The organism is Thauera sp., from assembly GCF_035444905.1.
In the GTDB taxonomy this organism is placed as follows: domain Bacteria; phylum Pseudomonadota; class Gammaproteobacteria; order Burkholderiales; family Rhodocyclaceae; genus Thauera.
In genome coordinates this window covers 1-57671 of the sequence record NZ_DAOMPS010000020.1, presented here as the reverse complement: position 1 = coordinate 57671, position 57671 = coordinate 1, and the positions used below count along the sequence as shown (strand labels likewise).

Sequence of the window (57671 nt, the reverse complement as noted above, 5' to 3'; positions counted from 1 at the left end):
CCCCGGTTCGGGATCGGGTTGCGACACTGCTGCGTACCGGATTGCCTGATGGAGTTGATTCCCGATCATGAAGCCTGATTACCGGCCCCCGAAGACGGCCCACCCCCCCGCAGAATGGGGGCCGGTCGCGATCGATCGACAAGGCACTGCCTTGCCCGAGCCCACCGCCGAAGCCCTGCTGCGGCAAGCCCGGGGGGACCAGACCGCGCTGAACGCCCACACCGACGTCGCGCACGACATGCAGCATGAATTGAGGGCGTCGCGCGATCGCTACCTCAGCCTGTTCGACCACGCACCGACCGCCTATCTCCTGCTTGACGACAAGGGCCGCATTTTCGAACTCAATCGACCGGCAGCCACCCTGCTCGGAGCCGTCGGCAGCAAATCCCTCGGCCGTCGTTTTGCGCGGTTCCTGCACTCCGATGCGATCGACACCTGGCGCCAGTTTCTCCGCCACGGACTGCAGCATGACGACATCCACAGCTGTGAGCTGAGACTGCAGCGCAGCAGCTGCGAGGCCTTCTGGGCGCGCCTGAGCGGCCGTCGTCACCTGAAGACGGACGGAACGGTGGTGCTGCAGCTCGCGCTCGAGGACATCAGCGAACGCAAGCAGCTGGAACAGACGCTGCTCGAGAAGGAGCGCCACCAGCGCGCCCTCCTCGACAACATCCCGTTCATGGTGTGGCTCAAGGACATCGACGGCCGCTTTCTCGCCGTCAACCGCGCATTCGCCCGATCATTCGGCGGCGATCGCGCCGAAGAATTCGTCGGCAAGAACGATTTCGACCTCGTTCCGCCCGCGCTGGCCATGGGCTACGTCGCCGCCGACCGCGAAGTGCTCGCGTCGCGCCGGCGGATCATGCGCGAGGAGGAGACTCACAACAACGGCCACTCCACCTGGTCGGAGACCTACAAGGCGCCGGTCCTGGACGATGACGGCAAGCTGCTCGGCACCGTCGGTTTCGCGCGCGAGATCACCGCGCGCAAGGAGGCCGAGTCCGCCCTGCTGCACCTGAACGACGTGCTTGAAGAAGAGGTCGCCGAGCGCACCGCCGAGGTGGATGCGCGCTCACTCGCGCTCTCCGAATCGGAGCGTTTCTTCCGCGCGACGATCGATGCCCTGCCCTCCAACCTGTGCGTACTCGACGAGTCCGCCGGCATCGTCGCGGTCAACAAGGCATGGCGCGAGTTCGCCGCCGCCAACGGCGGCAACCCCGATCAGATGAGTGAAGGAGCCAACTATCTCGAGGTGTGCGACGCCTCGGCAACGGGTTCGCCGGGCAGCGCCCTCGAGGTGGCGAACGGCATCCGCGAGATCCTGGCCGGGAAGCGCAAATCCTTCGTGCTCGAATACGAGTGCAGCACGCCGGTCGAACAACGCTGGTTTGAAGTCCGCATCTCGCGCTTTGCCGGCGAAGGTCCGGTACGCCTGGTCGTGGTCCATGACAACATCACCCGGCGACGGCAACTTACAAGCGCCCAGCGCGAAACCTCGCTGCGCCTGAAGCGCCTCGCAGCCCACCTCGAATCGGTGCGCGAGGAGCAAAGCACACGGATCGCACGCGAGGTCCACGACGAACTGGGCGGCACCCTGACCATGCTCAAGCTCAGCCTCGCCACGACGATGGACAGCCTGGCGGAGGCTGCACCCTTGGCGGCCCCGTTGCAGGGCATGCTCGAACAAGTGGATGCAGCACTGCAAACGGTGAAGCGCATCTCCGCCAACCTGCGCCCCGGCATGCTCGACACGCTCGGGCTGCTGGCGACGATCCGCTGGCATGCGGATCAGTTCTCCCGTATGACCGGGATCGCGGTCGAACTGGACATGCCGGCCTATGTGAGCCTCACGGCCGAGGCCAGTACCGCGGTGTTCCGCATCATCCAGGAAGGGCTGACGAACATTGCCAAGCATTCGGGGGCGAAGAAGGTGAGCATCACCGCGGTCACGCACAAGGGAAACCTGATCCTGCGGATCTGGGACAACGGCAGGGGACTGCCGAAGGACAGCCTCGGCAAGCACGACTCGTTCGGCCTGATCGGCATGCTCGAGCGGGCACAGAACCTTGGCGGCGAACTGTCGCTGAGCGGCACGCCACAGAGCGGAACGCAACTGACGCTGCGACTTCCGCTGGGCGCCGGCGCTGCGCCGGCCATTCGGCGCAAGGCGTGAGCATGGTCAGAATCGTCATCGTCGACGACCACGCCGTCGTACGCAGCGGCCTGCGCCAGTTCCTCGCCGCAACCGAAGACTTCGAGGTCGCGGCCGAAGCCGCAACCGGTGGCGAGGTGCTCGCCCTCGTCAATTCGACCGAAGCGGACGTCGTGCTGCTGGACATCACGCTGCCCGACATCAACGGGCTCGAAGTCCTCAAGCGCATCAAGCTGGTCCAGCCCGCCCTGCCGGTACTGATCTTCAGCATGTTCTCAGAAGAGGAGTTCGCGCTGCCGGCGCTGCACGCAGGCGCATCGGGCTACCTGAACAAGGACAGCCCGCCGGCGCAGATCCTGGCCGCAATTCGCACCGTCGTGGGCGGCGGGCGCTACGTCAGCCCCGCACTGGCCGAGCGACTGCTCGACGGCACGATCAATGCGGCAAGGCGGCTGCCGCACGAGACCCTCTCACCGCGCGAGACGGCCGTGCTGCTGTTGCTGAGCAAGGGGGTTCCGCTCACCAGGATCGCGGAACAGATGCATCTGAGCGTGAAGACGATCAGCACCTACCGCTCCCGCATCCTGGACAAGCTGAACGTGCAATCCAACGCCGAGATCACGCGCTACGTGCTGCAGCACAAACTCAGCCCCGATTAGCAGTCACGGCCAGCCTGTGCTAAAACCCCTGCCTGCATCTGGACACTTCAAGGAACACGCATGACCACCTCGACACTGCAACGCATCGGAGGCCGGGACCGAGCCTGCGCAGACGCCGCCAGCCAGCGGACCGGTTCGCTCGCGGCGAGCACCTGCCACGACCCCCTCGCGTCCTGGCTCGGTATCGCCAGCCAGGCCAGCGAGATGATGCTCGCCTCCGTCGAGGTCATCGGCCACCGTACCGGACGCATGGCCACCGCCGGCCCTGCGCCAAGCGCCGACGATCTGGATGAGTTCAGCCTGATGGCGCAGGAGAAGTTCGAGGCGGCGACCGAATCGTCCTGGTCGGTGACCGCGCATTGGCTGCAGCTCAACCAGCAGCTGTGGACGCAGATGTTCGCCCAGATGCAGGCAGGCATGGCGGCGATGATGTCGGCGGCAAGCAGCCCGAACGTTGCCGAATCGATGTCGCACCACGCGGCGCTGATCGCTGCCCTGTCCCCCAGCGCCGATGCACACACGCAGCTCTCCCACGCCGCGGCCGATCTCGCGCGCCGCGCGCTCGAGCCGATCCACGCCCGCGCGACGGCCAATGCCGAGCGGCTCGGCAGGTACGCTGCCGGCGCTGCCTGAGCGATGGCGGGAACATCGACGGCGCGATAGGCTCCAATCGGGCAGGCAGCGACAGGGAACACGGGCCACAAGCTCCTGCCACCCCGCTTGGTGACGCCGCGCACCCCGCGCTTCAGCACCTTCATGCTGCCGTGTCGTGGCGGCGTCATTCGAGCCGCAGCGAGACTGAAACGGAGATTGCCATGAGCACCGTCGCCCGCTTCCAGATCGATCACGTCCGCTTCCTCGACCCCCAGGGCGAAGTCCTCGCCCCGCTTCCCGATCTCGCGCACGACGCCGCGGCACTGCTGCCCCTTTACCGTGCGATGTACCTGACGCGCACCTTCGATGCGAAGGCGATCGCACTGCAGCGCACCGGCAAGCTCGGCACCTTCGCCTCTGCCCTCGGCCAGGAGGCGATCGGCGTCGGCGTGGCAAGCGCGATGCTGCCCGAGGACGTGCTGTTTCCGTCCTACCGCGAACACGCGGCGCAGTTGCTGCGCGGCGTGACCATGACCGAGAGCCTGCGCTACTGGGGCGGTGACGAGCGCGGCAGCGACTTCGCCGGCCCGCGCAACGACTTCCCGATCTGCGTGCCGATCGCCACCCAGGTTTGCCACGCCGCGGGCGCCGCCTATGCATTCAAGCTCAGGCGCGAGGCGCGTGTGGCGGTGTGCTTTCTCGGCGACGGCGCGAGCTCGAAGGGCGACTTCTACGAAGGCATGAACTTCGCCGCGGTGTGGCAGGCGCCGCTGGTCCTGATCGTCAGCAACAACCAATGGGCGATCTCGGTGCCGCGCAGCGCGCAGACGGCCTCGGCGACGCTGGCGCAAAAGGCGATCGCCGCCGGCATCGAGGCCTGTCAGGTCGATGGCAACGACGTCGTCGCGGTACGCCACGTCGCCCAGCAGGCGATCGACAAGGCACGCGCCGGCGGCGGGCCGAGCGTCATCGAGGCGCTGACCTACCGCCTCGGCGACCACACCACCGCCGATGACGCCTCGCGCTACCGCGATCCGGCACTGGTGCAGGAACAATGGTCGTTCGAGCCGCTCACCCGGTTGCGCAACCACCTGCTACGCCTCGGCGCCTGGGGCAAGGAGCAGGAGGAGGCGCTCGCCCACGACTGCACTGAGGCGGTCAATGCCGCGGTCGAGGACTACCTCGCCACCCCGCCACCGCAGACGGCCGCCATGTTCGAGCACCTGCACGCCGAGCTGCCCAAGGCCTTCGAAGCGCAGCGCGAGATGGCGCTGCACTTCGCCCCACCGAGCGGAGGCGATCATGGCTGAGATCAATCTTGTCGAGGCGGTCAACCTGGCCCTCGGCCGTGAAATGGAGAACGACCCGGCGGTCGTGCTGCTCGGTGAAGACATCGGCGCCAACGGCGGCGTGTTTCGCGCCACCGTCGGCCTGCAGCAGCGCTTCGGGGCCGAACGCGTGATCGACACGCCGCTGGCCGAGACCGCCATCGCCGGCACCGCGATCGGCATGGCGGCGATGGGGCTCAAGCCGGTGGCCGAGATCCAGTTCTCGGGCTTCCTGTACCCGGCGCTCGATCACCTCATCAACCACGCTGCGCGCCTGCGCAATCGCACCCGCGGCCGCCTCGCCTGCCCGATGGTGTTGCGCACGCCCTGCGGCGGCGGCATCCATGCGCCCGAGCACCACTCCGAAAGCCCGGAGGCGCTGCTTGCCCACACGCCGGGCCTGCGCGTGGTCGTGCCCTCCTCCCCGGCACGCGCCTACGGCCTGCTGCTGGCGGCGATCCGCGACCCCGACCCGGTGATGTTCCTCGAGCCGACCCGTCTCTACCGCCTGTTCCGCCAGCCGGTCGAGGACGATGGCGAGGCCTTGCCGCTCGATGTCTGCTTCACCCTGCGCAGCGGCAGCGACCTCACCCTGGTGAGCTGGGGCGCGATGCTGCACGAGACCCAGGCCGCGGCCGACGCGCTGGCGGCAGAGGGCATCAGCGCCGAAGTGATCGACGTCGCCACCCTCAAGCCGCTCGACATGCCGACCATCCTGGAGTCGGTGGCGCGCACCGGGCGCTGCGTGATCGTGCACGAGGCGGCCCGCAGCGCCGGCCTGGGCGCCGAGATCGCTGCCAATCTCGCCGAGGAAGGGCTGTACTCGCTGCTCGCGCCGGTGCAGCGGGTCACCGGCTACGACACGGTGATGCCACTGTCGCGCCTCGAGTACCAGTACCTGCCGAGCGTCGAACGCATCGTCGCCGCGGCCAGAAAGACCCTGGAGGGATCATGAAGATCTTCAAGCTGCCCGACCTGGGCGAAGGCCTGCAGGAAGCCGAAGTCGTCGAATGGCACGTCAAGGCCGGCGACGAGATCGCCGCCGACCAGCCGCTGGTGTCGGTGGAGACGGCCAAGGCGATCGTCGAGATCCCCTCCCCCTATGCCGGCCGCGTGGCGACGCTGTACTGCGAGGCCGGCAAGGTGGTGCACGTGGGCGCCCCTCTGGTCGGCTTCGAGGGCGCGGGCGAAGAGGCCGACAGCGGCACCGTGGTCGGCGAGGTGCAGGTCGGCAGCGAGGTGAAGGCCGAAGCGCCCGCCGCCGTCAGCCACGCCGGCGCCGCCATCCGTGCGACGCCGGCGGTGCGCGCGCTGGCCCGCCAGCTCAATGTCGAGCTCGAGATGGTGACCCCCTCCGGCCCGGATGGCGTCATCACCACCGCCGACATCAAGCGCGTGGCGAAGATCCTGTCCGAGGTGGGCCCGGCCGAGATCCTGCGCGGCGTGCGCCGGGCGATGGCGCAGAACATGACCCTGGCGCAGAACGAAGTCGCCGCCGCCACCGTCATCGACGACGCCGACATCCAGGCCTGGGCGCCCGACGCCGACATCACCATCCGCCTGATCCGCGCGCTGGTGGCCGGCTGCCGCGCCGAGCCCGCGCTCAACGCCTGGTACGAGAGCCACAACATGGGCCGCCGCCTGGTCAGCCGCATCGACGTCGGCATCGCGCTCGACCTGCCCGAAGGCCTGTTCGTGCCGGTGCTGCGCGACGTCGCCCAGCGCGACGCTGCCGACCTGCGCGCCGGCCTCGAGCGCATGCGCGCCGACGTGCTCGCGCGCAAGATTCCGGCCGAGGAGCTGCGCGGCAACACGATCACGCTGTCGAACTTCGGCATGATCGGCGGCAAGTACGCCTCGCCCATCGTGCTGCCGCCCACGGTCGCCATCCTCGGCGCAGGACGGGTGCACGAACAGGTGTTGCCGGTCGATGGCAAGCCCGCCGTACGCCGCGTGCTGCCGCTGAGCCTGTCCTTCGACCACCGCGTGGTCACCGGCGGCGAGGCGGCACGCTTCCTGAAGGCGGTGATCGAGGACCTCCAACAAGCGTCCTGAAGCGGGCCTGCGGCCTACACGGCGATGGCCCGCCGTGCGTCGAGGAAGGCCTCGAGCTCGGCCAGCGCCAAGGGGCGGCTGAACAGGTAGCCCTGGTAGATACGACAGCCTTGCTCGGCGAGGAAGGCGCGCTGCTCGTCGCTTTCCACGCCCTCGGCGACCACGCCCAGGCCCAGGTTGTCGGCGAGCACGATGATCATGCGCGCGATGGCCGCGTCGTTGGGGTCGATCAGGATGTCGCGCACGAAACCCTGGTCGATCTTCAGCTGCTCCAGCGGCAGGCGCTTGAGGTAGGCGAGCGAGGAATAGCCGGTGCCGAAGTCGTCGAGCGAGAAGCCAACCCCGCGCGCCTTGAGCGCATCCATCTTGGCCCCGACCCTGTCGATATCGGTAACGAGCGAGCTCTCGGTCAGTTCCAGCTCAAGGCGGGCCGGATTCGCCCCCGAGTGCTCGAGCGCGTTCAACACTTCGGCAACGAAGTCTTCCTGCCTGAACTGGCGCGCGCTGACATTGACGGCGATCTTGAGCTGCGCACGCCGGGGGTCCCATGCCCAGGCCGCCAGTTGTGCGCAGGCCGTCTCGAGCACCCAGCGCCCCAGCGGCAGGATAAGACCGCTCTCCTCGGCCAGCGGGATGAACTCGCCGGGCGGGATCACGCCGCGCTCGGGATGGCGCCAGCGCACCAGGGCCTCCACGCCGATCACCGTACCGTCAGCGGCGATCTGGGGCTGGTATTGCAGCAGGAACTGCTGCTTTTCCATCGCCTCCCACAGGCCGGCCTCCACCGCGGCCCGCGCGCTCACCTCGGCCTGCATCTTCGGATCGAAGAAGCGCAGCGCATTGCGCCCGGCGAGCTTGGCCTGATACATCGCCATGTCGGCGCGCTTGAGCGGCTCCTCGACGCGCTCGCCCGGGTGGTCGCCGAACAGCGTCACGCCCACGCTGGCAGAGACCCGATGCTCGGAGCTGCCGAGCTCGAAGCGCTTGTGCAGGGCCTGCAGGATCTTGCTGCCGATCGCTTCGGCATGGTGGCTCGCCTCCGTGCCATCGCCGCCCAGATCCTGCAGCATGACGACAAACTCATCGCCGCCCAAGCGGGCCACGGTGTCGTCCCGGCGCACGCAGTGGATGAGGATGGCCGCGACCTGCTCGAGCAGGCGATCGCCCTCGGCGTGGCCCACGGTGTCGTTGACGGCCTTGAAGTTGTCGAGATCGATGAACAGCAAGGCACCCTTGCTCCCGTCACGCGCACAGGCCTCGAGCGCAAACTCGAGCCGCTCCATCAACAGGCGGCGGTTGGGCAGGCCGGTCAGGGGGTCGAAGTAGGCGAGCCGCCTGACCTCGGCCTCGGACGACTTACGCGCCGTGATGTCGCGCGCTGAATTGAACAGCACCGTCTTGCCATCGACCTCGAGCGGAAAGGCGCTGATCTCGACCGGCAGCACGCTGCCATCCTTGCGCCGATAGGCCGACTCGAAGGTGTGGACCTCACTCGACGCGAGCAGGCGCGACAGCCCCTCGCGCAAGGCCTGCTCGGGGTAGTACGCATCCCATTGCGACACGTTCATGCCGATGATGTCGCCGTGCGCGTAACCGAGCATGCGGCAGAAGGCATCGCTGGCCTCGACCACGTTGCCATCCCCATCCATGATGTGGATGCCGTCGCTCGCGTTTTGCAGCAGGATGCGGCTGCGCTGGTTGGCGCGCGCGTTGGCATTGACCAGGCGCCACAGCAGCCCGCCCGCCAGCACCGTGACCGCAAGGAACAACATCCACAGCAGCATTGCCTTGCGCACATCCTCGTGCCATTGCGTCAGGTAGTCCTTCTCGCCCCAGCCGAGGACGACGAAAGCCGGCATGCGCTCGAGCCTGCGGTAGGCATTGATGCGCGTGACGCCGTCCGCGGTGCGCGTGCTGTAGAACGATTGCGCCGGCACCCCGGAGGCGACGATGTCGCTCAGTTCCTGCGAACCGCCACGGCTGCCGATCGCCCCCGCAGGCGAGTCCAGCACCGGCCAGCGCGCGATCATCACCATGTCCTGGTCGCGTATCAGCGCAATGCCGTGCGGCCCCAACCGGAGGCCCGACAACAGTTCCTGAAAATAGGCGGCGGATACCGCCGCCACGACAATGCCTGCAAAGCGGCCATCGGGCGCGTTGTAGCGCCGCGAGAACACGACGACCCAGGTTTCGGCGACCCGGCCATAGATCAGCTTACTCGCCCGTGTGCGGCCATCGTCCTTCTCACGGTGCTCGATGAAGAAGTCACGGTTGGAAGCGTTCACCTTCGTTTCCGGGGTCACGCCGTGACCGAGCACCACCGCCCCGGAGGCATCCGTGACCCGAATCTCGGCCGGCTGCGACAGCCAGCCCCCATGCTCGGCAATCAGATCGCTCATCGCGCCGCCGACAAGCGGCCGCCCTTCGCGCAGCTCATGCTCGAGGTGGACCTGCAACTCGCGCAACAGCAGCTCAATCTCCCGCACCGAAGCGGTCACGCTCTGGTCGAGCAGCAGCGCCATGTTCTCGACGGTGGTGCGCACCTCCTGCTCCTTGCGCTCCTTCGCGGCTGACAGCGCATACGCCAGCAGGCCCCCGATGAAGGCATTGAGCCCCAGCACGGTGGCGATCAAGGCCAGGAAAACCGTCTTCTTGTTCTGATGCATAGGTCCGCCGGACGAAGGTGGGGGGCGATGACGTTCGGTTCGTCTTCGATCCAGCCTGGATGTTAACTGCGCCGGGCCGCTCGCTTCCAGTGATTCCGCGTGTCTCGCGGGCGCCCCGCGCAAGGCCGGCACTTACTACTTACTGCCCGGGCCACAAACCCGACTGCAGCCCACGGCGGCCTGCCGTTATAATGCGCGGTTTCCCAGATCGAGCCGGAGCCCTCACCATGGAAGCCGAACGCCAGAACGCCCTCGCCGAGAAACTCGCCGACCTCGCCGCCCGCGGTCGCGAACTACGGAGGTATCTTTGACTACGACGAGAAAGCATCGAAGCTCGAGGAAGTAAACCGCGCACTGGAAGACCCTGCGGTGTGGAACAACGCCGAGCGCGCCCAGGAACTCGGCAAGGAAAAGCGCCAGCTCGAAGATGTCGTGCTGACGCTGCAGAAGATCGATGCGCAGTCGCGCGAGCTCAAGGACCTGTATGAGCTCGCCGAGGCGGAGGACGACGACGACACCTTCGAGGCTGTCGAGGCCGACCTCGTCGAGCTGCAGGACGCGATCGAGAAGCTCGAGTTCCGCCGCATGTTCAGCAACCCGATGGACCCCAACAACTGCTTCATCGAGATCCAGGCCGGCGCCGGCGGCACCGAGGCCCAGGACTGGGCCGGCATGCTCGAGCGCATGTACCTGCGCTACGGCGAGAAGAAAGGCTTCAACGTCGAGCTGATGGAAGAGACCGAGGGCGAGGTCGCCGGCATCAAGAACTGCACGATCAAGTTCAGCGGCGACTACGCCTACGGCTACCTGCGTACCGAGACCGGCATCCATCGCCTGGTGCGCAAGTCGCCCTTCGACTCCAACGCCCGCCGCCACACCAGCTTCACCTCGGTGTTCGTCTATCCGGAGGTCGACGACTCGATCGAGATCGAGATCAACCCCGCCGACCTGCGCATCGACACCTACCGCGCCTCGGGCGCCGGCGGCCAGCACATCAACAAGACCGACTCGGCGGTGCGCATCACGCATGAGCCCACCGGCATCGTCGTGCAGTGCCAGAACGACCGCTCGCAGCACAAGAACAAGGCCGAAGCCATGTCCATGCTGCGCGCCCGACTGTACGAGGCCGAGCTGCGCAAGCGCCAGTCCGAGCAGCAGAAGCTGGAAGACTCCAAGAGCGACATCGGCTGGGGTCACCAGATCCGCAGCTACGTGCTCGACCAGTCGCGCATCAAGGATCTGCGTACCAACTACGAAGTCGGCAACACCCAGGCCGTGCTCGACGGCGACCTCGACGACTTCATCGCGGCGAGCCTCAAGCAGGGCGTCTGAGGTTTGACCGAGCCCTTCCTCTCCGACTTCCTGGCGCACGGCGTCGACGCCGACGAAGTGCCCGAGCTGGCCGCGCTCAGCTCGGCGCGGCCGCTGCTCGACGCCTTCATCACGCTGTTCCGCGGCACCGAAGCCGAGGTGCTGATGCGCCTGCTGGTGCTGCGCGAGATCGGCCGCGAGGCAGACTCGCCGCGCTGGTCGCCCGAGGCGCTGCGCGCGCGCTTCACCTATCTCGACCCGGTCAAGCTCGAGACGGTGCTGAAGCGCCTGCGTGACAACGGCCTGCTCGCCATCGGCGAGGACGGCCACTACGCGTTCTCCGACGTCGGCCGCAACGCCGTCGCAGCGATCGCGATGCTGCTGCGCTTCGGCGAGGAAGAGGACGCCGAGCTGGGCTTTCTCACCGCCCAGCTCGCCGGCCTGCAGGCGGTGGGCAGCATCACGCCCGAAGCCCTCGGCCATCTGCTGTCCAAGCTCAACGACCTCAGCTGGCACTTCGAGGAAGCGATCGCCTCCGGATCGGAGTTCCGCATCCTCGACGCCCGCCGCCGCTTGTCGGCCAACGGGCGCTGGCTCGAGCGCGGCACCGACATCCTCAACAAGCTGCTCGCCGACCCCGAGGTCGATTTCGACATCGCCCGCATCGCGCAGCGCATCGGCCTGGCGCAGTCGCGCCTGGCACGGGTCGATGCGTCCTTCCAGCGCGCGCTGAACAAGATCGAGGCGCAGCGGGTGACGCTCGGCGGCTCGGGCATTTCCTCGTCCGACGTCGCTGCCTGGCTGCGCAGCCTCGACGCAAGCGTCCTTGCCGGCCTGGCGGGTGACAGCTTCGCCGCGGTGCCTGAGCTGGCGCTGCTGGCCGGCGGCCACGAACTGCTCGATCGCGCCGAGGCGATGCTCGAAGGCGAGGCCACCGCCGCCGAATCGTCGGCCGGCCTGCCGCCACCCGACGAGGCTGCCTCGGATGTCGCCCTGCAGGCCGAGGACCTGCGCCTGCTCGAGCACTTCACCCACCGCCTCGCGGCCCTGCCCGCGCCCCAGCCGCTGCATCAGGTCGTCGCCGGCGGCGGTTTCGCCCCCGCCAGCTATCGCCTGTCGCTGCTCGCGCTGCTGGCCGACGGTGCCGAAGCCGGCCCCGAAGACGGTCCGGTCGGCAACCTCATGCGGCTGCCGGTGGAGGTCGACTTCGGCGACCGCCTGACCGCGGTCGGCGCGGACGAAATCGCCGCGATGACGCTGGGCGAAGTGCGCCCGCGCATGCCCGCCACCGCCACCGCCCCCGTCTCCACCCTACAGCCCCAGGCGGCGGGCTGAGCCCGCCGCCGACACGCCGCGCCCCTCATGGAACACGAACTCAAGACCCTCACCGCGCGCCTGCTCGCGCAGCGCTGGCTGCCGCGCACCGACCGCCTGGTGCGGCGCGCGCTGGTGGACGAGACCTTTCGCCTCGAGCTCGACCGTCGCCTGGCCGAGGTCGGCCTGCGCCTGCTCGACAACCCCTACGCCGCCCACATCGGTGTCGCGCTGCAGCCCGAACTGGCCGAGCCGGTGTTCGGCGCCGGGCGCGAATACGCGGCCAGCAACCTCGGCCTGAACCGCGACGAAGTCGCCCTGCTGGTGATCATCTGGTCGCTGATCGTGCTGCCCAAGCGCGAGCGCCAGGTCACCCGGCGCGAGCTGGTCGATGATGGCCAGACCGACCTCTTCGGCGGCGACAAGCCGGTCGCGCACGGCGAGTCGGTGTCCGGCACGCTCACCGAGGCCTCGCTGATCGCCGACTTCGGCCCGCGCCTGGGCGGACGCACCAAGGTGCGCAACTTCATGCTCGGCAAGCTCGTCCGCCTCGGCTTCATTGAGCGCCGCAACGGCCTGATCAGCGAGGGCCCGCTGCTGGATCTGGCGCTCGACTACCGGGTGATGGCCGACCGCATCATCCACGGCACCCTGGGCGAAGTGCTCGCCGCCGCCGGCCACCCGCTGCCCGACGCCAATGCCTTCGCCCAGGCCGACAGGCTTCCCGACGAAGCCGACGACGAAGAGGAGGCGCGCTGAGCCATGGCCCTGCCCGTCATCGACCCCGCGCGCTACGAGGCACAGCTCGCTGCCAAGCTCGACCGCTACCGCGCCGACTTCGCCGCCTTCGACCTGCCCGAACCCGCAGTCTTCCGCTCCGCGCCGCTGCACTACCGGCTGCGCGCCGAGTTCCGCCTGTGGCACCACGACGGCCGCGTCGACTACGCGATGTTCGACAGCGCCGACCCGAAGCAGCCCATCCTGCTCGAGACCTTCCCCGCCGCCGCCGAGCCGATCGACCGCCTGATGCCTCGCCTGCGCGACGCGCTCCAGGCCAGCGAAGCGCTGCGGCGCAAGATCTTCCAGGTCGAGTTCCTCGCCACGCTGAGCGGCGAATGCCTGGTGAGCCTGGTCTACCACCGCCCGCTCGACGAGGCCTGGCAGGCCGCGGCGCGCGCACTCGCCGCCGCGCTCGACATCCAGCTCATCGGCCGCAGCCGCAAGCAGAAGATCGTGCTCGGGCGCGACTGGGTGCAGGAGGTGCTGGAGGTCGACGGCCTTCGCCTGCGCTACCAGCAGTTCGAGGGCAGCTTCACCCAGCCCAACGGCGGGGTGAACCAGCACATGCTGACCTGGGCGCGGGCGCAGGCAAAGGCGGTGGGCGCAAGCCCGCAAGGCCCGGGCGACCTGCTCGAGCTCTACTGCGGCAACGGCAACTTCACCGTGGCGCTGGCGCCGCTGTTCGGCCGCGTGCTCGCCACCGAGATGAGCAAGACCTCGGTGCGCGCCGCCCACACCAACCTTGCCGACAACGGCGTCTCCAACGTCACCCTGGTGCGCATGGCGAGCGAGGAGATCAGCGACGCGCTCGCCGGCGGGCGCGAATACCGCCGCATGGCGGGCGTGGACCTGGCCGGCTATCGCTTTTCCACGCTCTTCGTCGACCCGCCGCGCGCCGGCCTCGACGACGGCACGGTCGCGCTGGCGAAGGGCTTCGACCACATCCTCTACATCTCCTGCAACCCGGAGACCCTGCGCGACAACGTCGCCGCCCTGGCCGCCACCCACCGCATCGCCGCGGCGGCGGCCTTCGACCAGTTCCCCTACACCCATCACCTCGAGTGCGGGCTGCTTCTGCAGCGGCGCTGAGCCTCACCGCGACCCAGGCCCATGTTCCACATCAAGACCCTCGAGCTCGTCCACTGGGACTTCTGGCGCCGCTTCGCGCTGCCGCTGGACGCCCAGATCATCACCATCGTCGGCCCCAACGGCTCGGGCAAGACCACCCTGCTCGACGCCCTGCGCACCCTGTTCGCGCTGCGCTGCTCGGGCAAGCGCGACTTTCGCCGCTACGTGCGTCGTGCCGAGCGCAGCTTCGCCTGGATCCGCGCGGTGGTCGCCAACCTGCCGGGCAGCACCGGCAAGCGACCCTTCTTCCCCTGCCTGGCCGACGAGGTCACGCTCGCCTGCCGCATCCGCAAGGCCGGCGGCGACTGGATCCGCGACTACGCCATCGTCGATGGCAACCTGCCGATCGAGGCGCTCGAGCAGACCAACGACTGGATCGGCCTGCGCGACTACCAGAACCGGCTGGCCTGGGGCGGGCTGACGCCGGCGATCACCAAGGTGCTGGCGCTGGAACAGGGCGACACCGACAAGCTTTGCGAGTACTCGCCCAAGGCCTTGCTCGAACTGGTGTTCGACGTCTTCGGTGACAAGGAGGTGCTGGACAACTACCAGGCCGCGCGCGAGGAGCAGAAATCCGCCGAGCGCGAACTCGGCGAGCTGGGCATCGACCTCGACCGCCTCAAGACCCAGGCCGAGGAGAAGAAGGCCGAGGCCAACCGCTTCCTGGAATGGAAGCAGCTCGCCGACGAGATCCAGGCGCTGGAAGCCGACATCGTGCCGCGCCTGGAGGTGGCCGAGCTCGAACGCGAGATCGCCACCGAGCGCGAGGCCTTGCAGCGCGTCGGCCACGAGCGCAGCGACAAGCTGGTCGAGCAGCGCGAGTCGCGCCAGTGTCTGGAGATCGTGCGTGCCGAGCAGAGCGCCGCCCAGGCCGAGCGCAAGCGCCTCAAGGACGCCGATAGCGCCACCGAGCAACGCTACCTGGCCGCGCACGACCGCGTGCGCGACCTGGAGAAGCTGCTCGCCGAACGCGACGTGCTGCGCGCCCAGCTCGCCAGCGAGCATGGCGCCGACGCCGTGGCACTGGAAAAGGAGCACGAGGACGCCGACACCGCGCTTGCCGGCCTGCGCCGCAAGGAACGCGAACTGCTCGCGGCCTTCGAGGACAGGACCGACACCTTGCGCGGCGAGCGCAACCGCGCCGGGCCGCCGGGCGACGCCGAAGTCGCACGCTTCCGCGTCAAGCTGAGCGCCGAAGGCATCGCCCACCGCAGCCTCGCCGAGGTGGTGGAGGTGACCGACCCCGCCTGGCAGGCCGCCCTCGAAGCCATCCTGCGCCCCTACCGCCACCTGATCCTGCTCGAGCGCGAAAGCGACCGCCACGCCGCCTGGGCGCTCGGCGAGCGCGAACGCTTCCGCCACTTCATCGTACCGGAGCGCGAGACCGCGCCGCCGCCGCGCAGCATGAGCCTGGCCGAGGTGGTCGAGTTCGGCGCCGCGGTACCGCGCTGGCTCACCGACCTGCTGAACCGCATCCGTCGCGTCGACGACGCCGAGGCCGCGCGGGATCTCCCGCGCGAGCAGGAATGGATCACCCGCGACGGCTACCATCGCGAACGCCGTGGCGCCCGCCACCTCGGCCGGCCACAGGAATTCCACTTCGGCGAGCTCGCCCGCCAGTCGCGCATCGCCGCCCTGCAGGACGAGATCGCCGGACTGGACAAGCAGCTCCAGGCCCTGCGCCCCAGGCTCGACGCCGCCGCGGCCCGGCTCACCGCGATCCGCCAGCGCCTGCTCGGCCTGCAGTCTGCGCAACTGCTCGCCGCCAAGGCCGAGACTTACGCCAGCGCCGAGGCCGAGCTGCCCGCCGCGCGCAAGGCGCTCACCGAAGCGATCGCCGAACGCAGCGAGACCCGCGGCGAGATCGACCACCTAGCCGAAAGGCTCAACGGCATCCAGATCGAACTCGATCGACGCAACCGCGAACTCAAGGCGGTCGAGCTGCGCCTGGCCGACATCGCCCGCGAGCACGGCCCGCGCCGCCACGCCCAGGCCGAACGCATCATGAAGCTGCGCCGCTGCCGGCGCGGCATGGCGGCGCACTGGCTGGACGCCAGCGAACTCGCGCTGCTCGCCGACAAGTACGGCGACGCCCGCGGCGCCCGCCTGCAGCTCGAGCGCCTGCGCCGCCACCTCGACGAGGGCGACTGGATCACCGACCCCGCGGTGCTGGTCGTGCGCGACCGCCTCGCCGCCGACGTCGCCGTGCGCGAGCGCGACTACCTCAACCGCCAGGGCTACTGCACCACCGCCCGCCTGCACACCGACAACGCGCGCGCCGCCTACATCGCCAAGCTGCGCGCCACCGTGCGCCAGTACGCGAAGAACCTGAAGGCGCTCGGCGAGCTCGCCAACGTCAGCGTGGACTGCCCCACCCCGCACCTGGAAAACGACGACCTCTCGCTCGCCCAGGCGGGGCTGGAGGTGCGCTTCGACTTCGACCGCAAGGGTGCGGTGGGCCTGAACGACGGCGAGGCCTCCGGCGGCCAGCAGGTCATGAAGTCGCTGATCCTGCTGATCGGCCTGCTGATGGACGAGGCGCGCCCGGGCGGTTTCGTCTTCATCGACGAGCCCTTCGCACACCTGGACGTCGCCAACATCGACCGCGTCGGCACCTTCCTGCGCGCCACCCGCGCCCAGTACCTGATCACCACCCCGGTCACCCACAACGCCAACGTCTTCGCCCCGGCGCAGCTGACGCTGGTCACGCGCAAGAAGCAGCCGGGCAGCGACTGGGCGCCGCCGATCGGGGTGCTGCAGCGGGCGGTGGATTGAGGTTGCGAGGATGAGCGCGGAAGAGATCGCTTGGAGCGCACCCGATGAGCGTGGCATCTCCACCGCCGTGCTCGGCAAGGCCACTGCATCGAGTCTGCGTGGACGCCGCCTGCGCCGCGCGCTTCGCGTCCAGCCCACGGACACCGAGGTCTGGCCAGCGGCGTGGCGCCGCCTCGCCGCCCAGTGGCTCAAGGTCGCCATCAGCGCCGATACCCGGTTGCAGTGGGAAAGCCTGCTGCGCAAGGCCGGCGCCGAAGGCGCAAACAGCGCGCTGGCGCTGCATGAACACCTGCTCATGCACGGTCAGGTGGAGTTCGAGGAAGCACGCGACCACAGCGGCTGGACGCTGAAACGCATCCGCTTCACCGATCCGGTGGGGCTGCGCCAACGGCTGCGTCTGGCCGAGCCGGATGCAGACCTGCGGGCCTGGCAGCTACGGCGCGAAGCGCTCGACTACGCGGCACCCGATCTGCTAGCGGCCGCCCGCGACCTCGACACCTGCGCGCCGAAAACCGCGCTCGCGCGGGCCGATCTGCTCGACGCGCTGGCGCGCTGGCGCGATGAAGCGCGCGCGGCGGGTGCGCCGCGTGCCGGCACGCGGCGGGACTTCTCGCTGTTCGCGCGCGGCGACACGAAGGCCATTACCGATGCCGACTGGGCCTGGCTCGAAGCGCGCTTCGACCTCGCCGCCGACGGCATCGTTGCCCACGCGCCGCTGATGCTGCTGCGCGCTTCATTTGCAGCGCATACGCTGACAGGTTCCCTGGAGCTGGATGCAGTGCCTGCCTTCGTCGGGGTGCCTCCGGCCGTGATTCATGCGCTCACCCGGATCGAGCCGGCTCCCCGCCGCTGGCGACTGGTCGAGAATCGCACGGTGTTCGACCGCCTCGCCGCCACCCTGTCGCCCGAGGAGGCGCTCGTCTGGCTGCCGGGCTATCCGCCGGGCTGGTGGCTACGGGCCATGCAGCACCTGCTGCACCTCGCACCTGCCCCGGCGCAGATCGCCTGCGACCCCGACCCGGACGGTGTCGCCATCGCCTTGCTCGCCGCGGCGCCATGGGAAGGGGGCGGTCTGGCGTGGACGCCCGACAGCATGGATGCAGATGCCCTAGATCGCCTTCCTGCCAAGCGCGAACTCTCTCCACGAGACCTCGCCCTGCTCGATCGTCTGCTGCAGCAAGCGCTACCACCCGCCCTCACTGGCCTGCTCGAGGCCATGCGCGCAACCGGGCAGAAGGGTGAGCAGGAGGGCCTGTTCTGAACGGCCACGCCCCTTCCCCGACAAGTTCGCTCAGCGCTCCAGCAGCGCCTCCGCCGGCACGCCGACGCGGACGTTGCCCCAGTGGCGGCCGCCGACGCTGATCGGCATGGCGATGTCGCACAGCACCTCGCCGGTGTCGCGCAGGTAGGTCTGCAGCAGCATCGGCTCGGTGTTGCGGGCGGCGCGCAGTTCGGGCGGGCGCTCGAACTTGCGGCAGGTGCGGTTGCCGCTCAGATCCTGCGCGGGATCGCCGGTCAGCGGCTTGGAGAACTTGCTGTTGTGCGCCGACAGGTAGCTGTCGGTGTTCACCGCCACGGCAAAGGCTGCGCCGCGCGCGGCGGCGAGCGACTCGTCAAGGATGGACTGGCAGCGGCGGGTGAATTCGTCGCCCCAGCTCACCTTGAACTTCTGCGGATGGGTGCCGGCGACCGGACGGTAGCTGCGGTCGAAGACATCGACGCGCGCATCGGCCATCGCATGCAGTTCGGCCTGGATGCGATCGCGGAAGATGCGGGTCTGGTTCACCACCGTGTCGAAGGCGCCGCTGCCGATCTTGAAGCGCGACACCATCTCCTGCACGGCCTCGGTGGCCTTGGCGAGCTCCTGTGTGCGCCGCTCGCAATCGACCATCTCCTGCACGACAGTTCCCGACAGATCGTGGATGGCAGTGACATTGGCATGAACATGGGCGTTGGTGTCGGTCAGCGACTCCATGCCGGCAGCGATGTGGATGAGCTGCTCGCTGGTGCGCTCGAATTCACCCACCATGTGGTTGAACTGGTCGGCCGAGTTGGCGACGACGACGCGCGTCTGCATCACATCGACGTTGATCACCTCGTTTTCGGCGCGCGTGTCGCCCACCAGCTCGAGCATGCCGTTGATGTTGCCGACGATCTCCTGGGTGGCCTTGTTGACGCGCTCGGCGAGTTTGCGCACCTCGTCGGCGACCACGGCGAAGCCGCGCCCGGCCTCGCCCGCACGCGCCGCCTCGATGGCCGCATTGAGTGCGAGCAGGTTGGTCTGGTCGGCAATCTCGCGGATCAGCGAGGCGATCTGCTTGACGCTCTCCGAGCGCTGCGACAGGTCGTCGACGGTGTGGTTGAAGCGCTGCAGCTTCTCGCCGACGGCGTTGATCTTGACCTCGATGTTCTGCACCTCGCCCAGGGACTGACGGGCGATCTCGAGGTTGCGCCGGGTGGACGCATCGATCTCGCGCGCATTGAGCGACACCTCGCCGATAGCGGCGGTCGAGCGCGTGCTGGCGTCGAACACGGTCTCGGTCATCTCGCCCTGCTGGCGCGCATCGCGCGCCGAGGTCTCGACACCGAGCTTGACCTGCACCGCCTCGCGCGCAATGCGCACGCTCATCTGGCGCACCTTGCCGATGATCTCGCGCATCTTCCCGGCGAAGCGGTTGTAGCTGGCGGCAAGCTCGCGCAACTCGTCATGCGTGGTCAGCGGCAGGTCGCGCGAGAAGTCACCCTCGCCCCGCGAGATCTCGTCGAAGATTCCGGTGATGACGCGGATCGGGCGCACGATCAGGTGTCGCAGGTAGAGGATCTGGCCCACCATCACCACAAGCACCAGCACGGACAGCCCAAGCATCGCGTAGAGCCCGCCATCGAAGATCCCGGCCACGGCGGCCGCGGTGTGTGCCGGGACCTCGCCCGCCTGCAGCGCGGCCTCGATGCCGGCGCGCTGAAAGTGCCAGACCAGCAGGTAGCCGAGATTGAAGACGAACAGCAGCAACAGGCTGAAGAGCTTCTTGGTCAGCGAGTTCCAGAACGTCTTCTCGATGGTTTCGTACAGCTCCCTGAAGGTGCTCATGGGGCATTCCCGTGTGAAGGCGACAACGATTGGGCTGTTATCGGTCCCCAGCTTGAGTACTTTAGGCCACGATTCTCCAGTCCGCCGGAACGGCCGGCGGGGCCCGCCGGCCGCAGTGATCCGCATCCAGAATTGCCCAGCCCTGCAGGCCCTGCCACAATTACGCCTTTCGCGCGGCACACGCCCTCCGCGCCCGCGCCATTTCCCCTCGAATCGAAATCGCCACCATGTCCGAGCAGACCAACACCCCGCCCGTGGATGAAAACCACCTGATCGCCGAGCGCCGCGAAAAACTCGCCGCCTGGCGCGCCAGTGGCCGCGCCTTCCCCAACGACTTCTCGCGCGAGAACACCGCCGGCAAGCTCGACGAACTGTACGGCGACAAGGAGCCCGAGGCGCTCGAGGCGACACCGGTCGAGGTGAAGGTAGCCGGCCGCATCATGCTCAAGCGCGTGATGGGCAAGGCCAGCTTCATCACCATCCAGGACCTGTCGGGCCGCATCCAGCTCTACGTGCAGCGTGACGGCGTGGGCGAGGAGGTGTATGCCGACTTCAAGACCTGGGATATCGGCGACATCGTCGGCTGCGTCGGCACCGTGTTCAAGACCAAGACCGGCGAGCTCACCGTCAAGGCGGCCGAGATCCGCCTGCTGACCAAGAGCCTGCGTCCGCTGCCGGACAAGTTCCACGGCCTCACCGACGTCGAGCAGAAGTACCGCCAGCGCTACGTCGACATGATCATGAACGAGCAGACACGCTTCACCTTCGTGGCGCGCAGCCGCATCGTGCAGTCGATCCGCAACTACATGACCGGCCACGGCTTCCTCGAGGTCGAGACGCCGATGATGCACCCGATTCCCGGCGGCGCGACGGCCAAGCCCTTCACCACCCACCACAACGCCCTCGACATGGAGCTGTTCCTGCGCATCGCGCCCGAGCTCTACCTCAAGCGCCTGGTGGTCGGTGGCTTCGAGAAGGTGTTCGAGGTCAACCGCAACTTCCGCAACGAGGGCCTGTCGCCGCGCCACAACCCAGAATTCACCATGATGGAGTTCTACGAGGCGTATGCGGACTACCGCAGCCTGATGAACTTCACCGAGGGCCTCATCCGCCAGGCCGCACGCGAGGCGCTCGGCACCGAGTCCTTCGTCTATCAGGGTCGCGAGCTCGACCTGTCCCGTCCCTTCCACCGCCTCACCATCGTCGAGGCGATCCGCAAGTACCACCCGGGCTTCAGCCTCGAGCAACTGGCCGACGCCGAGTGGCTGAAGGAAAAGATCGTCGCCTTCGGCGAGAAGGTGAAGCCGGGCGGCCTCGGCAGCCTGCAGCTGCAGCTGTTCGAGGCCTGCGCCGAGGCCGAGCTGTGGGAGCCGACCTTCATCATCGACTACCCGGTCGAGGTCTCGCCGCTCGCGCGTGCCTCGGACACCAACCCCGAGATCACCGAGCGCTTCGAGCTCTTCATCGTCGGCCGCGAGATCGCCAACGGCTTCTCCGAGCTCAACGATGCCGAAGATCAGGCAGCGCGCTTCCTCGCCCAAGTCCAGGCCAAGGACGCCGGCGACGAAGAGGCCATGTACTTCGATGCCGACTACATCCGCGCGCTCGAATACGGCCTGCCCCCGACCGGCGGCTGCGGCATCGGCATCGACCGTCTGGTGATGCTGCTCACCGACGCCCCTTCGATCCGCGACGTCATCCTGTTCCCGCAGATGCGCAAGGAATGAGCGCCTGAGCGCGCTGCCTGCCTGCGGTTCCCGCCCGATTGCCACCGGCGCCCCCGCTCATGAGCCGGGGCGCCGGCGGCCGCCTCCGTCCAACTGCCTCGTGCCGCCATGGATACCGTCCAGATCGTCGTCCTCGCCATTCTCCAGGGCCTCACCGAGTTCCTGCCGATCTCGAGCTCGGCGCACCTGATCCTGTTCCCGCGCCTTGCCGGCTGGGAAGACCAGGGCCTGGCCTTCGACGTGGCGGTGCACCTGGGCACCCTCGTTGCCGTGCTGTGGTACTTCCGCGACGAGATCATCGCCATGACGCGGGACTGGACGGCGTCGCTGCTTCGACGCCAGCGCGTGGGCGACAGTCGGTTGGCGTGGGCGGTCATCCTCGGCACCATCCCGGTCGGACTGGCCGGGCTGCTGCTCAAGGGCTTCGTCGAACAGGAGCTGCGCTCGCCGCTGATCATCGCGTGGACGACGATCGGCTTCGGCCTGCTGCTCTGGGTGGCAGACCGCCACTGCCGCACGGTCGAACGTCCGCGCAGCGAGCACGCGCTCACCCGCCGCGACATCGTGCTCATCGGCTGCGCGCAAGCCCTCGCCCTCATCCCGGGCACCTCGCGCTCCGGGGTCACGATGACCACCGGCCTGCTGTTCGGCTTGTCGCGCTCGGGCGCGGCGCGCTTCTCGTTCCTGCTGTCGATCCCGGTCATCGTGCTGGCCGGCGGCCTGAGCGCACTCGACCTGATCAGGGAAGAGCACGTCGTGAGCTGGTCGGCGATGGCCATGGGGGCGCTGCTCTCCGCGCTCAGCGCCTATCTGTGCATCCACCTCTTCCTGAAGCTCCTCGACCGCGTCGGCATGCTGCCCTTCGTCCTCTACCGGCTTGCCCTCGGCGCCCTCCTGCTGGTGCTGTTCTGGGGCCAGTGAGGTGAGCCCCGCGTCGACGCCCTTCATGGCGCTCGCCTGCCCACTCGACGGCGCCGCGCTGGCACGCCGCGACGGCTGCTGGCAGTGCGCGGCGGGTCATACCTTCGACATCGCCAGCCAGGGCTACGTGAATCTGCTTCCGGTCCAGCACAAGCGCTCGCGCGATCCTGGCGACAGCAAGGAGATGGTCGTCGCCCGGCGGCGTTTCCTCGAGGCTGGCCATTACCAGCCGATCGCGGACGCGATCAGCGCCGCCACCCTGGACGCCGCCACCCTCAACGCCCCCGCTCAGGCCGGCCCGCTGGCCTGCCTCGACGCCGGCTGCGGCGAGGGCTATTACCTGCGCGCGCTGGCCGCGGAAGGCGCGGCCAGCGCGTTGAGCCTGATCGGGCTCGACATCTCCAAATGGGCCGTCCTCGCCGCGGCAAGGAAGGACGGCGACGCCACCTGGGTGGTGGGCAGCAATGCGCGGCTGCCGATCCTGTCGGCAACCCTCGACCGCGTGCTGTGCCTGTTCGGTTTTCCGGTGCACGCCGAGTTCGCGCGCGTGCTCAAGCCGGGCGGCGTGCTGCTGCAGCTCGATGCCGGCCCCGCGCACCTGCGCGCCTTGCGCCAGATCATCTATCCGCAGCTCAAGGCCGAGCGCGCCACCGAGCTCGGGCCGCCCGCCGGTTTCGAATTGCTCGACAGCAGCACGCTGCAGTTCGACTTCGAAGTCGGCAGCCAGGCGGCCATCGCCGACCTGCTGACGATGACGCCCCACCTCTACCGCACCAGCCCTGCGGGCCGCGAACGCGCGGCCGCGCTCACCCGGATCGCGCTTGGCGCCGATGTCCGCCTGACCCGCTACCGGCGGATCGCCGCCGCCTGATCGGGCACGCCCGGCGCACCGCACGCTCGTTCGGCGCGCAGTTCGGCCAGCGCCTCGCGCAGGTTCCTGAGCTCGGCCATCACCTGCTCGTGCTCGCTCGCCACCAGTTCGCGCGTCTCTTCCTGCTCGGCGTGGTCGCTGGTGTTCATCGCATCGACGACGATGGCGATGAACAGGTTGAGCACGGCAAAGGTGGTCGTCAGGATGAAGACCACGAAGAACAGCCAGGCCAGCGGGTGCACCTCCATCACCGGACGCACGATGCCCATCGACCACGACTCCAGCGTCATGACCTGAAACAGCGTGTAGAAGGACGCGCCGATGCTGCCGAACCACTCGGGAAAGTCGCCGGCGAAGAGCTTGGTCGCCATCACCGCCGACACATAGAACACCAGCAGCAACAGGGTCAGCACCGAGCTCATGCCGGGGATGGCGCGCAGCAGCGCATTGACCACCTTGCGCATCGAGGGCACGACCGAGATCAGGCGCAGCGCACGCAGGATGCGCAGGGCACGCAGCACCGACACCCCCTCGCCCACCGGCAGCAGGGTCACGCCGACGATCAGGAAGTCGAACACATTCCAGCCGCTGCGAAAGAAGTTGTGTCGATACACGATCAGCTTGAGCACGATCTCGACCACGAAGATGGCCAGCGCAAGCCGATCGAGCACGAGCAGCAGGCCACCAGCGGCGGCCATCACCGACGGCGAGGTCTCGAGACCGAGCGTGATCGCGTTGACGACGATCACCGCGATGATGAAATTCTGGAAGCGGGCGGATTCGACGAGAGCGTTGAGTGCGGGCATGGGTCAATACAGGCTGATCAAATTGGCCGGCGCGCAAGCTACCATTACGCGCTTGTAAAAACCACCTCGCGGCCAGGCGCACGACCCCGGCCTCGATGCCCCCAAGGCAGCCGCCGCCCATGCCCATCGTTCCCGCCCGCCTCGAACACAGCGCCGAAGGCGTCCCCTACTCCAGCGCCTTCGACGACATCTATCACTCCAGTGACGGCGCCCTGGGCCAGGCCCGGCACGTGTTCCTGGCCGGCAACGGGCTGCCGCAGCGCTGGCAGGGGCGCGAGCACTTCGTCGTGCTCGAGACCGGTTTCGGCCTCGGGCTCAATTTCCTCGCCACCTGGGCCGCCTGGCGTGAGGACCCGGGCCGTTGCACCCGCTTGCACTTTGTCTCCTGCGAACTACACCCGTTCACCCGTGAGGACCTCGCCTGCCTGCAGGCGCGCTGGCCCGAGTTCGGCGCGCTGGCGGCGCAATTGCAGGCGCAATGGCCGGCACTGACCCCCGGCGTGCATCGCCTGCATCTTGACGAGGGCCGGGTGGTGCTGACCCTTTACCTGGGTGACGCCCGCGACGGCCTCACGCAATTGGTGGCGCACGCGGACGCCTTCTACCTCGACGGCTTCGCCCCGGCGAAGAACCCCGAGCTGTGGTCGCCGCGCATCTTCCATCTGCTCGCCGGCCTGGCCGCGCCCGGCGCCACGCTGGCCACCTGGTCGGTCGCCGGCGAGGTCCGCAACGGCCTGCGCCACGCCGGCTTCGCGCTCGAGAAGGTGCCCGGCTTCGGCAGCAAGCGGCAGATGTTGCGCGGCCGCCTTGGCGAGGGCCGCGGGCAGCTCGAACCTACCGCCGGGCCGCCGGAGTCGGCCCGGCACGCCCTGGTCATCGGCGCCGGCCTGGCCGGCTGCAGCATCGCCGAGCGCCTCGCCGAGCGCGGCTGGACGGTGGAACTGATCGAGGGGGCGACGGGGCCGGCCAGCGGCGCCTCGGGCAATCTGGCCGGCGTGCTGCGCCCGCTGCCCAGCCTCGACGACAACCGCATGAGCCGGCTGACCCGCGCCGGCACGCTCCATGGCTGGGCCCACATTGCCCGCCTGCGGGCGCGCGGCCTCGAGGTGCGCGCCGAGGCCTGCGGCGTGCTGCACCTTGCGCGCGATGCCGCCCAGGACGCAAAGATGCGTGCGGTGGTCGAACGCCTGGCTCTGCCTGCCGACCACCTACGCTACGTCAGCGCCCGCGAGGCCGCACAACTGGCAGGGTGCGCGGTGGCCGCCGGTGGCTGGTGGTTTGCCGACAGCGGCTGGGTCCAGCCTCCCAGCCTGTGCGCGGCCAACCTCGCCGCAGCGGGCGCCCCATTGCAGACCCATTTCGGCCAGGCCGTGAGCCGGCTCGAGCGCCACGCCGATCTGTGGCAGGCGATGGACGCCGACGGCCGCTGCATCGCCGCGGCGCCAGTGGCGATCCTCGCCGCCGGGGTGGGCGTGCGTGCGCTGATCGGGGCCGAGAGCCTGCCGGTGGTCAGCGCTCGTGGCCAGGTCACGCTGCTGCCGGCCACCCGCGGCAGCGCACCGCGCGTCGTCGTGTGCCGCGGCGGCTATGTCAGCCCCGAGGTCGACGGGCTGCGCTGCGCCGGCGCGACCTTCGACGTCACTGATGAGGACCCCGCGCTGCATGCGTCGGATCACGCCGAGAACCTCACCAAGCTCGAAGCGATGCTGCCCGGTTTCACCCGCGAGTTGGGCGCTGTTCCGCTGCAGGGCCGCGTCGGCTTCCGCCCGGCCTCGCCCGACCGCCTGCCGATGGTCGGCACCCTGCCACAGGGCGTCGTCAGCAGCCCGAGCGCGGGGCTTACCGGCCTGGCCCGCCAACCCGGGCTGCACGTGCTGTCGGGCTACGGCGCGCGCGGCCTGGTGTGGTCGGCGCTGGCAGCCGAAGCCCTCGCCAGCGCGCTGTCGGCCGAGCCGCTGCCGCTGGAGCGCGATTTGTGGGAAGCGCTCGACCCTGGCCGCTTTCTGCTGCGTCCAGCCCGACAAGGCGCCATCAGGGAATGACGACCGAGCGCATCAAGGCGCTGCGTGCGGCCCTCGATCTGACCGAGTGGCGCCTGGAAACCACCCAGCGCCTCGCCCAGGTGGGCGACTGGGAACTCGATCGCGACAGCGGACGCATGACCTGGTCGCGCGAGCTGTTCCATCTGTTCGAGCGCCCCGAGGCGCTGGGCGAGCCCGACATCAACGAGGCGCTCGCACACTACACCCCTGCCTCGCTGGACCGCACGCGCGACCTCTTCTGGCACGCGATCGACACCGGCGACCGCTGCACGCTCGAGCAGGAGGTGCTGCTGCCCTCGGGCCAGTTGCGCCACCACGTCACGGTGATCGAGCCGCACAAGGATGCGAACGGGCGGGTGTTCAAGCTCTACGGCACGGTGCAGGACATCACCGCGCGCAAGCGCCTCGAGGCCGAGCGGCTGCGCCACCTCGCGCGCCTGGCCGAGCTGTCGCGCCACCTGGTCGCGGTCGAGGAGTCCGAGCGCCGCCAGCTCGCCAGCGCCCTGCACGATCGCGCCAGCCCCAACCTCGCCGCGCTGCACATCCTGTTCGCCAACCTGGTCGACGGCCTGCCCGACGCGGTTCGCCGCGAGTGTGAGCCCACGCTCGAGGACGCTGCAGCCCTGCTTGCCGACACTACGGCGGGAATTCGCGAGATCTGCACCGACCTCAGGCCGGCGACGCTGGACTACGCCGGCCTCGAACCTGCGCTACGCGAATATGTCGAAACTTTCAGGAAGCGCACCGGGATCGACGTGGTGTTCGCAGCGACGGGCGAGCACACCCGCAGCCTCGAATCCAGCGCGCAGACCTTGCTGTTCAGGCTTGTGAAGGAGGCCCTGACGAACTGTGCCAAGCATGCCTGTGCCGGGCGCATCCAGATCGCACTCGACAGCGATGCGAGGCAGACCCGCCTGAGCATCGCCGACGATGGCGTCGGCTTCGATCTCGCCCAGCTCGGCGAACCAGGCAACACCCCGGGCCTGGGCCTGATCACGATGCGCGAGCGTGTCGAACTTGCCGGTGGCCTGTTCGTGCTGTTGACCCGTCCGGGAGACGGCACCGTGATCGAGGTGTCGATCCCCCATCCCCGTCCGTTGCCGGAGCGACCATCATGAAGCTTCGCATCGCGCTTGCCGACGACCACCAGATGTTTCGTCACGCCCTGCGCGCGCTGCTCGCGCGCGACCCCGAGTTAGAGGTCGTCGCCGAAGCGGCCAGCGGTGAGGAGGTGCTTGCCGTCGCCGCCACACAGCCCATCGACCTCGTCTGCATGGACATTGCCATGCCCGGCATGAACGGCATCGAGGCAACACACAAGCTGCTTGCCGCGCATCCTGCGATTCGCGTGATCGGACTGTCGGCCTTCGCCGACCGCCAGTTCGTGATCGAGCTCCTCAACGCCGGCGCCCGGGGCTACATCACCAAGGGCGAAGCAGGCGACGAACTGCTGCGTGCAATCCGCACCGTGCGCCAGGGCCGCACCTACCTGTGCCCCGACGTGGCGGGCACGGTGACCGGCGCCTTGCGCGATCGCGACGAACTCGACACCGCCGTACCCCGCCTCACGGCGCGCGAACGCCAGGTGCTGCAACTGATCGCCGAGGGCTACACCTCGCCGCGCATCGCCGAGCGCCTGCACCTCGCGCCCTCCACTGTCGAGGTGCATCGGCGCAACATCATGCGCAAGCTCGACCTGCACAACGTGGCCGAGCTCACCCGCTACGCGATCACCAACGGCATCAGCCCGAGCGCGGTCAGCGAGGTCGCACGGCAGGTTTGAATGGTGCACAGGGAACGCCTACCGGTTTCCCGGTAGGCAGAACCAGCGGAAGCGGGTATGTGCCCACGACGGGCATTCCGCTAGCATTTACAGCTTGAGGTTTTCCAGTACCTCGCTTCCGGAGATCGCCATGAGCACCTATTCCACCAACGCAAGATTCGCCGCAACGGCCAACACCAGCATCGCGCACCTGCAGGCCTACGCCCAGATCGCCATCGACGCCTCCGAGAAGCTTCTCGCCCTCAACCTCGACACCGCCCGCACGCTGTGCGAACTGGCCTCCAGCAGCGCCGCGCAGATCGACCTCAAGGATCCGCAGGACACGCTGGCCAGGCAGTCCGCCTCGCAGAGCAAGGGCTTCGAGCACCTCACCGACTACCTGCGCGGCGTCGGCGAGCTCTACGTGCAGACCCAGAACGACGTCGCCGATGTCGGCGCGCGCCAGTTCGCTGACCTGCAGCGCTCCTTCCAGTCGCTGTTCGACGAGGCCGGCAAGCTGACCATGGTCAACCCGCTCGACATCATCGCCGCACCCGAGACCAGCAGCCCGCGCCAGCGCAAGGCAGCCTGATCGCGCCCCGCGCGCAGCGCACAAAGCCCCGGCCCGACCGGGGCTTTTTCTTGCCTGCGATTTGGATGCTTGATGATCATCAAGCATCCAAATCCACAGAACCCGCGGATCCATTGAGGCCTTTCGATTCTTGATATCCATCAAAGCGGCTATCCGGCAGCCTGCAAGAGTGCCTACCGTCGTCCATTTCAACGTCTATAACACCCAGCACGACGTCGATTAATATCGGCAGACCCGGAGGGCCCAGCGTCCAACCGGCCTGGTGCCGGCACCGCCGGTCGGACGACGGACGATAGGTCTGATTCTCTTGAACACACGGTTACGACGCGGTACTTGGGCACAACGGGACTTCCTGTCCCGCTGTGCCATCTTTTTTGGACTCTCGCCCGAACGCCTCGACGAGCTCGAGCGCGCAGGGCGCCTGCTCGAGCTGGCGAGCCACGCCATGCTGTACCGCGCAGGCGAGCCGATACGCCAGGCCTGGCTGCTGTGCAGTGGCAGCGTCGTGCGTTTCGTGCCCCTCGAGGACGAGTCGCGGAAGGTCATCGAGGTCGTGCAGGCCCCGCAGCTGCTCAACCTGGGCGAAACCTTCAGCGCCACGCACTACGGATCATCGTGCGAGAGCAGCACACGCTGCATCGTCGTCGCGATCGACCTGCGGGTGCTGCGCGCGATGATGGCCGCCGAGCCCGCGCTGAGCGCGAACCTGATCGAGACCCTGGCCCGCCGACAGGTCACGATCGAAACGGACAGCCGCGGTCATCATCGCAGCACGACCGGCGCCCAGCGCATCCTCGACTACCTGCTCGCACAGGCGGGCGACCGCAAGGCGCTGGCCGGTGAGACCACCGTCACGCTCAAGGCCAGCAAGAAGGTGATCGCCTCGCAGGTGGGCCTCACGCCCGAGGCCTTCTCGCGCAGCCTGCGCCAGTTGATCGACCAGGGCGTGCTGATGGTCGACAAGCGCAACTTCCATATCCAGCACGCCGCCCTGCTCGATACCGGCCTGGGCGACTCCGCCCACCGGCTGAAATTCGCGCGCAAGTCGCGACGCGATGCCGCTAACACGGGCGGCCAACCCGCCCCCGGCGCGCTCATCAATCTCTGCGGTCGGCTGCGGTTTCTGTCGCAGCGGCTGGCGATTGCCTGGGCCCGGCTCGCCTGGTCGATCTCGCCCGCCGATGCGAGCATCTGCCTGCGTCAGTTCGACAGCGACTTCGAGCGCATGCTGGCGCGCCTGCGTGGGCTGTCGCTCGAGGCGGCCCTGCACGAGCCACTGGCGGCCGTGCTCCAGGCCTGGCCCGCCTACCGCCAGGCCCTGTTTGTCGGCGGCGTCTCCGCGGCGGACAGCGCGAGCCTCCTGCGCCAGAGCGAAGCGCTGCTCGAGGCCGCAGACCGCCTCACCGGCGCGGCCGAACACTGCGCCGGCACGCCCGATGCCCGCTACGTCAACGTCGCGGGCAGAAACCGCATGCTGTCGCAGCGCATCGGCAAGCTGTACCTCTTTCGCGAGCTGGTCGACGCCCGCGGCTGGGTCGACGAGCAGATCGCCGCATCCATCGCCGAGTTCGAAGCCAATCTCGACGAACTGCGCCAAAGTGGCCGCCAGCTACCGGAACTCGTCGCCCAGCTCGACGAAGTCGGCCAGCAATGGGCGAAATTCCGCCGTGCGCTCGAGCCCGACCCCTCCCACCTGAACAGGACCCGGCACGCCCGCCTGTTGCTCGCCGAGGGCGACCGCCTGCTGCGCTATGTCGACACGACCGTCAAGCTCTACGAAAGGCTGAGCAAGTGAGGCGCCACGACCCGGGCCGGGCCTGGCGCATGGATACAGGCACCTGAACGTCAATGTCATCGAGATCAACCCTGAAGCACGGCCTTGAGCATGTCCGCGAGCTGCTCGGCATTCCCCACCGCGGCCAGCACGGCGGCGAGCCCTGGGTGGCGAGCGTGGGCGGCCTGCTCGGCATCGCGATCGTGGTGGCGGTCACCCAGGCCATGCTCGGCACCGAGGCGGCGGTCTTCGTCGTGCCCTCACTCGGCGCGGCCGCGGTGATCGTGTTCGCCGCGCCACACAGCCAGTTCGCCCAGCCCTGGCCGCTGCTTGCCGGCAACATGTTGTCGGCGCTGGTGGGCGTGCTGTGCCAGCTCGTGATCCCCGAGCCGACCCTGGCGGGCGCGGCGGCGGTGGGGGGCGCGATCGGCGTCATGCACCTGGCGCGCTGCATCCATCCGCCGGGGGGCGCGACCGCGCTCGCCGCCGTGGTCGGCGGCCCGGCGATCCACGAACTGGGCTTTGCCTACGCGCTCTACCCGGTCGGGCTGAACTGCCTGATCCTGGCCGCTGCCGCGGCCCTCTTCAACTACCCCTTTCCGTGGCGGCGCTACCCGGCCAGCCTGACGCACTACGCGCCGCTGCCGCCGGGCCGCGGCGGCAGCGGCTATCCCCGGCCCAGCGACGATCAGGTGCGCGAGGCCATGGACGAGCTCAATGTCGTCATCGACGTCAGTCCGGAAGAATTGCGCCAGGTGATCCACCACGCGATGTCGATCGCGCAGCGCAACGCCGACAGCCTGCTGCCGCAGGTGAAGGCCGGGCACTTCTACTGCAATGACCGCCCCGGCCAGCAGTGGTCGGTACGCCAGATCATCGACGAGCACCGCTCGGCCAATCCGGACCAGGACATCGTCATCTACCGGGTGGTCGCCGGAAAGGGCTTGAACCGCACCGGGAGCTGCACCCGGCTCGAGTTCGCACGCTGGGTGGGGAGCGAGTTCCGCCCCCGACGCAAGCCATCGTGAGGCGGGCCCGGGCCGCTTGGCCCAGGCAGTGAGGCTTCAGAGCTGACGATCGAGCCGTGCCAGGACGTGATCACGGCCGAGCACCTCGAGCACGGCGTCGATCGACGGCGTCTGCGGCACGCCGAGCACCGCCACCCGCAGCGGAATCGCCACCTGCGGCATCTTCAGTCCGTGCTCGGCCATGGTGTCCTTGATCGCCTGGCTCAGCGCCGCCCTCTCCCACGCGACCTCGGCGAGCCGGCCGCGCAGGCTGGCAAGGGCCGCACGCGCGGTCTCGGTCAGGTGCTGGCCGATGACCTCCGGCGCAGGATGGACGTCGGCGACGAAGAGCGCCGCCGAGTCGGCCAGCTCATTGAGGTTGGCGACCCGGTCCTTGTACAGCGCCACCACCGCCTCCAGCGCCACCCCGGTTTCGGGATTCACCCCGCGGCGCGCCAGGCGATTGGCCACCTCAGCGGCGAGGAAGCGGTCGTCGGCCTTCTTGATGTACTGCGCGTTGAGCCAGTTGAGCTTCTCGGTGTTGAACTGCGCCGCCGAAGGCGTGATGTGGTCGAGGTCGAACCACTCGACGAACTGCTGGCGGCTGAAGACCTCGTCGTCGCCATGGCTCCAGCCCAGGCGCGCGAGGTAATTGATCACCGCCTCGGGCAGGTAGCCGTCGTCGTCGTACTGCATCACGCTCACCGCGCCGTGGCGCTTGGAGAGCTTGGTGCCGTCGTCACCGAGGATCATCGACAGGTGGGCGTACAGCGGCACCTCGGCACCGAGCGCGCGCAGCACGTTGATCTGGCGCGGGGTGTTGTTCACATGGTCGTCGCCGCGGATGACGTGGGTGATGCCCATGTCCCAGTCATCGACCACCACGCAGAAGTTGTAGGTCGGCGTGCCATCGGCGCGCGCGATGATGAAGTCGTCCAGTTCCGTGTTGCCGATCTCGATGCGGCCCTTGACCAGGTCGTCCCACGCCACCACACCCTCGGTCGGGTTACGGAAGCGCACGACCGGCTGCACGCCTTCGGGCGGCGGCGGCAGGGCCTTGCCCGCCTCGGACCGCCAGCGGCCGTCGTAGCGCGGCTTCTCGCCGCGCGCGCGCTGCTCCTCGCGGATGCGGTCGAGCTCTTCGGGCGACATGTAGCAGTGATAGGCGGTGCCGGCGGCCAGCATCTGCTGGATGACGTCCTTGTACCGGTCCATGCGTTGCATCTGGTAGAACGGGCCTTCGTCGTGCTCCAGACCCAGCCAGTGCATGCCGTCGAGGATCGCCTGCACCGCCTCGGGGGTCGAGCGCGCGACGTCGGTGTCCTCGATGCGCAGGATGAAGGTGCCGCCGTGGCGACGGGCGAAGGCCCAGGAGAACAGTGCGGTGCGGGCACCGCCGATGTGGAGGTAGCCGGTCGGGCTGGGAGCGAAGCGGGTGCGGACGGGGCGGGAAGCGGAATTCATCGTTGCGTTCGGTGGTGTTCGTTCGTTTGGATACGGGGTGGCACGGGCGGCGAGCGCGGAGGACGACTCAGCTCAGCAGCAGCTTGTCGTCGTCGACCTCCTCGCCACGCACCTTCTCGAACATCTCGAGCAGATGATGCACGTCGAGGCCTTCGCGCTCCTTGCCGGACACATCCAGCACGACCTGTCCCTGGTGCAGCATCACCGTGCGCTGGCCGACGTCGAGCGCCTGGCGCATCGAGTGGGTGACCATCATCGTGGTGAGCTTATGCTCGGCGACGATGCGTACGGTGAGCTCGAGCACGAAGGCCGCGGTGCGCGGGTCGAGCGCCGCGGTGTGCTCGTCGAGCAGCAGCAGGCGCGAGGGCCGCAGCGCCGCCATCAGCAGGCTCACTGCCTGGCGCTGGCCACCGGAGAGCAGGCCAATGCGGTCGGACAGGCGGTTTTCCAGGCCGAGACCAAGGGTGGCCAACTGGGCGCGGAACTCCTCGCGCAGCGCAGGCTTGACCGCGAACGAGAAGCCGCGGCGCTCGCCGCGCATCTTGGCGAGCGCCATGTTCTCCTCGATGGTCAGGTCCTCGCAGGTGCCGGCGAGCGGGTCCTGGAACACACGCGCGACGTGGCGCGCGCGCACCCACACTGGCTGGCGGGTCATGTCGATGCCGTCGATCTCGATCGTGCCCCTGTCGACCCGCTGCTCGCCGGACACGGCATTGAGGAAGGTCGACTTGCCGGCGCCGTTGGAGCCGATCACGGTGACGAACTGCCCGGTCGGGATCTCGAGCGACATGCCGCGCAGGGCCTGGGTCTCGATCGGCGTGCCGGGGTTGAAGGTCAGATGCAGGTCGGTTGCCTTGAGCATGTCAGTTCCCTCTCTTGCCCGACCAGTGGGCGCGCAGCCTGGGCACCACCAGCGCGACCGTCACCAGCACCGCGGTGACGAGGTTGAGGTCCTGCGCCTGCAGGCCGATGAAGTCGGAATTGAGCGCCACGGCGATGAAGAAGCGATAGACGATGGCGCCGACGATGACCGCGATCGTCGCCAGGTAGAGCTTGCGCGAGGGCAACAGGCTCTCGCCGACGATCACCGCCGCGAGGCCGATGACGATGGTGCCCACGCCCATCGAGATGTCCGCCCCGCCCTGGGTCTGCGCGAACAGCGCGCCCGCCAGGCCGACCAGCGCGTTCGACAGCGCCATGCCGGCGAGCACCGCCAGCCCGGTGTTGACGCCCTGGGCACGGGCCATGCGCGCGTTGGAACCGGTGGCGCGGATCGCGAGCCCGGTCTGGGTGGAGAAATAGGCGTCCAGCCCGAGCTTGACCACGATCACGATCAGCACCAGCAGCAGCGGCCGGAAGACGTAATCGACCAGCGCCTCGGGCTGCAGCAGGTTGAACACCGTCGGCTCCATGATCAGCGGCACATTGGGCTTGCCCATGATGCGCAGGTTGATCGAGTACAGCGCGATCATCATCAGGATGCTGGCGAGCAGGTCCATGATCTTGAGGCGCACGTTGAGCCAGCCGGTGATCATGCCGGCGACCGCCCCCGCGACCGTCGCCGCGATGGTGGCGGTGAAGGGGTCGGAGCCGGAGGCGATCATGGTCGCGGCGACGGCGCCGCCGAGCGGAAAGCTGCCATCGACGGTCAGGTCGGGAAAGCGCAGCAGGCGAAAGGAGATGTACACACCGAGGGCGACCAGGCTGAAGATCAGACCGATCTCCAGCGCCCCGAGCAAGGTGTAGAGCGACATGAGCAATGACCGATGAGGGAAGACAGTGGGGCACCCGCGACGGGCGCCCCGCGCCGGTGCGCCGGCGGCTTATTCGACGACCTGGGCCGCGTCCTTGACGAGATCCTCGGACAAGGTGATGCCCTGGCGCTGGGCGGCGGCCGGGTTCACATGCAGCGCGAGCGTGTTGCTGGTCTCGGAGGCGATGTCGCCCGGCTTCTCGCCGTTGAGGATGCGCGCCACGATCTGGCCGGTCTGCACGCCCAATGCCTTGTAGTCCATGCCGTAGGCCGCCACCGCGCCGCGCTTGACGCTGTCGGTGTCGGCGGCGACCAGCGGAATCCTGGCGTCCATGCCGACCTTGACCAGGGCCTCGTAGGCCGACACCACGTTGTTGTCGGTGCTGGTGTAGAACACGTCCACCTTGCCGATCAGGCTGCGCGCGGCCGAGCCGACGTCGACCGAACGCGGCGCGGCCGCGTCGACCAGGCTCATGCCGTGCTTGGGCAGCAGGCTGCGCATCTGCTCGAGCACCACCACCGAATTGGCCTCGCCCGGGTTGAACACCATGCCGACGCGCTTGGCCTCGGGCGTCACGCGCTTGATCAGTTCGATCTGCTTCTCGAGTTCGAGCGCGTCGGACACGCCGGTGATGTTGCTGCCCGACGCGTCCATCGAAGGCACGAGCTTGGCCGCGACCGGATCGGTCACCGCCGAATACACCAGCGGGATCGTCTTGGTGGCGGCCGCCACCGCCTGGGCCGAAGGCGTGGCAATGGCGACGATCACGTCAGCCCGGTCGCCGATGAACTTGCGCGCGATCTGCGCCGCCGTGCCGGTATTGCCCTGTGCGCTCTGGTACTGCCACTTGAGGTTCTTGCCCTCCTCGAAGCCGGCCTCGGCCAGGCCCTGCTTGACGCCATCGCGCACGGCATCGAGCGCCGGGTGCTCGACGATGGCGGTGATGGCGACGGACTTCTGCTGGGCATGGGCGGGCGCAGTCATCGCAAAAGCCAGCGCCAGCGCGCCGAACAAGGCATTGCGGGTGATCTTGAAGCGCATGAAAAACTCCTTGGCGGCCCTGTCGGCCTGAAATGGTCAGCAAACGCAGCCTGCCACGGCGCAGGCGAAAACGCGCAAGTGTACCGAGGGCAAGCGTTTTTCGCGACAGAAACCGACAAGGACAGCGAAGCCTGCCGCGCACAGGACGAGCCGCGCGCCCGGCATCCGCTTGCATCAAGGACTGTATTTTTTTACAGTTCCAAAGTGATTCCAGCGTATGCCGAACTCCATTGCCTCAGCAACTTCAGCTTCCAGCGTGGCGCCTCGCACCCCGAGGAGCTCGTCGCGCAGGCGGCGGCCTTCGGCTATGCCGCCCTCGCCCTCACCGACGAGTGCTCGCTCGCGGGCGTGGTGCGCGCCCACCGCGCCCTGCAGGCCCTGCCTGGCGAGCACCGCCCGCGGCTGATCATCGGCAGCGAGCTGCAGCTCGCCGACGGCCCCTGCATCGTATTGCTGGCGACGACGCGCGCCGGCTACGGCCAGCTGTCGCGCCTCATCACCCAGGCTCGGCGTGCTGCGGTCAAGGGGACGTACCAGCTCACGCGGGCCATGCTCGATGCGGCCTGCAGCGCCGGTACGCAGCGCGACTGCCTGGCCTTGCTGGTGCCACCCGCCGCCTTTCCTCCCGCCGCCTTCCCGCCCTCGGGACGCCCGCCCCTCACCGCCATCGACACCGCCAGCACAACCCCTGAAGGCCCGCAAGCCTCCCCCGCCCACCAAGCCCTCGAAGCCGACGCGGTCTGGCTGGCGCAGCGTTATCCCGGCCGCGCCTGGATGGCGGTGACGGTCCGGCTCGACGGCCGCGACCGCGCGCGCATCACCCTGCTGCGCCGCATCGCCCGCAGCGCCGGCATCCCGGCGGTGGCCGCCAGCGGCGCGCTGATGCACGCCCGCGAGCGCCGCCCACTGGCCGACGTAATGACCGCGCTGCGCCTGCACTGCAGCGTGGCCGAGGCCGGGCTGGCGCTGGCCGCCAATGCCGAGCAGCGCCTGCACGACCGCGACACCCTCGCCCGCCGCTACCCGCCCGCCCTGCTGGCCGAAACCCTGGCGGTCGCCGAACGCTGCACTTTCAGCCTCGACGAGCTGCGCTACGAATACCCCGCCGAACTCGTCCCCGACGGCGAAACCCCGGCGCGCTGGCTGCGCCGGCTGGTCGAGGGCGGGCTGGCATGGCGCTACGGCAAGGATGCAAAGGCCCCCTGCGCGCTCCCTTCCGCACCTGCAGACAGGCACAGCACACCGCCGCCGCGCATCGCCCGCCCCGCCTCCACCGCCACCCCGCCACGACCGCCCGAAGACCCCGCACCACCGCCGGTGCGCGCGCAGATCGAACACGAGCTGGCGCTGATCGCCGAGCTCGGCTACGAGCCCTACTTCCTCACCGTGCACGACATCGTCCGCTTCGCCCGCGAGGCCGGCATCCTGTGTCAGGGCCGCGGCTCGGCGGCGAACTCGGTGGTGTGCTGGGCGCTCGGCATCACCGAGGTCGATCCGCAGCTCGGCATCATGCTGGTCGAGCGCTTCATCTCGCGCGAGCGCAACGAGCCGCCCGACATCGACGTCGACTTCGAGCACGACCGCCGCGAGGAGGTCATCCAGTACATTTACCGCAAGTACGGCCGCGAGCGCGCCGCGCTGGCCGCCACCGTGATCAGCTACCGCGCGCGCAGCGCGCTGCGCGACGTCGGCCGTGCCCTCGGCCTGGACGAGGCGCTGGTCGAGCGCCTGACGCGCGCGCACCACTGGTTCGACGGCCGCCGCATCCAGCCCGAACGCCTGATGGAGGCCGGGCTCGACCCCGCCAGCCCGGTCACCCGGCGCCTGGTCGCGCTCACCGAGGAACTCATCGGCTTTCCGCGCCACCTGTCGCAGCACGTCGGCGGCTTCGTCATCGCCCGCGGCCGGCTCGACGAGCTGGTGCCGGTCGAGAACGCCGCCATGGCCGAGCGCACCGTGATCCAGTGGGACAAGAACGACCTCGACGCCGTCGGCCTGATGAAGATCGACGTGCTCGCGCTCGGCATGCTGTCGGCGCTGCGCCGCGGCCTGGCGCTGGTATCGGCCTGGCGCGGGCGGCCGCTGACGCTGGCAACGATCCCGCGCGAGCAGCCGGCGGTGTACGACATGCTGTCGCGGGCGGACTCGGTCGGCGTGTTCCAGGTCGAATCGCGCGCGCAGATGACCATGCTGCCGCGCTTGAAGCCGCGCCGCTTCTACGACCTGGTGGTGGAGGTCGCCATCGTGCGCCCCGGCCCGATCCAGGGCGGCATGGTCCATCCCTACCTGCAGGCGCGCGAGCGTGCCGCGCGCGGCGAGGATCCGATGGACGGGCTGCGCGAAGAGATCCGCAGCGTGCTGGCGCGCACGCTGGGGGTGCCGATCTTCCAGGAACAGGTGATGCAGCTCGCCGTGGTGGCGGCCGATTTCAGCGGCGGCGAGGCCGACCAGTTGCGCCGCGCGATGGGCGCCTGGCGACGCCAGGGCGAGCTCGAGCGCTACCGCGAAAAGCTGCTCGCCGGGCTGGCGAAGAACCGCTACGACCCCGACTTCGCCCAGCGCCTGTGCCAGCAGATCGAAGGCTTCGGCAGCTACGGCTTTCCCGAATCCCACGCCGCCAGCTTTGCGCTGCTGGTCTATGCCTCGGCCTGGTTGAAGTGCTTCGAGCCTGCCGCCTTCCTCGCCGCCCTGCTCAACAGCCAGCCGATGGGCTTCTATTCGCCTTCGCAACTGATCCAGGACGCGCGCCGCCACGGCGTCGAGGTGCGCGCGGCGGACGTCACCCGGAGCGAATGGGATTGCACCCTGGAGCCTGCCACCTCGCAGCCCGCTGTGCGCCTCGGCCTGCGCCTGATCCGTGGCCTCGCCCGGGACGCCGCCGTGCGCATCGTCGCCGCCCGCGCCGAGCGCGCCTTTGCCGACACCCAGGAGCTCGCCGCCCGCGCCCGGCTGGACGCCGGCGACCTGCGCACGCTCGCCGCCGGCGGCGCCCTCGTCACCCTCGCCGGCCATCGCCGCCAGGCCCTGTGGCAGGCGAGCGGCGCCGCGCCCCTGCCCGGCCTGCTCGCCGGCGCCCCCGGCGGCGACGTCGCCGCCACCCTGGCGGCACCGGCCGAGGCCGAGGATCTGCTGGCCGATTACGCCCGTCTCGGCTTCACCCTCGGCCGCCACCCGCTGTCATTCGTGCGCGAGCAGCTCGCCCGCCTGCGCTTTCTCACCGCGGCCGACATCGCCCTCGCCGCCGACCGCATGCTCGCCCGCGGCGCCGGCCTGGTCACTTGCCGCCAGCGCCCCGGCACCGCCAAGGGCACGCTGTTCGTCACCCTGGAAGACGAAACCGGGCTCACCAACGTCATCGTCCGCGCCGAACTCTTCGAGCAGCAGCGCCGCATCCTGCTCGGCGCGCGGCTGCTGGGCGTGTTCGGCCAGATCAGCCGCCAGGGGCGCGTCGTGCATCTGGTGGCGAGCCGGGTGGTCGACCACTCCGCGCTGCTGGGCACGCTCGAGGCCAGCAGCCGGGACTTTCACTGAAGGCCCGCGATCACCCCTGCTGCATCGCCTCGCGCCGCTGCCGCAGCGCCAGCCAGATCAGCGCGACACCGGTCAGCCCCACCGGGACCAGCGAGCCGACGTTGAGCCAGGTCCAGCCTTGCGTGGTCACCAGCGCACCGGAGGCGAACGAGGTCAGCGCCATCACCGCGAACACCGCGAAGTTGATCGCCGCCTGCGCCTTGTCCTTCTCTTCCGGCCGATAGGCCTGCATCGCCAGCGTGGTGCTGCCGGTGAAGAGGAAGTTCCAGCCCACGCCGAGCAGGAACAGCCCGATCAGGAACTGGTGCAGGTCCTGACCCGACAGCGCGACCCCGATGCAGGCCAGGTTGAGCGCCACGCCCACCCCCATGACCTGCAGCACGCCGAAGCGCTTGATCAGGTGCCCGGTGAAGAAGCCCGGCGCGAACATGCCGATCACGTGCCACTCGAGCACCAGCGCGGCGTCCGAGAAAGGCATGCCGCACACGTCCATCGCCAGCGGCGTGGCCGCCATCAACAGGTTCATCACCCCATAGCCCAGGGCCGCACCGAGGGTGGACACGATGAACACCGGCTGGCGCATGATCTCGGCGAGCGGGCGACCACCGCCCGCTCCGGCCTTCTTCCCGGGCTCGGGCGGAAACGCGATGCCGGCCATCACCGCCATCGACACCAGGGCCACCACCGCCAGCGCCAGGTAGGAACCCATGAAGGGCGCCCCCATCGCCTCGCGAGTGTGATTGGCCAGGTTGGGGCCGACCACCGCGCCGATCAGGCCGCCCGCCAGCACCAGCGACACCGCCTTCTCGCGGAAGGCAGGCGGCGCCAGTTCGCCGGCGGCAAAGCGGTAGAGCTGGCCGTTGGCGCTGTAGTAGCCCGCGATCACCGTACCCGCCACCAACAGCCAGAAGCTGCCGATCGACAGCGCGAAGGCGCACAGCAGCGCGGTCGCGAAGGCCACCGCCAGGCCGAGCTGGAACGAGACCTTGCGCCCCCATTGCCGCTGCGTGCGCGCCACCAGCCCGGTCGACAGTGCCCCGCCCACCACGTAGCCCATCACCGGCAGGGTTGCCATCCAGGCCGCGGGCGCGAGCGCCAGCCCCACCAGGCCGTTGATGGCGATGAAGACCACGTTGTTGGTCAAAAACAGGCCCTGGGCAATGGCCAGCAACCAGAGGTTCTTCTTCATAAGGAAATGCTTGTTTTAAAGGATCGGAAATGTACCTGTTATTGACTGCTCACCCCAGCCCGGCGCGGCAGGCGGAACCATTCGCCGCCCGTCCTCTCGTCTTCTTGTAGCCGGTAACGCGCACGAGCGGGCCTCAATTTGAGCTCGGGTCAGGTCGGTCCAAGCCTGCGATCATCGCAGGCTGCGTCCAGAATAGCTTTTATTGTGCGGCGCAACACACACTAATAGATCGGTGCAATGATGCTCATTGACTCGCAGATGCCTTTGTTTTGCTAACCTGCAGATGTGAGCAGCGAAGACAGGGCCGGGCGATGCTTCCGGGCAGCCCTTGCTGGAGCGGCGAGAGTCAGTCTTGCCGGTCGATCACGAAGTTATCGTTCCTGAGCCAATACAGCCAACCAAGGAGATGCAAATGAGTGCGGACAACACCTCAAGCGCCGGCAAGTGCCCGGTCATGCACGGCGGCAACACGGCCGCCAGCGATTCCGTGATGGCATGGTGGCCGAAGGCCCTGAACCTCGACATCCTCCACCAGCACGACACCAAGACCAATCCGCTGGGCCCGGACTTCAACTACCGCGAGGAGCTCAAGAAGCTCGACGTCGACGCGCTCAAGCAGGACCTCAAGGCCCTGATGACCGACAGCCAGGACTGGTGGCCGGCCGACTGGGGCCACTATGGCGGCCTGATGATCCGCATGGCCTGGCACGCCGCCGGCACCTACCGCGTGGCCGACGGCCGCGGCGGCGGCGGCACTGGCAACCAGCGCTTCGCGCCGCTGAACTCCTGGCCCGACAACGGCAACCTCGACAAGGCGCGCCGCCTGCTGTGGCCGATCAAGAAGAAGTACGGCAACAAGATCAGCTGGGCTGACCTCATCATCCTCGCCGGCAACATGGCCTACGAGTCGATGGGCTTCAAGACCTTCGGCTTCGGCTTCGGCCGCGAGGACATCTGGCACCCCGAAAAGGACACCTACTGGGGCTCGGAGAAGGAATGGCTCGCCCCCACCGGCAGCGAAGGTTCGCGCTACTCGGGCGAACGCGACCTCGAGAACCCGCTCGCCGCAGTGATGATGGGCCTGATCTACGTGAACCCGGAAGGCGTCGACGGCAAGCCGGACCCGATCAAGACCGCCCATGACGTACGCGTGACCTTCGCCCGCATGGCGATGAACGACGAGGAGACCGTGGCGCTCACCGCCGGCGGCCACACCGTCGGCAAGGCGCACGGCAACGGCAGCGCGGCCAACCTCGGCCCGGCCCCGGAAGGCGCCGAGCTGGAAGAACAGGGTCTGGGCTGGATGAACCACGCCACCCGCGGCGTTGGTCGCGACGCCGTGACCAGCGGCATCGAGGGCGCATGGACCAGGAACCCCACGAAATGGGACAACGGCTACTTCGACATGCTGTTCAAGCACGACTGGTGGCTGCAGAAGTCGCCCGCCGGCGCCTGGCAGTGGGAGCCGGTCAACATCGCCGAGGAAGACATGCCGGTCGACGTGGAAGACCCTTCGATCCGCCGCAAGCCGATCATGACCGACGCCGACATGGCGATGCGCTTCGACCCCGAATATCGCAAGATCGCCGAACGCTTCCGCAACGACCAGGCCGCCTTCGAGGACGCCTTTGCCCGCGCTTGGTTCAAGCTGACCCACCGCGACATGGGCCCGAAGGCGCGCTACATCGGCCCCGACGTACCTTCTGAAGACCTGATCTGGCAGGACCCGACGCCGGCCGGCAACAAGAACTACGACGTCGCCGCGGTGAAGGCGAAGATCGCCGCCGCCGGCCTGTCGGTAGGCGACATGGTCGCCACCGCCTGGGACAGTGCGCGCACCTTCCGTGGCTCGGACTACCGCGGTGGTGCCAACGGTGCGCGCATCCGGCTCGCCCCGCAGAAGGACTGGGAAGGCAACGAGCCGGCACGTCTGGCCAGGGTGCTGGCGGCGTACGAGAAGATCGCTGCCGAGTCCGGCGCCAGCGTGGCCGACGTGATCGTGCTCGGTGGCAACGTCGGCCTGGAGCAGGCGATCAAGGCCGCCGGCTTCAACGTCGACGTCCCGTTTGCCCCGGGTCGTGGCGATGCCAGCCAGGCGCAGACCGACGTCGAGTCCTTCGAGGTGCTCGAGCCACTGCATGACGGCTTCCGCAACTGGCAGAAGAAGGACTACGTGGTCCAGCCCGAGGAGATGCTGCTCGACCGCGCCCAGTTGCTGGGCCTGACCGCGCCCGAGATGACCGTGCTGATCGGCGGCCTGCGCGTGCTCGGCGCCAACCACGGCGGCAGCCAGCACGGCGTGTTCACCGATCGCGTCGGCGCGCTCACCAACGACTTCTTCGTCAATCTGACCGACATGGCCTTCAGCTGGAAGCCGACCGGGCGCAACAGCTACGCCATCGTCGAGCGCAAGTCCGGCGTCACCAAGTGGACGGCAACCCGCGTCGATCTGGTGTTCGGCTCCAACTCCATCCTGCGCGCCTACGCCGAGGTCTATGCGCAGGACGACAACAAGGAGAAGTTCGTGCGTGACTTCGTCGCCGCGTGGACGAAGGTCATGAACGCCGACCGCTTCGATCTGGCCTGAGGTCCTTTGCCCGCTCTCCGCCCGCCGCGTGCGCAAGCATGCCGCGGGCGGTTTGCTTTCAGATCCCGAGCGCGGAGCCCGGCCACATGGCCAAAAACAATGCCGCCTTGGCCCGTTGCCCTTCACGCGCGGGGGCGGGTCGTGTCATGCCACGGCCCCCAGTGGACGGGATACCAGTTTGCCGCGATAGCCGGATTCGCCCGGGTCGGGGACATGGAAGCAGCCCTCGGCGGAATTCCAGAACACCAGCAGGCGTACCCTGCCGCGCATGTGTGCGGACGTGATTTCCTCTGGCAGGATCGACGCCTTCTCCTCGGCCATCGCCTCGATTTCGACCTCCAGCGCCGATCGCGACCGGTCGCGCGCATGCTCCGCAATCAGGCTGGCGAAGGCCACGCACGCAGCCTCGTATTGCGACGCCGAGACGTCGAGCGGAAAAAGCAGCTTCACCGTCCAGCCCTCGGGCGACGCATAGGCGAAGGAGAGGTTGCCCGAGAAGGCTGCGTCCGCCACCAGCGAACCATCCTGCCGGCGCAGGCGGCGGATCACCGATGCACCGCGGCCCAGCGTCTTGTCGTAAAGCCTGCCCAGGCCGCGCTTGAGCACCTTGTAATGATCCTTGCCGGCCTCTGCCAGCATGGCGCCGAAGTACTTCTCACCCACCCAGATCAGCACTGCGGTCGGGAGCAGCCACTCGACGAAGGCTTGTGGTCCGAGCTCCTGATGTTCGACGGTGCAGGCAAGGCCTGCGGCCTCCAGATCCTTGATCGCATCACCCAGGTCGCGCTCGGCATCCGGCGACAGGGTCTGGATCAGCACGGACAACTGATTGGGCACCGGCATCGTTTGAGTCCTCCAGTCGCAGGTTTCACCACCACGATCACGACCGATCAGCGCGCCGCGTGAGCCGCGGCCGTCGGCTGGCGGCGGGGCTGCGGCGGGCGGCATCATCCGGCCGTGACCCTGGTTGAAGGCTGCACGCTCAAGTGCGGCGGCGGGCGTTGCCGGAGCGGTTGCCGGCAGGGCGGCGGCCATACGGACGGCGCCGCTCGTCCTCCTCGTCGCGCTTGGGCTTGGGCATCAGCAGGTTCTTGCCGCCCTGCTGTGCGAGCTTGGCGTGGTCCTGCAGTGCAGCCTCGAATTCTGCAGCGCTGATCTCGATGCCGGCGTGCTCGGCCGCCGGCTTCCAGGCCGCCAGGCGCTCACGCACCAGGAAGACACGCTCGTCGGCTTCGGCTTTCTTGGGCAGACCCTCGACCAGTTGCACGGCCACGGGCGTCAGGACGTAGCCCTCGCCTGCGGTGACCAAAAGGCCATGGGTGAAGAAGCGCGCAAAGGCCGTCGCCCACGCGCCGGGCGCGGTGACCGGAAAGCCCATGAATTCGGCCGCCGCGACGATATCGGTCAGCGCGGCGGGCCGCCGCTTGGCGGCGATCAGGGTCGCCAGCAGCAGCTGCGCGTCGGTGTCGTGGATGGGATACATGGAGGGTCTGTCTGCCGGTTACGTTGTCAAGCGCGCCATGATGCCTGAGGCGCGGCGATCCGGTGGGGCGGAATTCGGCCGCAATCGGGCGTGCGGGGTCGTCGCAAGGGTCGTGACGAATCGCTCGGCGCCACACCCGGACGACTCACCCGACCTGGCAGGCCAGCCCCTTGAGGTATTCGCCTTCCGGCACCGCGAGCCCGATCGGATGATCCGGTGCGGCCGAGAGCCGGTAGATGATGCGCGCGTCCACACCGGCATCGATCGCCGCGCCGGCGACGATCTTCTGGAACAGTTCCTGGCCGATGCCACCCGAGCACGAGTAGGTCATCAGGATGCCGCCCGGATTGAGCAGGCGGAAGCCGAACAGGTTGATGTCCTTGTAGGCGCGCGCGGCACGCTCGGCGTGCGCGGCCGAGGGTGCGAACTTGGGTGGATCGAGCACGATCAGGTCGAACTTGCGGCCCTCGTCCTTCAGCGCCCGCAGCGCCTTGAACACGTCCGCCTCCTGCCACTCGGCGCGGCTCACATCGAGCTGCGGGTTGAGCGCGAGGTTGCGGCGCGCCGAATCCAGCGCCGGAGCGGAGGAATCGATCGAAAGGACGGACTCCGCGCCGCCGGCGAGCGCCTGCAGCGAGAAGCCGCCGGTGTAGCAGAAGCAGTTGAGCACCGCGCGCCCGGCGGCGAGCTGTCCGGTGAGCAGCCGATTGTCGCGCTGGTCGAGGTAGAAGCCGGTCTTGTGCCCGCCTTCGACGTCCACCTCCATGCGCACCCCGTTCTCGACGATGGTCAGCCCGCCCGCGGGCAGCGCGCCGTGCGCGCAGCCGGTGCGCGACTCGAGGCCTTCCAGCCCGCGCACCTCGGAATCCGAACGTTCATACACCGCCGCGCAGCCGGTGGCCTGCACCAGGCCGGCGACGATGGCGTCGCGCCATTTGTCCGCGCCCGCGCTGGTGAGCTGCAGCACCACCACGTCGCCGTAGCGGTCGGCGATCACGCCCGGCAGGCCGTCCGATTCGCCATGGATAAGGCGCACGCCCGCCTGCCCGTGCAGCGCCGGGATCGCAGCGCGGCGCGCCACCGAAGCCGCCACCGCGCGCTTGAAGAAGGCGTGGTCGATCGCCGCCTCGGCGTCGAAACTCCACACCCGCGCGCGGATCTGCGAAGACGGCGACCACGCCGCCCGCGCCAGCGCCTTGCCTTCGGCCGTCAGCACTGTGACCGTATCGCCCGGCCGCGCGCGGCCCTCGAGGCGATCGACCGAGCCGGCGAAGATCCAGGGGTGGCGGCGGAACAGAGAGCGTTCCTTGCCGGGGTGGAGGATGAGTTGCGCCATGACAGGATTCCAGGGGGGATGCAATCAGGTCGGCGAGTGTAACGGCTCGTCGTGCCATGGCCCAAGCGCAGCACCATGCGTGCGGCAGCATCGACAATGACGATGGACGTAACGCGCGACAAAAAGCTAAGGTTCGCCCCACGCCCAGGGAGCCAGATGAATCCATGAACAGCCGCGCCAAACCGACGATGCCAGCGATGCAACAATCCGTGCCGACTGATGCCGACCTCCAGACAATCATGGAGCTCGCCTTCCAGAGCGCTGTCGGCGTCATCATCGCGTCCAACGACATCGCGGCGGTGATCGCCCACCTGCGCCAAGCGCTGCAGCCGCTTGCCGCGCTGGTCGTCAATGAACAGGGTGGCACGCCAGCCGAGATCGAACGCGCAGCGCAAGGCATGGCGATACGACTTGCTTACGAGCTGTGGAACGCCACCCCGATTCCCGAGAATCACTTCCGTCCGCGCAAGCTGGCGCCCCCCGAGCGCAACGCGCCCTGCCCCTGCGGCTCCCAACGCAAGTACAAGCAATGTTGCGGTGCGGGTAACGAAGGTCCGCTGATCCTGCCGCCCGACGAAATGCTCGGGCGCGTGCTCGATCACCTGCCCCGAACGCGGCTCGGCGAGCCTGTTTCGCAAGGCGTTTCACCGCACCTGCTCGCGCTGGTCGCCAGCCGCTGGTGCGACGAGCAGCGCTTCGACGACGTGATTTCCCTGCTCGAGCCCCTGTTCATCGACCTCGGAAAGCGCGACGAACGCGCCACCGACGCCGCCAACATCCTGATGAACTGCTATCTCGCACGCCAGCAGTACGATGCACGCAACGCGCTGGTCGAACGTCTGAAGAAGTCCCACAACCGCGTGTTGCGCAGTGCCGGAATGCAACGCGAAGCAACGGTCTGTTCCGACCGTGGCGACGTCCGCAACGCCTGGCGGGCCTTCAACGAGGCACGCCACCTGACCCCTGACGACCCGTCGCTATCGCATCTGGAAGTGCTGTTGTTGCTCGCCGAAGGACGCGACATCGAGGCGCGCGAGCGCGCGGACTACTGGATCGCCGTGCTCGCCGCCGACCCGCGCCACGACAACCGTACCCTGATCGAGGCCCTGCACGCCCTCGTGGCAGAAGCGGCTGCGGACGACCCGCTGCACGATCTGCCCCAGGACTACCCGGCGCGCCGGCTGGTGCTGCACATCGCCCTGGAAGACATCGACCCGCCGATCTGGCGCCGCGTCGAAGTGGAGAACACCCTCACCTTCGAGGCGCTGCACCACGTGATCCAGGCCGCGATGGGCTGGGAGGATGCGCACCTGCACGAGTTCAGGGTCGGCGACTACCGCATCGGCATGGGCGACAGCTACGACAACCCGTTCGACGAGGAGGTCCTGCCCGGCGAGGATGTCGAACTCGGGCAGGTCATCGGCCGCCGCCGCAGCTTCATCTACGAGTACGACTTCGGCGACGGCTGGCGCCACCGCATCACCATCGAAAAGCGTCTGCCGAGCGCCCCGCGGCGCAAGCCCGCCGCCCTGCTCGACGGCGAACGCGCCTGCCCGCCCGAGGACTGCGGCGGCGTGCCCGGCTACTACAACATTCTCGAGGCCAAGCGCTCGCCGCGCAGCGCAGAGAGTCGCGAGATTCTCGACTGGCTCGGGCCGTACAAGCCGGGATCCTTCGAACTCACGACACACCAGAAACAGGTGGACGCGCTGTTCAAGCGCATTCGATAAGGCCAGACGCGCATAGCCACCCACCCGGGGTGCGGGCTCGCACGCTCGTCACGCAGCGGGGTAGGCAGTCACCAACCGAGGACAGCCTGCGCCGGCGCGCAACTCCCAAACGGTGCGAATGCACGGTGCGGAGTCGTCCGGCATCGTTACGTGGCAATCGATCTGAAAGAGGCGCGCCCGCCCCGAGGGATGGTCACGAACACCAACGACCGGGTTGCGGCGCGCATGCTCCACAAGAACCCTCGCAAAGGCTTCCCAAGCGTCTGCACGAGCGCCGCGGGCGAGAAAGAATCGCGCCTTCGGCCCCCCATCGGGGTGGGTGAGCGCCAGCAGATAATCGACCACCTTTCCGCGTTCGACCTGAGCGCACTCCACCCCCGGCAGCCTGCACGCCCCGGTCACGACGGCACCCTGCGCAGCGTGCCGGCAGCGGCGAAGACCACGCCCATCTCGCCCGCCACTGCACCGAACTCGACGGCATAGCCGGCACCTTCGTCATATACCGACACCACGGTACCCAGGTTGCCGGCCGGCACCACGCCGCCGTCGAAGGCGATGTCGACCAACGCCACCACCCGGGCGTGCTCCGCAATCGCAGCGCTGCCAACGCAGGCGCGCAACTGCTCGGCCACGCCACGCCCGTGCACGTCGCGCGCCACGGCGAGCAGGAACAGGTTGCCGCTCAGGCGCGCCCACAGCTCTCCCACGCGCCGCTTCTCGATCGCATCGTCGGCGCTCTTGTAGCCCTCGCCCTTGTATTCGACCACCAGCAGGCGGCCATCCTCCAGCTCAGCGACGAAGTCGGGATAGAAGCGGTCGCTCGCGGTCGGCAGCCAGAACGAGAACTCCGGAAAGCGCGCCAGGTTGCGCACCCAGTGCCGGACCTGCGGCAGACCGTCGAGCGCGACTGCGCAGTGATATTCATGGTCGGTCTGGCGCGCCCCCGCCTCCTGCAGATCGCCGATCACCCCGTAGTAGTGCTTCGCGAAGCGGTGACGGCCGGTGTAATACGGCGGGCGCGCCGGATACAGCCCGCGGCCGAACACGAAGACGTACTCTGCGCTGATGCAGCCTGGCGTCTCGAAACCGGTCAGCACGCGCTGCAGGCCCTGGCGCTGCGCCTTCTCGCGCAGCACGCGCAGACGTTCGGCGAGCGCGTCGGCGAGCCGGTTGCGGTGGCGCACCAGGGCGGTCAGGGTGTGGCCCTCGTGGTGCTCCAGCCAGCGCAGTACGCGGCTGAGCCAGGCGAGCATCTGCGGTTGCGGCGTGCCGGGCTCGCGCAGGCGGGCATCCAGCCAGTGCAGCAGGTCGGCCTCGGTCACCGTGGTCGGTACCAGATCCAGGTTCACCGCATAAGCGCCGCGTTCCTGCTCGATGCGCAGACGGCCATGGTCCAGATCCACCAGGTAGGCGCCCGGCGATTCGTCGGGGCGGAAGCCGGGCAGTTCGGGCGGCTGGTCGGCGAGGACGAAGCCGGCCAGATCGAGCAGGGTCTCGCGCTCGGCCAGCTCCAGCTCGCCCTGCGCATCACGCACGCACAGCAAGGGTAGCGGGCGGAAGTCCACGCCACGCTGGGAGGGCGAGGCGAAGGTCCGGTGGCGCAGCTCGAAGCGGTCGAGCTCGCGCGTCAGGGCCTCGCGCGCCTTGCGCTCGGGTAGTGCCGCGACCAGCGCGGCGCGCAGCGCGGGCGGTGGCGGCTGGTCCAGGCTCACGCGCAGTTCGCCATCCGGCCGGGTCTCGATGCGCAGCGCCGGCGTTGCCGCGCCCACCTCGAGCGCGAACAGGTCGGCCGCCGCGGCCACCGGCAGCACCAGCTCCAGCGCAGGCAAGGCCGGCACGGACGGTTCGCCCGCAGCGCCCGTGTCGCCCCACAGCGGCAGGCTGGTCGGAAACACCGCCTGCACTGCCTCCAGCTCTTCGAAGCCCATCGCCACCAGGCGGTCGGCGAGTTCCCCGGCAACGCGCGTACTCTGCGCACTCGCCAGGTGGGCATAGGCGCGGTTGAGCAGCTCGCTGCGCCGCCGCTTCGCGTAGGGCATGCGCAGCACGCGGCCGAGCAACTGCTCCATGTCGCGGCTCGAGCCGACGTTCTGCAGGCTGCAGAACACATAGGCGAAGGAGCAGTCCCATCCCTCCTTGAGCGCCTCCACGGTGATCACCACCTCCACCGGGCAGGCCGGGTCGAACAGGTTCACGCCGTCCAGTTCGCGTTGCGTGCCGGTGGCGACCGCGATGCGCTCGGGCGCGATGTTTTCCTGTGCGATCAAGTGCTCGCGCAGGCGCTCGACGTTCATCTCGCCGCGCTTGTCCTCGGCCTGCAGCAGCAGGATCGGGCGCAGGTAGTCGCCGCCCGCGGCCAGCTCGCGCGCGGCCTCCTCGGCGAGCCGGGTGCGGGTGAGCAGCGCGTCGCGCACCGCCTCCTCCCAGTTGGGATGGGCGCTCAGCACGATCGGCAGCTTGATCATCTCCTCGGCCTTCAGCTCCTCGGCCGAGACGTGGTAGAGCACGTTGCTGCGGTGGCGGCCCTGGCGCACCGGGGTGGCGGTCATCTCGATCAGCGCCGCGGGGCGCAGGCGGGCGAAGCTGTCGTAGCTCAGCGGCGTGCGCGCGTTGTGCGCCTCGTCGATGATCACCACCGGGCGGTGCCAGTACATCAGGTTGGCGAAGCTGCGCTTGACCTTGCCGAGGTCGGCGCGGCCGAGGTAGGGCTGGACCTCGAGGTCGCGCTCGCTCACGCGCTCGAAGCCGGGCAGCTCGGGGGCGCGCTCGAAATGCGGCTCGAAGGCCTCCTTGTAGGCATAGACGTCGCGCCCCGAGGTGTCGTCCACCCGCAGCGTCTGCAGCGTGCCGACGATCACCAGCGCACGCGCGCCGATGTCCTGCGGGCGGATCTGGTCGCTGTCGGCGATGTCGAGCACGCGTACGCCATCGACGCCGAAATGCGCCTCCAGCGCCTCGCGGTAGGGGTGGCCGGGAGTCTTCAGCGCGCTGAGCGTCTGCTGGCGGATCACGTTCGTGGGCACCAGCCACAGCGCCAGCGGCCGGTCCTGGCCGGTGTAGTGGCGGGCCGCGGCGGCGAGCGCGTGCGCGCCGAGCAGGGTCTTGCCGCCGCCGGTGGGGATGCGCACGCACACATAGGGCGTAGCCCCTTCGTCGCTGACGAAGCCCTGCGCCAGATAGGGCGGGATGGTCTCCGCCGCGTGCTCCTGTTCGAGCAGGGTCTGGCGGAAGGCGGCGTCGAGCGCGGCCTCGTCGCGCGCGCCGCGTGCCAGGGCGAAGAAGCGCGCGAGCGCGGCGAGCGCCTCGCGCTGGTAACGCTTGAGGGTCAGCGCCATGCCGGAGCCTCCTGTCGCGCGCGGATGTCATAGGGAATCTGGCGGAAGTCGATGCCGAGCGCGCGCCGGCGTATCTCGGACAGCCGGCAGGCCTCGCCGAACACCACCCGCGGCGTGCCCGCCGCCACCGCGGCGCCTGCGGCCGCCTCGTCGAGCAGCGCCGCCACCGCCGAGGTCAGCACGTTGCCGCCCTGCGGCCGGCGGTCGCCGAGCACGCCGTTGAAGAGCAGAAAGTAGGCGCGGCCCTCGTGCACGCCGAGCAGCGGCGAGGCCGGCTGCGCGTCGGCGGCCTGGGGCCGCCAGGGCGTGCGCGTCTCCTGATACCAGATCCACGCCGCCAGCGTGGCGAAGCCGATCTGCGGGTCGACCTGACCGTCGGGCAGGAACACCGGCGCGCCGAGGCGGGCGAAGCGCAGCCCGCCGCCGCCCTGCCAATCCACCGCCTTCGAGATCCCGCCCTGCTCGCCCGCGATCACCTTCTGCAGGCGCGGCAGGCAGTGGGTATGAGCGTGCTCGCCCATCTCGATGCCGATGTAGCGCCGGCCCATCTTGTGCGCGACCGCGGCGGTGGTGCCGGAGCCGAGGAAGCTGTCGAGCACGAGGTCGCCGGGATCGGTGGCGATGTGGAGAATGCGCTCAAGCAAGCTTTCCGGTTTTGGCGTTCCGAAAACCTCATCACCGAATAGCAGCACAGTCTCCTTCTTGGCGTCCTGCGTGTGTCCAACCTCCTCGTACGGCCAGTAGGTCTGAGGCACGCGTCCTTGCTTAACTTCACTCAGAAAGCGCTTCAACGACGGCACATTGTTGCCGTCCTTTCCCCACCAAATTCGATTATCCCGGTCTAGAGCCTCCAATTTCTCCCGTGAGATCGCCCAGTAACGGCCCTTTGGGGGACCGTCGATGATGCGCCCCCCCGGCGTCGTAACTGGATAGAGCCCTAGGCTGTATGGATTTCGGGCGGATAGATTGTCGGGACGCCAAAGGCCTCTTGGATCTCCATCGGGATTCTTGTACACCGTGTCCTGATCCGCACGGCGAGGCATCGCATTCGGAAACCAGCTGTCACCATTCTTTGCATAAACGTGGATGTAGTCGTGATCCACCGAAAAATGCCTCGCGCTCGACTTAGGGGCATAGTTCTTCCGCCATATGACCGTCGTCACGAAGTTCCCCCGCCCGAACACCTCGTCCATCAACACCTTCAGGTAGTGCCCCTCGTTGTCGTCGATCGACACCCAGATGCTGCCGTCCTCGGCGAGCAACTCGCGCAGCAGCTCAAGCCGCGGGGCCATCATCGACAGCCACTGGCTGTGCTCGAGGTTGTCGTCGTAGTGCTCGAAGGCGGAGCGGGTGTTGTAGGGCGGGTCGATGTAGATGCACTTGACGCGGCCGGCATGGAAGGGCAGCAGCGCCTTGAGCGCGTCGAGGTTGTCGCCCTGGATCAGCCAGTTGTCGGCCGCGGGGTCGCCGTGGACGGTGTCCACGTCGATCAGCCGGTAAGGCACGGCCGCGGCGGCCTGCAGGGCCTGGCGCTTGTTCAGCCAGTCGAGGATGGGCATGGGTGGGAGCCGTTCGAATCGATGTTGATGTCATTGTAGCCGCGACCGCTGGCCCGGCACGCGAGCCGTGCGATCACTCCGGCCCGAGGGCAGCGGCCTGCGGGCAGCGCCCGAGGATAACGCATCGCCCCTCAGAGCCGGCAGCCTTGCTGCGTGTGAGCGCGCACTGCCGACGGCCGCGGCGGGATCACCCCCCTGCCGCCCGCTTCAGCCGCGCCACCGCCCCCTCGACCGCACCCTCATCCAGATTCCCGTAGCCGAGCACCAGCCCGTTGCAGGTAACCGGCGGCCGCGCGTAGGCCGACAGGGCGCGCACGCCGAGCCCGATCTGCGCGGCGCGCTGCGCCACTGCGACATCGCTCAGTTCGTCGGGCAGCCACATCACCAGATGGAGCCCGGCCTCGCCGCCGGACAGCACCAGCCCGGGCCCGAAGGCCTGCTGCAGGGCAGCGCGCAGCGCCGCCTGGCGGGCGTTGTAGCGGGCGCGCATGCGGCGGACGTGGGTGGTGTAGTGCCCGCGTCCGATGAAGTCGGCGAGCGCGCGCTGTTCGATGCCCTGCCCGGCGCGGGTGGCGAGCGCGGCGACGTGAATGAAATCCGCCGCGATCGTCCGGGGCAACACCAGGTAGCCCAGGCGCAGGCCTGGATACAACGTCTTGCTGAAGGTGCCGGCATAGACCACCGGTGCGTCGGCGTTCAGGCCGAACAGCGCCGGCGGCGCCGGGCCGGCGCGGCGGAACTCGCTGTCGTAGTCGTCCTCGACCACCCAGGCGCCGGCCGCGCGGGCGCGCTCGATCAGCTCAAGCCGACGCAGCAGCGACATCACCCGCCCGGTGGGGTACTGGTGCGAGGGCGTAACCATGACCAGCCGCGGCCAGCGGCGCAGCCAGTCGTCGGCGGTGGGGGCCAGGCCCTCGCCATCGACCGCGACGTCGTGCACCTGCAGGCCGGCGAGGCCGAAGGCGACACGGGCGGCGAGGTAGCCCGGGTTCTCGACCCAGACCGTGTCGCCGTGATCGGCGAGCAGGCGCGCGCACAGGTCGAGCGCCGTCTGGGTACCGCTGGTGATGAGGATCTGCGCGGGGTCCACCGCCAGGCCGCGCACGCTGCCAAGATGGGCCGCGAGCGCGGCGCGCAAGGAGGGATCGCCTCCCTGCGCGACATAGCCGAGCTGACGCCAGCTCGCATCACGCCATGCACGCTCGAGACAAGCGCGCCAGGCGCGGAAAGGGAAGGCACCGAAATCCGGCACGCCGGGCGAAAACGACAGGGCTTCGGCATCGCGTGCCGGCTCACGCTGCAACGCTGCCGAAGCACGCGCCGACAGCGCCTGTGGCGCCTCCGCTGCGCCCGGGGCCTGCGGCGAGGCGCCTGGCGTGGGGGGCAGTTGGGAAACCCGGGTGCCTTGGCGATCCGCGATCAGGCAACCTTCGGCGACGAGTTGCTCGTAGGCGAACAGCACCGTGTTGCGCGCGATGCCGAGCGTCGCCGCGAGGCTGCGGCTCGCGGGCAGGCGCGTGTCGGCCGGCAGCCGGCCGCACAGGATGGCTTCGCGCAGGCGCAGGTAGAGCAGGCGCTGGCGCGGCACGGCGGCGGGCAAGGGTGGGGCGAGCAGCCAGTCGAGTTCCATCGTGGCTCCATACAAACCTGTTCTTATGGCACTACAAAAGGTACCACTCGAAGCCTAGGATGGCGCGATCGAAAACCTCCGGAGCCGCCTCGCCATGCCGCACTCCCCCGCCCCCTCCCCGCGCACCCGCGTTCGCCGCATGCCCGAGCGCGCGCACTACGAGGCCGACACGGTCGCCGCCATCGTCGACGCCGCGATGATCTGCACTGTCGCCTTCCAGGTCGATGGCATCGTCCACGCCATCCCCACCATCCATTGGCGCGAGGGCGAGCACCTCTACATCCACGGCGCCAAGGCCTCGCGCATGCTCAAGGCGCTGACGGCGGGCGAAGCCTGCGTGACGATCGCGCTCGCCGACGGCCTGGTGCTGGCGCGCTCGGCGATGCACCACTCGATGAACTACCGCTCGGTGGTGATCTACGGCCGCTTCGAGGCGGTGACCGACCCCGCGTACAAGCTGGCCAGCCTGCGCACCTTCATCGACGGCCTCTACCCCGGGCGCTGGGACTCGCTGCGCCCGATCACCGACAAGGAACTGAACGCCACCACGCTGCTGCGGATTCCGCTCGGAGAGGTCTCCGCCAAGGTGCGCGACTGGGGCGTCAAGGACGATGAAGAGGATCTGGACTGGCCGGTGTGGGCGGGTGTGATCCCGCTACGTACGGTGCAGGGCGAGCCGCTGACGGACGCCGACAGCGTGCTCGCCGAGGCGCCGCCGAGCCGCTTCGACCCTGCATGGCAATGAAGTGCGATCGCGCGCGCGGTGGCGGGCCCGGCCGTCATTTCGCCATCCCGCCCGCGCTGGCTATACTCCCCCGCACTTTCACCGCAGGGGAGACCTGACCCATGAAGCTCGAAACCATCGCCGTGCATGGCGGCTATTCGCCCGACCCCACCACCAAGGCCGTCGCGGTGCCGATCTACCAGACCACCTCGTACGCCTTCGACGACACCCAGCACGGCGCGGACCTGTTCGACCTCAAGGTTCAGGGCAACATCTACACCCGCATCATGAACCCGACCACCGCGGTGCTCGAGCAGCGCGTCGCCGAACTCGAAGGCGGCATCGGCGCGCTCGCCGTGGCCTCGGGCATGTCGGCGATCACCTACGCCATCCAGACCATCGCCGAAGCGGGCGACAACATCGTCTCGGCATCGACGCTGTACGGCGGCACCTACAACCTGTTCGCCCACACCCTGCCGCAGTTCGGCATCGAGGTGCGCTTTGCCGACTACCGCGACCCGGACAGCTTCGCCGCGCTGATCGACGCGCGCACCAAGGCGATCTTCTGCGAATCGGTGGGCAACCCGCTCGGCAACGTCACCGATATCGGGCGGCTCGCCGAGATCGCGCACAAGGCCGGCGTGCCGCTGATCGTCGACAACACCGTGCCCTCGCCCTACCTGTGCCGTCCCTTCGAGCACGGCGCCGACATCGTGGTGCATGCGCTCACCAAGTACCTGGGCGGCCATGGCAACTCGATCGGCGGCGTGATCGTCGATTCGGGCAAGTTCCCCTGGGCCGAGCACAAGGCGCGCTTCAAGCGCCTGAACGAGCCGGACGTGTCCTACCACGGCGTGGTCTACACCGAGGCCCTGGGTGCCGCTGCCTTCATCGGCCGTGCGCGCGTCGTGCCGCTGCGCAACACCGGCGCGGCGATCTCGCCCTTCAACAGCTTCCTGATCCTGCAGGGCATCGAGACCCTGGCGCTGCGCATGGACCGCATCTGCACCAACACGATCAAGGTCGCCGAGTACCTGAAGAAGCACGCCAAGGTCGAATGGGTGAACTACGCCGGCCTGCCCGACCACGCCGACCACGGCCTGGTGCAGAAGTACATGGGCGGCCGCGCCTCGGGCATCCTGTCGTTCGGCGTGAAGGGCGGCTTCGAAGCGGGCGGCCGCTTCCAGGACGCGCTGAAGCTGATCACCCGCCTGGTGAATATCGGCGACGCCAAGTCGCTCGCCTGCCACCCGGCCTCCACCACCCACCGCCAGCTGTCGCCGGCGGAACTGGCCAAGGCTGGCGTATCGCCCGACATGGTGCGGCTGTCGATCGGCATCGAGCATATCGACGACATCATCGCCGACCTGGAGCAGGCGCTGGCGGCGGTTTGATCAGGTAGTCAAGTCGCCTGAACGGGACAGATTGCGGCTTCGCTGTGGAGCCGTGATCTGTCTCATGCTTTCCCGGACATCACGACCCGAGATGCCGCGCCAGGTCCATGCTGTCGTGGAGAACGCGCAGCACGTCGATCTGACCGTCCTCGCTTGCCCTGAAGATCAGAAAATGCCGTCCACGCTTTCCGTGTCGCGCCACATGCAGGACACGGACTCCCGGCAGGATGTCATCGCGTTTCCGGGCGCCCACCGCATCAGGCGCGGCGAGCAAGGCCTCGACCGCGAGGGCCAGGACCTCGGCGTAGACCTCGGCCTGCAGGGTGCCGAAGTGATCTTCGGTCCACGCCAGGATTGCTTCCACATCAAGTTCGGCCTGATGCGTCAGGCGAACAGTCCATGCCGTCATCACTGCGAGGACAGGACGCGCTTGCCGATGGCCGAGATGTGCGCCCGCAATGACGGCGCATCGCTGAAGCTTGCATAGCGTCCGGCCTCGATGTCCTCCACGCCCACGGCGACCGCCTCACGCAAGGCAGCAAGCTTGGCGGCCTGCTCCGCCTCTCGCGCCTGAACGAGGCGCAAGCCCTCACGCAGCACCTCGCTGGCGTTCTGGTAGGCACCACTGGCGACCATCTGCTCGACGAATTTCGCCTGGCTGTCAGTCAGCACGACATTGCGGGTGGGCATGGGGATCTCCGGAGGTGACAATTGGCACATTCTGCCAACACTCCCCAACGTGGTGCAATCATGCCCTTTACGCTTGCCTTGCGATCGAACACCTGACGCCATAAAGTTGAGAGAACGTAACGGGGGACGGACCACGATTATCTGCACCCACAGGACCCCCGGCATGAAACCGCGGCGTTGCACCGCTGATCGCACTCCTCTAAAGTGCAATCACTTCCATCAGCACGAGGCTTTGCAACATGCCTTCCATCACCGTGCGCAACATCCCTGACGAGGTGCATCGCGCCATCCGCGTTCGTGCTGCGATGCACGGCCGCAGCGCTGAAGCCGAGGTGCGCAGCATTCTCGAGCAAGCGGCGAAGCCCCAGGGGCGCCTGAAGCTCGGGACCTTGCTGGCTTCGATCGCCCGCGAGGCGGGCGGACTGACCGACGAGGAGCTCGCGCTCTTCGAGAACGCGCGTGACAAGACCCCGGCCGAGCCGATGCGCTTCGAATGATCGTCGTCGACACCAACGTACTGTCGGAATTGTGGCGGGTCGCGCCCGATCCCAAGGTTCTCGCCTGGATGGATGCCCAGGTGGTGGAAACCCTCTTCCTCTCCGCCATTACCGTCGCCGAGCTGCGCTTTGGCGTCGCTGCCATGCCCCAAGGCAAACGCCGCACGATCTATCAGGAGCGGCTGGAACGCGAAGTGCTGCCGGCATTCGCCGGGCGCGTTCTACCCTTTGATCTCGACGCCTCGAAGGCCTACGGCGAGCTGATGGCGCGAGCGCGGGCGGCGGGCCTTGCGATCGGCAACGCAGACGGCTACATCGCGGCCACCGCCGCCGCGCGCGGCCTGATGGTCGCGACTCGAGATACCAACCCCTTCAAGG

Annotated in this window: 45 protein-coding genes; 28 read left to right on the top strand and 17 right to left on the bottom strand. The window is 68.6% G+C overall.

Annotated features, from left to right (window positions below):
* Positions 1-151 precede the first annotated feature (151 nt).
* The 6 genes from PLC66_RS10965 (at position 152) to PLC66_RS10940 (ending at position 6785) form a co-directional block, all read left to right on the top strand.
* Positions 152-2170, top strand: coding sequence for a PAS domain S-box protein (locus PLC66_RS10965; RefSeq protein WP_324540277.1), 2019 nt, complete (start codon positions 152-154; stop codon positions 2168-2170).
* Positions 2171-2172: 2 nt separating this feature from the next.
* Entirely contained in the window at positions 2173-2808 is a 636-nt protein-coding gene (locus PLC66_RS10960; RefSeq protein ID WP_324540275.1) for a response regulator, read from the top strand.
* Positions 2809-2868: 60 nt separating this feature from the next.
* A complete protein-coding gene (locus PLC66_RS10955) occupies positions 2869-3441 on the top strand; it encodes a polyhydroxyalkanoate granule-associated phasin (RefSeq protein WP_324540273.1) in 573 nt (190 codons plus the stop codon).
* A 182-nt stretch (positions 3442-3623) separates the two neighbouring features.
* A complete protein-coding gene (pdhA, locus tag PLC66_RS10950) occupies positions 3624-4712 on the top strand; it encodes a pyruvate dehydrogenase (acetyl-transferring) E1 component subunit alpha (RefSeq protein WP_324540272.1) in 1089 nt (362 codons plus the stop codon).
* The gene (locus tag PLC66_RS10945; protein WP_324540271.1) at positions 4705-5685 is read left to right on the top strand and encodes an alpha-ketoacid dehydrogenase subunit beta; all 981 of its coding nucleotides are present in this window, start codon (positions 4705-4707) and stop codon (positions 5683-5685) included. The genes pdhA and PLC66_RS10945 overlap by 8 nt, the downstream gene beginning before the upstream one ends.
* The gene (locus tag PLC66_RS10940) at positions 5682-6785 is read left to right on the top strand and encodes a dihydrolipoamide acetyltransferase family protein (RefSeq protein WP_324540269.1); all 1104 of its coding nucleotides are present in this window, start codon (positions 5682-5684) and stop codon (positions 6783-6785) included. Before PLC66_RS10945 ends, PLC66_RS10940 begins: the two co-directional genes overlap by 4 nt.
* Before the next feature lie 14 nt (positions 6786-6799).
* Here the strand turns inward: PLC66_RS10940 and PLC66_RS10935 are convergent, their stop codons facing one another.
* Positions 6800-9451: a bifunctional diguanylate cyclase/phosphodiesterase gene (locus PLC66_RS10935; protein WP_324540267.1), complete on the bottom strand. Its 2652-nt coding sequence runs from the start codon at positions 9449-9451 to the stop codon at positions 6800-6802.
* 227 nt (positions 9452-9678) lie between these two features.
* Between PLC66_RS10935 and prfB the strand changes: the two genes are divergently transcribed.
* The 6 genes from prfB (at position 9679) to PLC66_RS10905 (ending at position 18020) form a co-directional block, all read left to right on the top strand.
* A protein-coding gene (gene prfB / locus PLC66_RS10930; protein ID WP_324540265.1) for a peptide chain release factor 2 occupies positions 9679-10783 on the top strand; the annotation gives its coding sequence in 2 pieces (ribosomal slippage) (positions 9679-9759 and positions 9761-10783; 1104 coding nt in all).
* A 3-nt stretch (positions 10784-10786) separates the two neighbouring features.
* Positions 10787-12097, top strand: coding sequence for a hypothetical protein (locus PLC66_RS10925; protein WP_324540264.1), 1311 nt, complete (start codon positions 10787-10789; stop codon positions 12095-12097).
* 27 nt (positions 12098-12124) lie between these two features.
* Entirely contained in the window at positions 12125-12835 is a 711-nt protein-coding gene (locus PLC66_RS10920) for a hypothetical protein (protein WP_324540261.1), read from the top strand.
* 3 nt (positions 12836-12838) lie between these two features.
* Complete coding sequence (trmA, locus tag PLC66_RS10915; RefSeq protein WP_324540259.1) at positions 12839-13945, top strand: tRNA (uridine(54)-C5)-methyltransferase TrmA; 1107 nt, start codon at positions 12839-12841, stop codon at positions 13943-13945.
* 21 nt (positions 13946-13966) lie between these two features.
* Entirely contained in the window at positions 13967-16759 is a 2793-nt protein-coding gene (locus PLC66_RS10910) for an AAA family ATPase (protein WP_324540257.1), read from the top strand.
* Positions 16760-16769: 10 nt separating this feature from the next.
* Entirely contained in the window at positions 16770-18020 is a 1251-nt protein-coding gene (locus PLC66_RS10905; protein ID WP_324540255.1) for a toprim domain-containing protein, read from the top strand.
* Between the two features lie 30 nt (positions 18021-18050).
* Here the strand turns inward: PLC66_RS10905 and PLC66_RS10900 are convergent, their stop codons facing one another.
* On the bottom strand, positions 18051-19847 hold the full coding sequence (locus PLC66_RS10900) for a methyl-accepting chemotaxis protein (protein ID WP_324540253.1): 1797 nt from the start codon (positions 19845-19847) through the stop codon (positions 18051-18053).
* A gap of 227 nt (positions 19848-20074) precedes the next feature.
* On the opposite strand from PLC66_RS10900, the gene lysS reads away from it, so the two are divergent.
* The 3 genes from lysS (at position 20075) to PLC66_RS10885 (ending at position 23366) form a co-directional block, all read left to right on the top strand.
* A complete protein-coding gene (gene lysS, locus PLC66_RS10895; RefSeq protein WP_324540251.1) occupies positions 20075-21574 on the top strand; it encodes a lysine--tRNA ligase in 1500 nt (499 codons plus the stop codon).
* A gap of 108 nt (positions 21575-21682) precedes the next feature.
* On the top strand, positions 21683-22495 hold the full coding sequence (locus tag PLC66_RS10890; RefSeq protein ID WP_324540249.1) for an undecaprenyl-diphosphate phosphatase: 813 nt from the start codon (positions 21683-21685) through the stop codon (positions 22493-22495).
* Position 22496: 1 nt separating this feature from the next.
* Positions 22497-23366: a putative RNA methyltransferase gene (locus tag PLC66_RS10885; RefSeq protein ID WP_324540247.1), complete on the top strand. Its 870-nt coding sequence runs from the start codon at positions 22497-22499 to the stop codon at positions 23364-23366.
* Here PLC66_RS10885 and PLC66_RS10880 read toward each other — a convergent pair.
* Entirely contained in the window at positions 23342-24172 is an 831-nt protein-coding gene (locus PLC66_RS10880) for an ion transporter (protein WP_324540245.1), read from the bottom strand. The genes PLC66_RS10885 and PLC66_RS10880 overlap by 25 nt on opposite strands.
* 119 nt (positions 24173-24291) lie before the next feature.
* On the opposite strand from PLC66_RS10880, the gene mnmC reads away from it, so the two are divergent.
* From mnmC to PLC66_RS10850, 6 genes are all read left to right on the top strand, one after another.
* The gene (gene mnmC, locus PLC66_RS10875) at positions 24292-26214 is read left to right on the top strand and encodes a bifunctional tRNA (5-methylaminomethyl-2-thiouridine)(34)-methyltransferase MnmC2/FAD-dependent 5-carboxymethylaminomethyl-2-thiouridine(34) oxidoreductase MnmC1 (RefSeq protein ID WP_324540243.1); all 1923 of its coding nucleotides are present in this window, start codon (positions 24292-24294) and stop codon (positions 26212-26214) included.
* Complete coding sequence (locus PLC66_RS10870; RefSeq protein WP_324540241.1) at positions 26211-27332, top strand: PAS domain-containing sensor histidine kinase; 1122 nt, start codon at positions 26211-26213, stop codon at positions 27330-27332. Before mnmC ends, PLC66_RS10870 begins: the two co-directional genes overlap by 4 nt.
* A complete protein-coding gene (locus PLC66_RS10865) occupies positions 27329-27997 on the top strand; it encodes a response regulator (RefSeq protein WP_324540239.1) in 669 nt (222 codons plus the stop codon). Before PLC66_RS10870 ends, PLC66_RS10865 begins: the two co-directional genes overlap by 4 nt.
* Before the next feature lie 130 nt (positions 27998-28127).
* Positions 28128-28568, top strand: coding sequence for a phasin family protein (locus PLC66_RS10860; RefSeq protein WP_324540237.1), 441 nt, complete (start codon positions 28128-28130; stop codon positions 28566-28568).
* A gap of 307 nt (positions 28569-28875) precedes the next feature.
* The gene (locus tag PLC66_RS10855; RefSeq protein WP_324540235.1) at positions 28876-30363 is read left to right on the top strand and encodes a type IV pili methyl-accepting chemotaxis transducer N-terminal domain-containing protein; all 1488 of its coding nucleotides are present in this window, start codon (positions 28876-28878) and stop codon (positions 30361-30363) included.
* A 53-nt stretch (positions 30364-30416) separates the two neighbouring features.
* Positions 30417-31370: an HPP family protein gene (locus PLC66_RS10850; protein WP_324540233.1), complete on the top strand. Its 954-nt coding sequence runs from the start codon at positions 30417-30419 to the stop codon at positions 31368-31370.
* 36 nt (positions 31371-31406) lie between these two features.
* Here PLC66_RS10850 and gltX read toward each other — a convergent pair whose 3' ends face one another.
* The 4 genes from gltX to PLC66_RS10830 all read right to left on the bottom strand — a co-directional run bounded on the left by gltX (position 31407) and on the right by PLC66_RS10830 (position 35608).
* On the bottom strand, positions 31407-32813 hold the full coding sequence (gene gltX, locus PLC66_RS10845) for a glutamate--tRNA ligase (RefSeq protein WP_324540231.1): 1407 nt from the start codon (positions 32811-32813) through the stop codon (positions 31407-31409).
* 67 nt (positions 32814-32880) lie between these two features.
* Positions 32881-33675: an ABC transporter ATP-binding protein gene (locus tag PLC66_RS10840; RefSeq protein ID WP_324540229.1), complete on the bottom strand. Its 795-nt coding sequence runs from the start codon at positions 33673-33675 to the stop codon at positions 32881-32883.
* Position 33676: 1 nt separating this feature from the next.
* Positions 33677-34567: an ABC transporter permease gene (locus PLC66_RS10835; protein WP_324540227.1), complete on the bottom strand. Its 891-nt coding sequence runs from the start codon at positions 34565-34567 to the stop codon at positions 33677-33679.
* Between the two features lie 69 nt (positions 34568-34636).
* A complete protein-coding gene (locus tag PLC66_RS10830) occupies positions 34637-35608 on the bottom strand; it encodes an ABC transporter substrate-binding protein (RefSeq protein WP_324540225.1) in 972 nt (323 codons plus the stop codon).
* A 204-nt stretch (positions 35609-35812) separates the two neighbouring features.
* Between PLC66_RS10830 and PLC66_RS10825 the strand changes: the two genes are divergently transcribed.
* Positions 35813-39139, top strand: coding sequence for an error-prone DNA polymerase (locus PLC66_RS10825; protein WP_324540223.1), 3327 nt, complete (start codon positions 35813-35815; stop codon positions 39137-39139).
* A 10-nt stretch (positions 39140-39149) separates the two neighbouring features.
* Here PLC66_RS10825 and PLC66_RS10820 read toward each other — a convergent pair whose 3' ends face one another.
* Positions 39150-40328, bottom strand: a complete 1179-nt coding sequence (locus PLC66_RS10820) for an MFS transporter (protein ID WP_324540221.1) — start codon at positions 40326-40328, stop codon at positions 39150-39152.
* 412 nt (positions 40329-40740) lie between these two features.
* Here PLC66_RS10820 and katG point away from each other — a divergent pair, with 412 nt between their 5' ends.
* Positions 40741-42915, top strand: coding sequence for a catalase/peroxidase HPI (gene katG, locus PLC66_RS10815; RefSeq protein ID WP_324540219.1), 2175 nt, complete (start codon positions 40741-40743; stop codon positions 42913-42915).
* A gap of 144 nt (positions 42916-43059) precedes the next feature.
* Here katG and PLC66_RS10810 read toward each other — a convergent pair whose 3' ends face one another.
* The 3 genes from PLC66_RS10810 to PLC66_RS10800 form a co-directional block, all read right to left on the bottom strand.
* The gene (locus PLC66_RS10810) at positions 43060-43950 is read right to left on the bottom strand and encodes a hypothetical protein (RefSeq protein WP_324540217.1); all 891 of its coding nucleotides are present in this window, start codon (positions 43948-43950) and stop codon (positions 43060-43062) included.
* Entirely contained in the window at positions 43898-44398 is a 501-nt protein-coding gene (locus PLC66_RS10805) for a hypothetical protein (protein WP_324540215.1), read from the bottom strand. Before PLC66_RS10805 ends, PLC66_RS10810 begins: the two co-directional genes overlap by 53 nt.
* Before the next feature lie 145 nt (positions 44399-44543).
* Positions 44544-45734: a class I SAM-dependent rRNA methyltransferase gene (locus PLC66_RS10800; protein ID WP_324540213.1), complete on the bottom strand. Its 1191-nt coding sequence runs from the start codon at positions 45732-45734 to the stop codon at positions 44544-44546.
* A 197-nt stretch (positions 45735-45931) separates the two neighbouring features.
* Here PLC66_RS10800 and PLC66_RS10795 point away from each other — a divergent pair, with 197 nt between their 5' ends.
* Positions 45932-47464, top strand: a complete 1533-nt coding sequence (locus PLC66_RS10795) for an IS1096 element passenger TnpR family protein (RefSeq protein ID WP_324540211.1) — start codon at positions 45932-45934, stop codon at positions 47462-47464.
* Between the two features lie 48 nt (positions 47465-47512).
* On the opposite strand, the gene PLC66_RS22885 is transcribed toward PLC66_RS10795, so the two are convergent.
* The 4 genes from PLC66_RS22885 to pdxR all read right to left on the bottom strand — a co-directional run bounded on the left by PLC66_RS22885 (position 47513) and on the right by pdxR (position 53988).
* A complete protein-coding gene (locus PLC66_RS22885; protein ID WP_503012191.1) occupies positions 47513-47839 on the bottom strand; it encodes a DUF6883 domain-containing protein in 327 nt (108 codons plus the stop codon).
* Between the two features lie 23 nt (positions 47840-47862).
* Entirely contained in the window at positions 47863-50799 is a 2937-nt protein-coding gene (locus PLC66_RS10790; protein ID WP_324540209.1) for a DEAD/DEAH box helicase, read from the bottom strand.
* Positions 50790-52358, bottom strand: a complete 1569-nt coding sequence (locus tag PLC66_RS10785) for a site-specific DNA-methyltransferase (RefSeq protein ID WP_324540207.1) — start codon at positions 52356-52358, stop codon at positions 50790-50792. The genes PLC66_RS10790 and PLC66_RS10785 overlap by 10 nt, the downstream gene beginning before the upstream one ends.
* A gap of 187 nt (positions 52359-52545) precedes the next feature.
* A complete protein-coding gene (pdxR, locus tag PLC66_RS10780; RefSeq protein WP_324540205.1) occupies positions 52546-53988 on the bottom strand; it encodes a MocR-like pyridoxine biosynthesis transcription factor PdxR in 1443 nt (480 codons plus the stop codon).
* A 94-nt stretch (positions 53989-54082) separates the two neighbouring features.
* Here pdxR and PLC66_RS10775 point away from each other — a divergent pair, with 94 nt between their 5' ends.
* Both PLC66_RS10775 and PLC66_RS10770 read left to right on the top strand, forming a co-directional pair.
* Positions 54083-54733, top strand: a complete 651-nt coding sequence (locus PLC66_RS10775) for a pyridoxamine 5'-phosphate oxidase family protein (RefSeq protein ID WP_324540203.1) — start codon at positions 54083-54085, stop codon at positions 54731-54733.
* 101 nt (positions 54734-54834) lie between these two features.
* Positions 54835-56106: a bifunctional O-acetylhomoserine aminocarboxypropyltransferase/cysteine synthase gene (locus PLC66_RS10770; protein WP_324540201.1), complete on the top strand. Its 1272-nt coding sequence runs from the start codon at positions 54835-54837 to the stop codon at positions 56104-56106.
* A gap of 79 nt (positions 56107-56185) precedes the next feature.
* On the opposite strand, the gene PLC66_RS10765 is transcribed toward PLC66_RS10770, so the two are convergent.
* Positions 56186-56515, bottom strand: a complete 330-nt coding sequence (locus PLC66_RS10765; RefSeq protein ID WP_324540199.1) for a type II toxin-antitoxin system RelE/ParE family toxin — start codon at positions 56513-56515, stop codon at positions 56186-56188.
* On the bottom strand, positions 56515-56796 hold the full coding sequence (locus PLC66_RS10760) for a type II toxin-antitoxin system ParD family antitoxin (RefSeq protein ID WP_324540197.1): 282 nt from the start codon (positions 56794-56796) through the stop codon (positions 56515-56517). Before PLC66_RS10760 ends, PLC66_RS10765 begins: the two co-directional genes overlap by 1 nt.
* 239 nt (positions 56797-57035) lie before the next feature.
* On the opposite strand from PLC66_RS10760, the gene PLC66_RS10755 reads away from it, so the two are divergent.
* Entirely contained in the window at positions 57036-57293 is a 258-nt protein-coding gene (locus tag PLC66_RS10755; protein WP_324540195.1) for a FitA-like ribbon-helix-helix domain-containing protein, read from the top strand.
* Positions 57290-57671: type II toxin-antitoxin system VapC family toxin (locus PLC66_RS10750; protein ID WP_324540193.1), on the top strand; the 382-nt coding region annotated here is incomplete at its 3' end. The genes PLC66_RS10755 and PLC66_RS10750, both read left to right, overlap by 4 nt.

Coding starts and splice junctions, on each gene's coding strand:
- PLC66_RS10960 (WP_324540275.1), top strand. CDS start 2,173: ATGGTCAGAATCGTCATCGTCGACGACCACGCCGTCGTACGCAGCGGC.
- PLC66_RS10955 (WP_324540273.1), top strand. CDS start 2,869: ATGACCACCTCGACACTGCAACGCATCGGAGGCCGGGACCGAGCCTGC.
- pdhA (WP_324540272.1), top strand. CDS start 3,624: ATGAGCACCGTCGCCCGCTTCCAGATCGATCACGTCCGCTTCCTCGAC.
- PLC66_RS10945 (WP_324540271.1), top strand. CDS start 4,705: ATGGCTGAGATCAATCTTGTCGAGGCGGTCAACCTGGCCCTCGGCCGT.
- PLC66_RS10940 (WP_324540269.1), top strand. CDS start 5,682: ATGAAGATCTTCAAGCTGCCCGACCTGGGCGAAGGCCTGCAGGAAGCC.
- PLC66_RS10935 (WP_324540267.1), bottom strand. CDS start 9,451: ATGCATCAGAACAAGAAGACGGTTTTCCTGGCCTTGATCGCCACCGTG.
- PLC66_RS10920 (WP_324540261.1), top strand. CDS start 12,125: ATGGAACACGAACTCAAGACCCTCACCGCGCGCCTGCTCGCGCAGCGC.
- trmA (WP_324540259.1), top strand. CDS start 12,839: ATGGCCCTGCCCGTCATCGACCCCGCGCGCTACGAGGCACAGCTCGCT.
- PLC66_RS10910 (WP_324540257.1), top strand. CDS start 13,967: ATGTTCCACATCAAGACCCTCGAGCTCGTCCACTGGGACTTCTGGCGC.
- PLC66_RS10905 (WP_324540255.1), top strand. CDS start 16,770: ATGAGCGCGGAAGAGATCGCTTGGAGCGCACCCGATGAGCGTGGCATC.
- PLC66_RS10900 (WP_324540253.1), bottom strand. CDS start 19,847: ATGAGCACCTTCAGGGAGCTGTACGAAACCATCGAGAAGACGTTCTGG.
- lysS (WP_324540251.1), top strand. CDS start 20,075: ATGTCCGAGCAGACCAACACCCCGCCCGTGGATGAAAACCACCTGATC.
- PLC66_RS10890 (WP_324540249.1), top strand. CDS start 21,683: ATGGATACCGTCCAGATCGTCGTCCTCGCCATTCTCCAGGGCCTCACC.
- PLC66_RS10880 (WP_324540245.1), bottom strand. CDS start 24,172: ATGCCCGCACTCAACGCTCTCGTCGAATCCGCCCGCTTCCAGAATTTC.
- mnmC (WP_324540243.1), top strand. CDS start 24,292: ATGCCCATCGTTCCCGCCCGCCTCGAACACAGCGCCGAAGGCGTCCCC.
- PLC66_RS10870 (WP_324540241.1), top strand. CDS start 26,211: ATGACGACCGAGCGCATCAAGGCGCTGCGTGCGGCCCTCGATCTGACC.
- PLC66_RS10865 (WP_324540239.1), top strand. CDS start 27,329: ATGAAGCTTCGCATCGCGCTTGCCGACGACCACCAGATGTTTCGTCAC.
- PLC66_RS10860 (WP_324540237.1), top strand. CDS start 28,128: ATGAGCACCTATTCCACCAACGCAAGATTCGCCGCAACGGCCAACACC.
- PLC66_RS10850 (WP_324540233.1), top strand. CDS start 30,417: ATGTCATCGAGATCAACCCTGAAGCACGGCCTTGAGCATGTCCGCGAG.
- gltX (WP_324540231.1), bottom strand. CDS start 32,813: ATGAATTCCGCTTCCCGCCCCGTCCGCACCCGCTTCGCTCCCAGCCCG.
- PLC66_RS10840 (WP_324540229.1), bottom strand. CDS start 33,675: ATGCTCAAGGCAACCGACCTGCATCTGACCTTCAACCCCGGCACGCCG.
- PLC66_RS10835 (WP_324540227.1), bottom strand. CDS start 34,567: ATGTCGCTCTACACCTTGCTCGGGGCGCTGGAGATCGGTCTGATCTTC.
- PLC66_RS10830 (WP_324540225.1), bottom strand. CDS start 35,608: ATGCGCTTCAAGATCACCCGCAATGCCTTGTTCGGCGCGCTGGCGCTG.
- PLC66_RS10820 (WP_324540221.1), bottom strand. CDS start 40,328: ATGAAGAAGAACCTCTGGTTGCTGGCCATTGCCCAGGGCCTGTTTTTG.
- katG (WP_324540219.1), top strand. CDS start 40,741: ATGAGTGCGGACAACACCTCAAGCGCCGGCAAGTGCCCGGTCATGCAC.
- PLC66_RS10810 (WP_324540217.1), bottom strand. CDS start 43,950: ATGGCCGCCGCCCTGCCGGCAACCGCTCCGGCAACGCCCGCCGCCGCA.
- PLC66_RS10805 (WP_324540215.1), bottom strand. CDS start 44,398: ATGTATCCCATCCACGACACCGACGCGCAGCTGCTGCTGGCGACCCTG.
- PLC66_RS10800 (WP_324540213.1), bottom strand. CDS start 45,734: ATGGCGCAACTCATCCTCCACCCCGGCAAGGAACGCTCTCTGTTCCGC.
- PLC66_RS10795 (WP_324540211.1), top strand. CDS start 45,932: ATGCAACAATCCGTGCCGACTGATGCCGACCTCCAGACAATCATGGAG.
- PLC66_RS10790 (WP_324540209.1), bottom strand. CDS start 50,799: ATGGCGCTGACCCTCAAGCGTTACCAGCGCGAGGCGCTCGCCGCGCTC.
- PLC66_RS10785 (WP_324540207.1), bottom strand. CDS start 52,358: ATGCCCATCCTCGACTGGCTGAACAAGCGCCAGGCCCTGCAGGCCGCC.
- pdxR (WP_324540205.1), bottom strand. CDS start 53,988: ATGGAACTCGACTGGCTGCTCGCCCCACCCTTGCCCGCCGCCGTGCCG.
- PLC66_RS10775 (WP_324540203.1), top strand. CDS start 54,083: ATGCCGCACTCCCCCGCCCCCTCCCCGCGCACCCGCGTTCGCCGCATG.
- PLC66_RS10770 (WP_324540201.1), top strand. CDS start 54,835: ATGAAGCTCGAAACCATCGCCGTGCATGGCGGCTATTCGCCCGACCCC.
- PLC66_RS10765 (WP_324540199.1), bottom strand. CDS start 56,515: ATGACGGCATGGACTGTTCGCCTGACGCATCAGGCCGAACTTGATGTG.
- PLC66_RS10760 (WP_324540197.1), bottom strand. CDS start 56,796: ATGCCCACCCGCAATGTCGTGCTGACTGACAGCCAGGCGAAATTCGTC.
- PLC66_RS10755 (WP_324540195.1), top strand. CDS start 57,036: ATGCCTTCCATCACCGTGCGCAACATCCCTGACGAGGTGCATCGCGCC.